General features: G+C 34.8%; 34 protein-coding genes, 2 tRNA genes and 1 pseudogene. 18 read left to right on the forward strand and 19 right to left on the reverse strand.

Annotated elements, in window-relative coordinates:
• Nucleotides 1-655: 655 nt before the first annotated feature.
• The 9 genes and pseudogenes from IPK91_12345 to IPK91_12385 form a co-directional block, all read right to left on the reverse strand.
• Nucleotides 656-865 (reverse strand): hypothetical protein, encoded by a 210-nt coding sequence (locus IPK91_12345; GenBank protein ID MBK8298042.1) that lies wholly within the window; start codon nt 863-865, stop codon nt 656-658.
• 119 nt (nt 866-984) lie between these two features.
• On the reverse strand, nt 985-1,164 hold the full coding sequence (locus IPK91_12350; protein ID MBK8298043.1) for a hypothetical protein: 180 nt from the start codon (nt 1,162-1,164) through the stop codon (nt 985-987).
• The gene (locus IPK91_12355; GenBank protein ID MBK8298044.1) at nt 1,161-1,424 is read right to left on the reverse strand and encodes a hypothetical protein; all 264 of its coding nucleotides are present in this window, start codon (nt 1,422-1,424) and stop codon (nt 1,161-1,163) included. Before IPK91_12355 ends, IPK91_12350 begins: the two co-directional genes overlap by 4 nt.
• A gap of 257 nt (nt 1,425-1,681) precedes the next feature.
• Nucleotides 1,682-2,566, reverse strand: a complete 885-nt coding sequence (locus IPK91_12360) for a hypothetical protein (protein ID MBK8298045.1) — start codon at nt 2,564-2,566, stop codon at nt 1,682-1,684.
• Nucleotides 2,567-2,598: 32 nt separating this feature from the next.
• Nucleotides 2,599-4,410 carry an outer membrane beta-barrel protein gene (locus IPK91_12365; GenBank protein ID MBK8298046.1) on the reverse strand — a complete coding sequence of 604 codons (1,812 nt, stop codon included), beginning with the start codon at nt 4,408-4,410 and terminating at the stop codon, nt 2,599-2,601.
• A gap of 772 nt (nt 4,411-5,182) precedes the next feature.
• Nucleotides 5,183-6,568, reverse strand: coding sequence for a beta-lactamase family protein (locus tag IPK91_12370; protein MBK8298047.1), 1,386 nt, complete (start codon nt 6,566-6,568; stop codon nt 5,183-5,185).
• Nucleotides 6,569-6,768: 200 nt separating this feature from the next.
• Nucleotides 6,769-7,310: pseudogene (locus tag IPK91_12375) on the reverse strand (GNAT family N-acetyltransferase).
• Between the two features lie 186 nt (nt 7,311-7,496).
• Nucleotides 7,497-8,957 carry a serine hydrolase gene (locus IPK91_12380; protein ID MBK8298048.1) on the reverse strand — a complete coding sequence of 487 codons (1,461 nt, stop codon included), beginning with the start codon at nt 8,955-8,957 and terminating at the stop codon, nt 7,497-7,499.
• Between the two features lie 343 nt (nt 8,958-9,300).
• The gene (locus IPK91_12385) at nt 9,301-10,518 is read right to left on the reverse strand and encodes a M20/M25/M40 family metallo-hydrolase (protein MBK8298049.1); all 1,218 of its coding nucleotides are present in this window, start codon (nt 10,516-10,518) and stop codon (nt 9,301-9,303) included.
• A 100-nt stretch (nt 10,519-10,618) separates the two neighbouring features.
• Between IPK91_12385 and IPK91_12390 the strand changes: the two genes are divergently transcribed.
• The 5 genes from IPK91_12390 to IPK91_12410 all read left to right on the forward strand — a co-directional run bounded on the left by IPK91_12390 (nt 10,619) and on the right by IPK91_12410 (nt 15,490).
• Nucleotides 10,619-11,728 carry a hypothetical protein gene (locus IPK91_12390; protein ID MBK8298050.1) on the forward strand — a complete coding sequence of 370 codons (1,110 nt, stop codon included), beginning with the start codon at nt 10,619-10,621 and terminating at the stop codon, nt 11,726-11,728.
• 130 nt (nt 11,729-11,858) lie between these two features.
• Complete coding sequence (locus IPK91_12395) at nt 11,859-12,620, forward strand: M15 family metallopeptidase (GenBank protein MBK8298051.1); 762 nt, start codon at nt 11,859-11,861, stop codon at nt 12,618-12,620.
• Nucleotide 12,621: 1 nt separating this feature from the next.
• Nucleotides 12,622-13,179: a thioredoxin family protein gene (locus tag IPK91_12400; GenBank protein ID MBK8298052.1), complete on the forward strand. Its 558-nt coding sequence runs from the start codon at nt 12,622-12,624 to the stop codon at nt 13,177-13,179.
• Between the two features lie 134 nt (nt 13,180-13,313).
• On the forward strand, nt 13,314-14,822 hold the full coding sequence (locus tag IPK91_12405; protein MBK8298053.1) for a S9 family peptidase: 1,509 nt from the start codon (nt 13,314-13,316) through the stop codon (nt 14,820-14,822).
• 2 nt (nt 14,823-14,824) lie between these two features.
• Nucleotides 14,825-15,490 (forward strand): S9 family peptidase, encoded by a 666-nt coding sequence (locus tag IPK91_12410; GenBank protein MBK8298054.1) that lies wholly within the window; start codon nt 14,825-14,827, stop codon nt 15,488-15,490.
• A gap of 3 nt (nt 15,491-15,493) precedes the next feature.
• On the opposite strand, the gene IPK91_12415 is transcribed toward IPK91_12410, so the two are convergent.
• From IPK91_12415 to IPK91_12435, 5 genes are all read right to left on the reverse strand, one after another.
• The gene (locus IPK91_12415) at nt 15,494-16,588 is read right to left on the reverse strand and encodes an aminopeptidase (protein MBK8298055.1); all 1,095 of its coding nucleotides are present in this window, start codon (nt 16,586-16,588) and stop codon (nt 15,494-15,496) included.
• Between the two features lie 6 nt (nt 16,589-16,594).
• Nucleotides 16,595-17,737: a GTPase HflX gene (gene hflX / locus IPK91_12420; GenBank protein ID MBK8298056.1), complete on the reverse strand. Its 1,143-nt coding sequence runs from the start codon at nt 17,735-17,737 to the stop codon at nt 16,595-16,597.
• Between the two features lie 77 nt (nt 17,738-17,814).
• Nucleotides 17,815-18,177 carry a rhodanese-like domain-containing protein gene (locus IPK91_12425; protein MBK8298057.1) on the reverse strand — a complete coding sequence of 121 codons (363 nt, stop codon included), beginning with the start codon at nt 18,175-18,177 and terminating at the stop codon, nt 17,815-17,817.
• 253 nt (nt 18,178-18,430) lie between these two features.
• Nucleotides 18,431-19,219 carry a sulfite exporter TauE/SafE family protein gene (locus IPK91_12430; GenBank protein MBK8298058.1) on the reverse strand — a complete coding sequence of 263 codons (789 nt, stop codon included), beginning with the start codon at nt 19,217-19,219 and terminating at the stop codon, nt 18,431-18,433.
• Nucleotides 19,220-19,224: 5 nt separating this feature from the next.
• Complete coding sequence (locus IPK91_12435) at nt 19,225-20,154, reverse strand: isoaspartyl peptidase/L-asparaginase (GenBank protein MBK8298059.1); 930 nt, start codon at nt 20,152-20,154, stop codon at nt 19,225-19,227.
• 287 nt (nt 20,155-20,441) lie between these two features.
• Here IPK91_12435 and IPK91_12440 point away from each other — a divergent pair, with 287 nt between their 5' ends.
• On the forward strand, nt 20,442-21,125 hold the full coding sequence (locus IPK91_12440) for an alpha/beta hydrolase (GenBank protein MBK8298060.1): 684 nt from the start codon (nt 20,442-20,444) through the stop codon (nt 21,123-21,125).
• Here IPK91_12440 and IPK91_12445 read toward each other — a convergent pair.
• The gene (locus tag IPK91_12445) at nt 21,118-22,335 is read right to left on the reverse strand and encodes a hypothetical protein (protein ID MBK8298061.1); all 1,218 of its coding nucleotides are present in this window, start codon (nt 22,333-22,335) and stop codon (nt 21,118-21,120) included. The genes IPK91_12440 and IPK91_12445 overlap by 8 nt on opposite strands.
• Before the next feature lie 12 nt (nt 22,336-22,347).
• Entirely contained in the window at nt 22,348-22,755 is a 408-nt protein-coding gene (locus tag IPK91_12450; protein MBK8298062.1) for an OsmC family protein, read from the reverse strand.
• A 186-nt stretch (nt 22,756-22,941) separates the two neighbouring features.
• On the opposite strand from IPK91_12450, the gene IPK91_12455 reads away from it, so the two are divergent.
• Together IPK91_12455 and IPK91_12460 are read left to right on the forward strand one after the other, a co-directional pair.
• On the forward strand, nt 22,942-23,802 hold the full coding sequence (locus IPK91_12455; protein ID MBK8298063.1) for a hypothetical protein: 861 nt from the start codon (nt 22,942-22,944) through the stop codon (nt 23,800-23,802).
• A 9-nt stretch (nt 23,803-23,811) separates the two neighbouring features.
• Nucleotides 23,812-24,372 (forward strand): hypothetical protein, encoded by a 561-nt coding sequence (locus IPK91_12460; protein ID MBK8298064.1) that lies wholly within the window; start codon nt 23,812-23,814, stop codon nt 24,370-24,372.
• On the opposite strand, the gene IPK91_12465 is transcribed toward IPK91_12460, so the two are convergent.
• Nucleotides 24,369-24,908 carry a GNAT family N-acetyltransferase gene (locus IPK91_12465; GenBank protein MBK8298065.1) on the reverse strand — a complete coding sequence of 180 codons (540 nt, stop codon included), beginning with the start codon at nt 24,906-24,908 and terminating at the stop codon, nt 24,369-24,371. The two genes, IPK91_12460 and IPK91_12465, sit on opposite strands and share 4 nt — an antisense overlap.
• Before the next feature lie 181 nt (nt 24,909-25,089).
• Between IPK91_12465 and IPK91_12470 the strand changes: the two genes are divergently transcribed.
• From IPK91_12470 to IPK91_12480, 3 genes are read left to right on the forward strand one after another with little or no spacing between them, the layout of a single operon-like run.
• The gene (locus IPK91_12470) at nt 25,090-28,116 is read left to right on the forward strand and encodes a T9SS type A sorting domain-containing protein (protein MBK8298066.1); all 3,027 of its coding nucleotides are present in this window, start codon (nt 25,090-25,092) and stop codon (nt 28,114-28,116) included.
• Between the two features lie 22 nt (nt 28,117-28,138).
• On the forward strand, nt 28,139-29,650 hold the full coding sequence (locus tag IPK91_12475; protein MBK8298067.1) for a T9SS type A sorting domain-containing protein: 1,512 nt from the start codon (nt 28,139-28,141) through the stop codon (nt 29,648-29,650).
• Complete coding sequence (locus IPK91_12480; GenBank protein MBK8298068.1) at nt 29,647-30,546, forward strand: T9SS type A sorting domain-containing protein; 900 nt, start codon at nt 29,647-29,649, stop codon at nt 30,544-30,546. Before IPK91_12475 ends, IPK91_12480 begins: the two co-directional genes overlap by 4 nt.
• Nucleotides 30,547-30,635: 89 nt before the next feature.
• Here the strand turns inward: IPK91_12480 and IPK91_12485 are convergent.
• Together IPK91_12485 and IPK91_12490 are read right to left on the reverse strand one after the other, a co-directional pair.
• A tRNA-Val gene (locus IPK91_12485) sits at nt 30,636-30,710 on the reverse strand.
• A gap of 167 nt (nt 30,711-30,877) precedes the next feature.
• Complete coding sequence (locus IPK91_12490) at nt 30,878-32,329, reverse strand: oligosaccharide flippase family protein (GenBank protein MBK8298069.1); 1,452 nt, start codon at nt 32,327-32,329, stop codon at nt 30,878-30,880.
• 101 nt (nt 32,330-32,430) lie between these two features.
• Between IPK91_12490 and IPK91_12495 the strand changes: the two genes are divergently transcribed.
• From IPK91_12495 to IPK91_12525, 7 genes are all read left to right on the forward strand, one after another.
• Entirely contained in the window at nt 32,431-34,845 is a 2,415-nt protein-coding gene (locus tag IPK91_12495; GenBank protein MBK8298070.1) for a gliding motility-associated C-terminal domain-containing protein, read from the forward strand.
• A 28-nt stretch (nt 34,846-34,873) separates the two neighbouring features.
• On the forward strand, nt 34,874-35,974 hold the full coding sequence (locus IPK91_12500; GenBank protein MBK8298071.1) for a VIT1/CCC1 transporter family protein: 1,101 nt from the start codon (nt 34,874-34,876) through the stop codon (nt 35,972-35,974).
• A gap of 48 nt (nt 35,975-36,022) precedes the next feature.
• Nucleotides 36,023-36,802 carry a phosphatase PAP2 family protein gene (locus IPK91_12505; GenBank protein MBK8298072.1) on the forward strand — a complete coding sequence of 260 codons (780 nt, stop codon included), beginning with the start codon at nt 36,023-36,025 and terminating at the stop codon, nt 36,800-36,802.
• Nucleotides 36,803-37,030: 228 nt separating this feature from the next.
• Nucleotides 37,031-37,101: transfer RNA gene (locus IPK91_12510), tRNA-Cys, on the forward strand.
• 183 nt (nt 37,102-37,284) lie between these two features.
• A complete protein-coding gene (locus IPK91_12515; protein MBK8298073.1) occupies nt 37,285-37,524 on the forward strand; it encodes a hypothetical protein in 240 nt (79 codons plus the stop codon).
• 911 nt (nt 37,525-38,435) lie between these two features.
• Complete coding sequence (locus IPK91_12520) at nt 38,436-38,639, forward strand: hypothetical protein (protein ID MBK8298074.1); 204 nt, start codon at nt 38,436-38,438, stop codon at nt 38,637-38,639.
• A 1,070-nt stretch (nt 38,640-39,709) separates the two neighbouring features.
• Complete coding sequence (locus IPK91_12525) at nt 39,710-39,907, forward strand: hypothetical protein (protein MBK8298075.1); 198 nt, start codon at nt 39,710-39,712, stop codon at nt 39,905-39,907.
• Nucleotides 39,908-40,578: the final 671 nt, after the last annotated feature.

The raw sequence follows: 40,578 nt of genomic DNA on the forward strand, positions 1-40,578 counted from the left end.
TGTTGCCCAAAATTCAATGTCGAATTTTGTTCTTCAAAACATCTGCTTTATATTATTTTTCCGCTATTAAAATGGATCACTGGTAAGCCCCCTGAATGCTTAAATTATTCGGGTTGAAATCCAGTGACTTTAAATTCTAAGGATTTCTCAAGATCTTCAATAATTTCAGATTTATTCTTATTTAGAATCGATTTCCTGAATTCCTCATCCCGGTAAAGTTGATGTTTGGATTTCCATTAAATGAACACCTTTGGTGATAATACCAATTCACCATTATTATCGATTAAAGCTCTTCAATCTTAGAATCATTCTTCGAGAATAAAAAATTTCCATGACAGCATAGACATTTTTAATTCAGCTTGAAGGATGGATGCTGTTTAATTTTGTGTTGGTCTTCTTTGATTCTTGAAACTGTGCACTGTAAGGAAATGCATCGTCAAAAATGGGGTCATTAATTGTCCACGTAGACTTAGGTTTGAATTTCTATCCTTACTAATATTCATCAATATGGAATCTATGCTGTATGCCCATGGACCCATCCTTCCCTTGCTAAAACTCAAAACATCTTTTTGATAAAAAATCCTTCTTGAATATCATTATCATCAATGATTGGGTTTCCCTTTCCAACAATATTGGTTTGGATGGATGGACGATATTATATTTCTGTGGCAACTCCAGCACCATTGTCAATAATCAGCCCTCTCCAGGCAGGATTGGTCAATTCAGGACTTGTCTGGCCGGATCCTGCAGCATTTGATTTAAATCCAATGTACCGGATTTTGGAATAAAACTTAAATCCTTCCAATCCATTCACTGCAAATGCGCTACTCAGACTCACTTTGCCGGTGTAAGTACCCCATATCATTTACAGGTTTTTCTGTTGTTAATGATATGGGTCCAGCATGATCCACCTGATGAAAATCTGTGGTGAAATGATAAGTCCGGTTTTTGCTTTAATATCCTGATAACCATTACAATCACATTCTATCTTGCTTCCTGCAGATTGTAGGCCCACCAATAAAATGGATTCTGTAATTTTTCACCACCTGAGGGATTGGTAGAATTAAACTGTACCAGATAGGCTCCCGATTTTAATCCATATGGAGTTGCAGGTATATTTGTTCCGACAAAATATCTCCCTTGTATTTTGGAAACAAGATTCACAAATGCATTTGTTGGTGTAAAATAAACTCCTGCACACTGACGCCATCGTTTGGAAACTTAACATTGCTTAAACGTGGAAGTGCATTTAATTTGATATTATCCTGTGGAAGATCAGCTACCTTACTTTGGGAACCGATCTTACTGTAAAATTTATCCACATAGTCTACAGAAAAATAATCCTTCACATTTGAAGAATTGATCTGTTTCATATCCAGATAGATATCCGGACTCCTGCAGCGTTTGTATCCTTTCACTCTCATACACTCTGCCTTCCTTATTTACTTTAAATTCTCAAATTCAACTTCCAGCGACGAACGCAACATAGGATAATACACGATACCTTTGCCCGAATATCCATTTTGAATAGCGCCGATTGCTTCCGTGATTTTCATTTTAAAATATCCCAACTTCATCCTGATTGACCCCAACGATCATAGATTCATTATCTGCTTTGCAATGGGCCCATAACTGGTTTCATATACAGAACATCCTCTTGGAGCCGGATTGTCAAACGGATTCAATTCGGTTGAGGTGAGTCTCCGTCATAGAGAATAAATATCGATATTTCACTTTTGCCGTCGTTTTGAAATAACTTGCTGGTGGGATATAGGAAGCTCGATGCCGTAACACGCCAAGCATAATATTTATTAGGATCAAGTACAGGCTCTGCCTGTGAATAGATCAGAGAGGTAGAAGTTGTAGTAGTATTAAATACTTTGAGTGCACTTTCAAAAGCGTCATTGGCATTCATGACTCCTTGAGGTAATTCGACCAATTCAAAAAAATATTCCACCGCACCTGGATTGTTACCACTACCTAAATGCATGGGCAGCCATGAGAAAATCATATTTTGGATAGCTGGTATCTTTATCTTTTCATTAAAAACAGGCTTAATTAGTTGTGGCGCCTGGTTTAACCTGAAATTGGAAGTGATGCAGAATTTATTTGAGACAGGCACGACTCTGTCTACGCCATACATTTGAATGCAAATATCCAGCAATCCTTCGGGAAGAATAACGGATCCGCGTCCTTCCGAGTTCTTACCAGTGAGGGCTTCATTGGACAAGTATACACTTAACTCTGAACCATTCAAAGTGTACTGTTCAAATTGCAAGAGTTTTATTGGAACTGATGCAAAATTCATATCCGTCTGATAGATTACATTCCCGTTTTGCTCAATACTCAAAACAGGTTTAACTTCCAGCATTTCCTCCACTGGATCCATCAAAATAACATTGAATATTAAATCCTCGATCCGATCTGTGGTATACACTTTCAGATCCAGGGAGTGTGGAGGCAACATACTGCCATTCACCTGGACAGGCCAAATCTGTTGTGATTGAATGCCTGTTACTATTAAAATAGAAATTATACTGGATAATATGAATTTCTGATTCATCATTTTATTCTTTTAAACTTTATGAATTATAAAATTTACTTCTTTGATTTTTTAGCCTTCGGAGCGTAATTGAAATTGTATTGAAGACCTAGATTTGCTGTATTTTCTGTAAACTTGCTACCAGGATCTGCTTTTGTTGTTAACAATCCCCATGTGAATTGGGTATTCAATCCTTTAAATAATTGATACCCTATATTTAATATGCTTTGCAAGTTTGTTGATTTGCTTCCAGATGCATTCTTGTTTAGAAAATAATTTGAATTTATTCCAAGGGAGAGTTTCCCTGACAAAAATTCTTTTTTTACGCCAGCTCCAAACCCTGTTCTATTCAAAGTAGTACCTTGAAATTCATTCTTGTTATAATTTACTCTCGTTGTAAATGCCCATTTTGATTTGGTCTTCAACACGTAGGATGTGTTTATCAAAAAAAGTTTCGAACTTGTACTGCTGGCTGTTTTTTCAATATCATCGCTGACATCCTGCATATTACCGCTTAAGGAAACAAGGTGTTGGTGCTGACTTTTGAAAGGTAAGGTATAAGTTACATTCAGTCCAATGTCTTGGGTCACAACAACTGCATTTAGGGAGTCCAATTGTTGATTCAATACATAGGTAATATCTGAAGCATTGTTGCTATAATTTGCTTGCACATTTATCTTTTTAGCAGACCACACCGTGTTGATGTCGTAAATTAATCTCGTAGTGGTAGTTGGCTTGCTACCATCGAGGTTGTTTGATTGTGTACCGAATTTAAGAGAAGTATTGAGTTTGTTTTGAATCAATCCAAAATTTGTAAAAGCCTGGACGTCCATGATGTCTCGGTTAAAAAAATATGCTCCAAATGTTTCAAAATCGGAATCAATTCTATTCAAAGAAATGCCAGCATTAAAAGATTTTCCTTCATATCCAACAGAACTTTCCAAAGCATTGCCGTAGTAGCTTGTAGTTTTCTTCTTTAATAAAAAATTCGTAATACTTTTATCTGCAGCATCGGCATCGAGCGTGTTAGGGGATACTCCGCTGTTGGTAAAATCAAATTTGACTCTAAATTTTTCAAAGAATAATTTTTGTAGTTGGATTCCGAGTACCAGATTTGCTTCCGGACTTACTTGTTTTGAATAACTTGCAGGAATGTCAATGGATTGATCATCATCTTTTGCCGTGAAAACCGTTACATCTGCAGAAGCTTTATCGTCCCCATAGCCAATTTTAGTTCCCCATCCAATTCGCTGATAAACCGGAAGGTTTGGGGTAACCAAAGATAAATTAATGGGTTCTGCTTTGGCAATCCTTCCATACATAGCGCCCACTCTAAGTTTTCCAGGTTCCAGCATCATTCCAGCACCAAAAAAATTTAGGTTATTCAATGTGTACTTTGAAAAATTCATAGACCGGTGGCCCAGGTGCAACTTTGCCCATTTATAGTAGGGACTGATCCCTATTCTAGCGAATCCATTCTTTCTGTTGTTGATGTTGTCTTTTAAAGATTCCTTCAAATCTGAAAAGCTGGGATAGGATTTGCTGGTATTTTTTGCAGTCAATACCATTGAAAACGGAAGATCGATCTGGTAGATTTTCACATTGACATTTGCATTGATAGTATAAAAGAAAGGATCTTGTCGCAACGGACCTCCCATTGCATCATAGGATCGCATGTTGATAGACAGTCCCCCTCCCAATTGGAATGGATCTCCAAATGAATAGAAGTCTTTAAAAAAACCACTTAGAGTCTTTTTCAATCCACCTTTATCCAACTGCTCCAAATTCTCTAAAGAGTTTAATTGGCTGCTTAATGAAAACACCCATATACTGCAATTGACCAGTATACAAAATACTCGTTTGATCATTCCAAGAAATTTTAATTTGAGGCTAAGTTCCTTATCAAAACCACCATCATTTTTACGAATCTTTTCAAAAGCTAAAAATAGAGGCAGTTTGATAATTCGTAATTATAATAATTCGATATGTTCTGAATGACGCTTTATTTGTTCTGAATTTCAATAAATAGATCAGATTCTATAAAATCCAGATTGGGTTCCTCCCCTATTACAGATTTTAATTATCCTATCCAACAATTGAAAAATGTACATATAACCAATGGCCCTATAAGCCAATTTTTATTGATTTACATAAGAATAAATATCTGAATAGCATTCACACCGATAATTTATTGCAAGATGAAACTACTCTGATGCATTACAAATTTAATGGAGAAGAAAATATTCAGGCCATTCAATCCGGTGCATAGAATTGGCATAGACACTAAAATACTGAATTAAAATCCTTAAATCAGAAAACTCAAATACAAAACCAATGTCATTGAGTTATTAAATACGCTACTTTAAAAATTTAAATGAAATAAAAGCTCATTCTCAGGGATGATGCCGTTCTAAAATAAAATTATCAGGCAGTTCACCAATTATTAGTTAGTCGGAATAAAATTAGTTTCAACTGGACTGCTATTTAAAATCAATTGTTTATTTTAATTGAATATCGCATTAGGTAATTTTACTTAAGTGACTAAATTCAACCCTACCTAAACTATTCTAGATACTCTAAACCGTTTTCAATTTGCCCCTAATTCTTTTAATCTATTTTTTGCTTCTTCCATTTCAGGATTTAGCTCGAGGTTCTTTTATAGAACTTTATGGCATCTTCTTTTCTATCCAAACTCAAATAAATAGTTGCCATGGATAGTGTTATAAAATCCTTATCAGGAAACTCTTGAACATTATTCTCTGCAATGATTCTTGCATCATCATATCTTTTTAAACTAAGCAGTTTTTCTCCGAGATAATACATTTGTAACCAATCTGCATAATAGTGAACTGTATCAACTTTCATTTTTTTATATTCGGAAACAGCTTTTATAGCATTATATTTTCCAATAATGGTTTCCATTTTTTTATGTATAGGTTCTTTAAGTATGACCGGCTTATTGTAAAGCACTTTTAATATATTTTTAATAATTCCAAAAAAATCTGTTGGGGCACTGTTACATAAAATGACTGCCATACTATTTGTTTCCGGCATTCTAATCATAAACGATATAAATCCTTCTGTAGATCCTAAATGATAATTTGCAGTAATACTATCAGTAGCTGTATATCGAAAATTCTGATTAAACCAGCCATATCCATAACGTGCTGGTCTCATGCCTGGTGCAAACATTTCATCGGTTAATTCTTTGTTTAGCAATGTATTGCTTGCTAATGCCCTATGAAATTTAAAAAGATCTTCAACAGTAGTATAAATATCACCCGTCCCCATGGTATTGGATTGGTCTCTAAAATCAGCACTTAAATAATGTCCCAACCCATAATCATAACCCGAAGCCCTTTTTGATACAATTTGAGTATGTAAATAAGAACCTGAATTTTCCATCTTTAATTTACTAAATATTTCTTCATTCATTGCTTGGTCATAAGTTTTTCCAGTGACTTTTTCAATGAGGTATCCCAACATAAAATAAGCCCAACTGCTGTATAAATACTTCGTACCTGGAGCAAAGGCAAGAGCAGAATCTTGAAATACTTCTAAATAGTTTTCTCGGCTGAAACTTTGTCGACTAATTCTCGGAAAAAAATCTTTAATGATGTCGTAATTTGGAATTCCTGAAGTATGGTTAAGCAATTGCCTTATAGTTACTTTCGCTGCAGGTTTGTTTTTGAATTCAGGTAAGTAATCTTCAATGGTTTTATCCAAACCCACCAGCCCCTTTTGTACAAATATGAGCATGAGGGTAGCAGTGATAGGTTTCGAAATGGAACCAATCATAAATTTAGTATCTATAGAATTGGGAATATCCCACTCTCTGTTTGCCAAGCCAAACGCATCTTTATAAATAATCTCACCATTTTCAGCAACCAAAACGGCACCATCAAACATATTAAAGTTGTGGTAAGCATTCAGTACTTCAGCCAGTTTTTCCTTTTTACTTTGTGCCATTAAAACCTGAACAATAATAAGAGATAATATCAATAGTGTACTTTTCTTAATAAACATGTTTACTTGTTAGTTGAAGGGTTTATAATTAGGTTTCGTGTAACTGTTTATTTCTTGGCGAAGGTGGTGAAATCGAAATACAAATGTTCGATTTACAATAAATGCCGTTTAGAATTACAATGTTCAAATTAAGTACAAATGTCCCACTTTTTTCAAACTAATGATAACAGCTCAGGCTTTTATTCTTAATGTATTTTGCTTTATAGTTGTAAATTTATATGAGTCAATGTGAAAATATTAAAATCTGTATTTACTGCGTTTGCTTCTAATGATTGAACAAAGTTAAATTTCGTCAAAAGTTTGGTTGAATTCTGATTTCCATTGTGAGTAAACGCTACAATTTTTTGAAACTTCAATACCTGAAAAGCAAAATCAATAACTTCTTCTGTTGCCTCTTTCATTATTCCATGATTTTGAAATTTTGTCATGAGCTCATACCCAATTTCGGAGCTATTTTTTCGGTTGAAAAGTCAAAAAGGCAAATTGCCCCAACAAATGATTTTGATTTCGTCAGGATAATTACCCAATAAATTGAGCTGCTTATTTGAATGTTATCACTAACTATGTTTATAAAGTTTATTGCACCTTCAATTGTCTTGCTTGGTTCTCTGTCAAGATACTTGTTTATTTCTGAGTCAGAACGTAAAGCAAAAATATTTTGCTGGTCATCAGTTGACAATTGCCGAAGCGTGAGCCTTTCCGTTGTCAAAATTGGAAAAGGTGTGAAATTTCGGTTTACCATTTTGTCTTATTTACGTTGCCTAAATTGGGCGTGGTATTTACTGAAAGTTAACGGTTTCGGGATTCGGGAAGTTGACGATTTTCGTCACAAAAGTTAATGAGGAGAACCAAAAATTGGATAACCACAATTGTGTCTGGGGAGCACTGAAAAGCAAATTCCACGTCAGTAGTAGTGCTTTATTTGTCATTATTGTTTCATCTTATTAATCATATCTTTTGCGTTTTCATTTGTTGAGTCTAATTGCAAACTTTTTTTATAATTCTTTATTGCTAATACTTTGTCGCCCTTAATCATATAGGCTTCTCCCAAACTGTCAAAAGCATTATATGAATTAGGATTCGCAATGCAATTCATTGTAAAAATTCCAATTGCTTCATCATATTTGTTTTGTGCTAATTGTTCATAGCCTTTTCTAATAAACAGATATTCCAAAATGTCTGTTTTTGAAGGTCTGTTTTTATACTTTAACATAGCACCTTCAAGTCCTTTACTCAATATAATTTCAATTATTTCTTGCGAATAAATTTGATTGGCTTTATTGTCAGGTTTAGGAATAGTTGGTATGTAATTTTTATCAAAAATTATTTTGGCTATTTCAAAGTTAAGTTGGTCTGTGCCTCTAAATGTTTTATTTGACATTAAAACCAAGGTTGTTTTTTCCTCTATAAATCGCATAAAGTCGGCATAAAAAATATTATTTGTGCCATTATGCCAAACACGAAAAGTATTTCTATTTGTCTTGGAAACATCCCAGCCATAGGCATAAATTGCCTTACTATTTTCGTTTGCTCTAATTGATGGATGATATAATTTTTCCTTTGCTTCTTTTGATAAAACATTTTCAGTCATCAAAGATTTATGCCATTTAAACATATCCTCTGAAGTTGAAAGTATCCCACCATTTCCCAATAAGTGACGGTAAGGAGCTTTTCCATTCCACTTTTTTTCCGTTGGTCTACCCCAGTTCTTATAGTCTTTACCATAACCAATTGCAATTAAATCGGCATCAAAATTTGGTCTGCTATAACCCGTTGTTTCCATTCCGGAAGGTTTCCAAAGGTTTTCATAAAGGTATTGCTCATACGATTGTCTTGTTACTTTTTCAATAATAAGTGCAAGCAAACTATATCCTATATTTGAATAGGAATAATCTGAACCAACTTTGAATTTTAAAGTTGATTTCATTACAGTTTCAATAAAATCTTGATCGCTAATTGGCTCATAGTCTTCGCCTACTTGGCTTTCTAATCCTGATTGGTGTCTTAATAAATCGTGAATGGTGATAATGGATTTATCAACCGGTACATTTTGAAAGAATTTAGTAATGGTATCAGAAGTGGATAATTCGCCTTGCATTTCTAACTTTAGAATTGCAGATGCGGTAAATTGTTTTGTCAGAGAACCGATGTCAAAAATTGTATTTGGTGTATTTTTTTTATTAAATTCCACATTTCTAAATCCATATCCTTTTGAAATGATATTCTTTCCATCAAGTTCTATAAGCACAGTTCCTGCAAAACCAATTTTTTCAAATTCTTCTAAGTAGGATTCAATTCGTTTGATTAATTGGGATGTGTTTTTTTGCTGTGCAAATGATATTGAATAAAAAAACAAAGTCATTAAAATAACAATTGATATTTTTTTCATTTTTGTCTGTTAGTGTTAAATTTAGCGCAGTCGTTTTGAATTACTATTAACATATTTCTCAACGCAACTATTTCATTAAGCAGCCTGTCCATGCATTGCACAAATCCATTCAAATATAAAAATAATTTAAATTTAGCGAATAAATACGGCTAATAACCGTAACGAGATGCAGTATTATATCCAAATTGCGTATTGAATTCGGAAAATCGAATCCTGCTCATATGAAAATTCAAATCAGCTACAATTTATAATTCATCATGACCTGTGATTCCGATTTAAAAACATATTGACTTTATGCTTCCTCACTACAGACTCTCTTCTTCCTCTCTAAAAAGTACTCCCCCTAAAAAACCACCTTCTTCACCAAAACCTCGTCCTTGCGTTTTACAGTAACGTCTGCTTCCTGTCCTTTTTCAAATTTATTGAGGGCCTCCATATATTGGTACACATCTTTAACCGGATAGCTGCCAATCTGAATGATGATATCGCCTCCTAATAAGCCGGCTTTTTGAGCAGGTCGGTTATCCAACACGGCATCGATGCGCATGCCTTCCCCATTAAAAACATAATCAGGCATTAATCCCATGGTGACTTTAAAACTGTTGGCCTGTTGCTTGTTTTCATCTTTTGTTTTTTGAAATGTTAGCATGGGTTTAGCATTCAATTTTAACACAACTCCCCAGATGATTTGGCTGACTTCCCAAATTCCATCATAATTTACCAGGGGACTGTCGTCACTTGGTTTATGGTAATCCTGATGCTGTCCTGTAAAAAAATGAAGGACCGGAATATCTTTTAAATAAAATGAAGTATGATCGGATGGACCAATGCCCCCATCGCTGTAATTAAAGCTAAAGCCCGGCATTTTACAACTTTCTAAAATGTCTTTCCATTCCACTGCGGTTCCAGCTCCACTGATCGCAATGGTTTTTTCTTTGTTGAGTCTACCCACCATATCCATATTAATCATCCCAAAGATGCTTTCCTTTGGTATGGTTGGATTTTCCATAAATGCCTTGGAGCCGTATAAACCGTATTCTTCTCCGGAAAAAGCAATGAACAAGACATTGAATTTTAATTTTTTCTCTTTCTTTAATTGGTCGGCTAAATACAATAAAGCTGCTACCCCACTGGCATTGTCATCCGCTCCATTGTGAATGGAATGATCGTCGGGACGTAAAGAACCTGCCATTCCATATCCTAAATGATCGTAATGTGCTCCAATCACCAGGGTCTTTTTTGCTTTCTTATCTAAAAATCCGATGACATTTTTACCCATTTTGTCCAATTGACTGCCTCCATGGGGATTTGAATTGAATTTAAAAGCCTGAAACCATTCTTCACTGCCTTTAGGACTCAATCCCAATTTTGCCATGCGTTCGGAGATATAATCTGCTGCCATGGCCTCTCCGACGGTTCCTGTTTGTCGTCCTTCCAAATCATCGGATGCGAGATAAACAACATCCACCCGAATCATGGTTTCCGGACTTAATTGGGCATTTAACGACATAGTAGAAGCTAAAATCCTGAATATCAATAGATAAATTAAAAGATTTTTCATAAATTTCAAACTAAATTAAATTGTTATTAGAGTCCAAAGCTACCAAGAAAGCTGCAAAAACCGATTTCAAAGACTTAATTTTGCAATCTAAAATTGGACTATGTCTGCAAAGAAAATTGCCTTATACAGTTTCTTGTTACTTACAGTTATTTACTTGTTGCTCTGCCTTTTAGGTCCTTCTTCCTATAAATTTAATAATGAAGTAAGAATTAATGGACCTCATAAAATTGTGTACCTGCTTTTAAATGATATTAAAGACTGGTCAAAATGGTTTAGCTGGAAAAAAGAAGACCCTGATTTAAAATTTACACCTGGCAATTTTCAATATGCCGTAGGAGCAAATTTCAGTTTTGAAGGCAAAAAAATGGGAACCGGCAGTGTCATCGTAGAAGAATCCTATCAGGATTCATTTATTACTGTAAACTTAAATGCATCCAAATTACCCAGCAACTTAAAAGAACGTTGGCAAATTGTTTCTGAAAGTTCTAAAGCAGTTTATGTAAATTTAACAGCCAGACTGCAAGGTGAAATTCCTTTTTATAAACGAGGATATTATTTTGGATTAAAAAAACAGTTGGATGAAATGCTAACCAATGATCTGGAAGGCATGAAGGGTTATATTGAAAATTTATTGAAAGACAGTTTTGGAATTTCGAAAACCATTTATCCTGGAAATCATTATTTTGGAATTATGAATATTGTTCAGAATAATAAGATTCCTTCATTCTATGCAAAGAGCTATCCTAAAATTTATAATTTTCTAGATTCCCTTAAAATTCCAATCATTGGACCACCAGTTGGGCTGATTCTTGACTGGGAAGGTTCTACTGGGCAAGTATATATTTTAGCTGCATTGCCGGTTGAAAATAAAATGCCAAATTATCCTGCCTGGACTTCTTTCGATATCCCTCAAATGGAATGTATGAAATTAGAACATTATGGCAGTTACGCTACGTTGCGAAATGCACACGTAAAATTGAGTTATCTGATGGATAATTCTCCATTTACCCTAGCTCCCCCAATCATTGAAGAATACGTAACGTCCCCATCTCAACAACCGGATACCTCCAAATGGTTGACCAATATTTATTATTTGTTAGATCAAAAAGGGGGCTATTCAAAGACACTTGAACAAAAGAAAACTTTGGAAGATCAAATTAATAAAGAAGAAGAAGAGAGAAGGAGAAAATTGAGGGATGTTTATAGATAGTGATACAATTACGAATTTTCAATTACGAATTACGAATTGGAAATTACATTTAAGAGTGGCTATGAATTAAATTAAAGCAAGCATTTCGTAATTCGTAATTAATAATTAATTTTCCACCAATACTTAACACTTGACTCCTGTACTTTATATAATCGGTTTAAAAATCATCTTACTGTTTCAGATCATGGCAGAAAATATGCAACACGTAGTCGAAAATCCAAAAGTGTTAGCTTTGGATGATGCTCGTTACATTGCTGGAAAATTTGACCCTTCTAAAAATCCTGAATTTGTTAGTTTCAATTCAGATACCTCCAACAAACTGATGTATTTGCGTACGGAAGTTTACATTGCCTATTTAAAAATGGCTCAGGCTGCTGCTGCTGATTCTATAAAACTGGAAATTGTATCGGCTACCAGAAATTTTGATTATCAAAAAGAATTGTGGGAAAATAAGTGGCTCGGTAAAACTGCTGTCGATGGAAAAAAATTGCATCTGCATATTAAAGATCCTGTGACACGTGCACTTAAAATTATGGAGTATTCGGCACCTCCTGGATTTTCGAGGCATCATTGGGGTACTGATATTGATATCAATTCAACAGAATCCGAATATTTTGAAACTCCGGAAGGAAAAAAAGTCTACCAATGGTTGTTTAACAATGCCGGAAAATTTGGTTTCTGTCAAACGTATACCGCTTTTGGTGAACAACGGGTTAGTGGTTTTCACGAAGAACGCTGGCATTGGTCTTATATGCCTACTGCTAAAACAATTTGGGAAGCTCAACTTCGTAATTTTGATGAATCTTCTATTTTCAGATTTAAAGGATATCAAGCCATACAATCGCTGCATTTGATTGATTTTATCCGAAACGTAAATAATTGCATTCAATAATATGGCTCGTACTGAATCCAACATGATCCAATTGGGATCCAAAGCGTATGACTTTCATTTGCCAGAACCCCTGACTGGAAAAATCATTCATCTTGAAGATTATAAAAATTACCAGGCTTATGTAATTTTATTTATTTGCAATCATTGTCCCTATGTGATCCATGTGCATGATGAATTGTTAAACATTGGTCGCGAATACCAATCCAAAAATTGTACTTTTTTTGCAATTAGTTCAAATGATGTTGCAAATTATCCGGACGATGCTCCGGAAAAAATGAAAGAACGGGCAATCCAATTTAATTATCCCTTCCCATATCTATACGATGAAAGTCAGGAAGTTGCCAAAGCCTACGATGCAGCCTGCACCCCTGACATCTACGTATACGATAAAAATAAATTATTGGTTTATCGGGGTAGAATGGATGCATCTCGCCCGAATTCAGGAATTCCGGTAACCGGTATTGATTTACGCAATGCACTGGATGCCGTTCTTACGAATCAAGCTATAGATCCAATTCAATATCCAAGTTTAGGTTGCAATATCAAATGGAAAGAATAAAATCAATTACGAATTACGAATGATCAATTACGAATTTAATTCGTAATTGATTTAAATTCGTGGCGATAATAAAGTCACAATACTATTTACTGTCAAAAGTTAACGCACATTTTTTATAATTAACAAATTAAAAATTGAAATCAATTTATTCCGTACTTGTTGCCGTCTTACTTTTTGTACTGGCTTGCAACGACACTAAAAAAACAACGATGTCCCCAAACGATTCGAAAGAAACCATTCAAAGCATTTCAAAAAATTTGAACAACATCCCGGAACCTGTAGCACCAAAAATTGAAAAAAAACTGGTGATGCATGGAGACACCCGGATCGATCCATATTATTGGTTAAACAATCGGGAAGATCTAAATGTGCGAAGCTATTTGCAAGCTGAAAATGACTACCTTGAAAAAGTAATGGAACCTGTAAAGACCTTGCGAAATAATCTTTACGATGAAATGCTGGGTCGAATTAAACAGGATGACAACACAGTTCCATATAATTACAATCAATACAGTTATTATATCCGATTTGAAACCGGAAAAGAATATCCCATTCATTGTAGAAAAAAATTGCCTGCCGAATCAAATCCTGAAGAAATTGTTTTAAATGTCAATCAATTGGCAGAAGGTCATAAATTTTGCAATGTTATTTCACCAGAAATTAGTCCGGATAATAAATTGGCAGTCTATGGACTGGATACAACGGGTCGAAACTTGCACAAAGCATTTGTTAAAAACCTGGAAACAGGTACGATCATCGAAGAAAATTCGCCTGTTATAGCAGGTGCTATTGTATGGACACCCAATAGCAAAGCATTTTTTTATGAAACCAAAGACCTGACCACTTTGCGGACAGATAAAATTTGGTTGCATGAATTGGGAACAGCTTTTGCAAATGACAAATTGGTGTATCATGAAACCGATGAAACAAGCTATGCCCACCTATCTTCTTCTAAAGACGAACAATATGCTTTTATTCATTCTGGATATACTGAAATGGTAGAATGCCTTTATATTCCACTCAATGACTACCATAAAAAACCAATACTGATTAAAAAACGCAGTCCGGGTTTTTTCTATATGGTTGATCACTATCAAGGATCCTTCTTGATTTTAACCAATGATAAAGCTCCTAATTTTAAACTAGTTAAAACTCCGGTCAGTAACTATCAATTTGAACATTGGATGGATTTGATTCCAGGCAATGATTCCATCTTACTTCAGGATATCGAAATTTTTAAAAATCAACTGGTCGTATTTGAACGAAAAGATGGATTGAATCAAATTCATATTCTGCCCTGGAATCATTTTAATGAGGGTCATTACATTAAATTCAGAGATGCCAGTTATGATTGTTGGCTAGGTCCAAATTATGATTTGAATACCGATGTATTAAGATTGGAGTACACTTCTTTGACGACTCCGAAAACGACCTACGACTATCAAATGCAACAACAACAGTTGCATACTTTGAAAGAAAGTCCGGTACTTGGAAATTTCAACAAAGAAAATTATCAAAGTGAATATGTTCAGGTTCCATCCAGCGATGGAGAAATGATTCCCATGTCCATTGTTTTTAGAAAAGGCTTTGAAAAAATGCCCATGCTCCTGCATTATTATATGGTTATGGATCGTATGGAATAAGCATGGATGCAGGATTTAGCAGCAACCTCATTTCTCTATTGGATCGTGGTTTTGTTTTTGCCATGGCACATATTCGTGGTGGTAAAGAAAAAGGCTGGAACTGGTATGAGAAGGGAAAGATGTTTCACAAAATGAACAGCTTTACTGATTTTATAAAATGCGGAGAATACCTCGTTCAAAATAACTACACAACTCCTGCTAAAATGTTTTGCAAAGGAGGATCTGCAGGCGGATTGTTGGTTGGTGCTGTTTATAATTTGCGCCCGGATTTATTTCGTGGCATGATTGCAAATGTTCCTTTTGTAGATGTCTTAACAACCATGTCAGATCCGGATCTTCCACTAACTACTGGAGAATACACAGAGTGGGGAAATCCGGAAATAAAAGAACAATACGATTATATGAAATCGTATTCACCCATTGACAATATTCAAGCTAAGAAATATACCAACTTGTTGGTAACTACAGGTTTTGCAGACAGCCAGGTCCAATATTGGGAACCAGCCAAATGGATTGCTACATTGCGTACACGGCGGACAGATAAAACAGATGTGATTTTATTTCACACCAATCTGGATGCAGGACATGGAGGCGCTTCCGGACGCTTCGAACGATTAAAAGAGGTTGCATTGGAATATGCATTTATGTTGGCCTTATTAGAAAAGTAGCTATTAAATCAAAAACGCACCATTCCTGTAAACGACCTCCCCATCTGCAATAATTTCACCGCCCTGTTTCATATCGGTGATTAAATCCCAATGGATGGAGGATGTGTTTTTTCCACCGGCTTGCAAATAGGATTGTCCCACTGCCATGTGAATGGTGCCACCGATTTTTTCATCAAACAAAATGTTTTTAGTGGCGCGTTGAATATTATGATTTGTTGCAACTGCAGCCTCTCCAAAAACCCGGGCACCAGGTATTTGAAATACTTTATCCAGAATGTGCTGACCGGTTTCTGCTGACCATTTGATAATGTTGCCTTGATCTACGATTAAATGAACACCTGAAACTTCTTCATTCATCATAATGCTCGGATAGGAAAAGTATATTTGTCCACTTACACTGTCTTCTACCGGACTGGTAAACACTTCGCCGGATGGCATATTGGCCTTTCCATCAGAATTGATCCAACTCCTTCCCAATGTTGAAAAACAAATTTCAAAATTCGGGTTCTTGTATATAAAATGATTGCATCCATTAAAATAATCGACAATGCGTTGCTGATTCAATGAAATGGCTTTCCATTGATCCGCAGGATGTTCCATATCTAAAAAACAGGCATGCACAATAAATTGCGTATATTCATCTAAATCCATTCCTGCAATATTAGCTGCATGCTGGGTTGGAAATTGGCACAAGGATCTTTTCAAACTTCCGTCACCCAATCGCTGAAAATACATTTGATCAAACGGTGCTAAAGCATGCGACCTTATTTTTCTGTTTTCCTCTACTATAGAAAAATTGCAATTGCTTTCATATGGTGCCCGGATTACTAAATAAGCATCAAATGATTGGATGGCTTGTTGATAGGATGCGCCAACATATTCTAACTGCTCTGAATTACCGTATTGCAAAAGGATGCTTTCCTGATCTTCAAAGCTGAGTTCAGTTTCGACAATGGCTCCTGCTTTGATAGCTGCAGTATAAAAAGCTTTTACTAGTGGCTCTGCTAAAGTGGTCGAACGAACAAACACTTTCTCGCCTTCTTTAAGATAGAGTGAATAATTTACGAGTAAGTCAGCGTATTTTTCAATCCAATGCATCTTGATTTACCAGGTTTTACTTCGATAAGGATACCGAATGAGGTATTGTCTTGATATGTGTTCCTTTAAGAGTGCCCGCAATTTTTCAATATTTTCCTGTGTCTTTGCAGAAATAAAAATAACAGGAACCTTATAGGCATTCTCAATGGAACGCTTTAATTCGTTTTCCAAATCATTTTTAGTTTCTGTGTCAAGAAGGGCATCGAAATAATGTTCTCTATAAGCATCCATCTTATTGCATATTAAAATACTTGGTTTGTCACCTACACCCAATTCCTCTAAAGTTTTTAGTACGGTTTGTACATGGTCCTGGTATTGCGGATGAGAAATATCAACTACATGCAATAATATATCCGATTCTCTGACTTCGTCCAAAGTTGATTTAAAACTTTCAATGAGATGATGAGGAAGCTTCCGAATAAATCCAACAGTGTCTGAAAGCAAAAAGGGCATAGCCTCCCAAACAACTTTTCTAACGGTGGTATCCAAAGTTGCAAATAATTTATTTTCTGCAAACAAATCTGACTTACTCAACACATTCATCAAAGTCGATTTGCCCACGTTGGTATATCCAACCAGTGAAACCCGGATCATTTCATCCCGATTTTTTCGTTGGGTAACGCTTTGTTGATCAATTTTTTCAAGTTTCTTTTTTAGAAAACTAATTTTTTCTTTTACAATCCGACGATCTGTTTCTATCTCTTGCTCACCGGGACCTCGCATTCCGATACCCCCACGCTGACGTTCCAAGTGTGTCCACATGCCTCGGAGTTTTGGGTAGATGTATTGAAGTTGTGCTAATTCAACTTGAGTTTTAGCTTGGGCTGTTTGTGCACGGCTAGCAAAAATGTCGAGAATTAAAAAACTTCTGTCAATAATTTTGACTTTCAATTCAGACTCCAGATGATTTTGTTGTTTTCCGCTTAGGTCATCATCAAATATGACCATGTCTGCCGGAAAATGCTCCATATAGTTCTTGATCTCATCAATTTTTCCCGAACCAATAAAACTATGGCTGTTGATGGCTGGCAAGCGTTGTGTAAATCGCTTGATAACGATAGCACCGGCAGTCTGCGCTAAAAATTCCAATTCATCCAAATGTTCTGTTACCTGTCGTTCATTTTGATCGGGCAAAATCAATCCAACCATAATTGCTTTCTCAGGCTCCTGGTTTTGGAGCTTATGGGTTGTATGTATGTTAAATGAATTTTTCTGCACGTTTTAGATTACTTCAGATTTTTAACCTGGTTATATCCTCCCAAATTATAAACTTTTTTAAATCCCTTGCCTTTCAGATAATCTGTTGCTGCTGAACTTCTTCCACCTGCAGCACAATATAAATAATACGTTTTTGTTGGATCCCATTTAGCCGCTTCTATTTGAAATTGACCGCCGTCCCAATCAGCATGAATGGCTCTAGGATGATGTCCGGAATTCCACTCATCGGGTGTACGTACATCGACCATAATGCCAGGGTCTTTTGAAATTTGTTCCGCAATCGATTTTGGAGTAGCTTGTCCAATTGAATCGTTTTTACAGGCTACCAGAAAACTGATCAATAATAAACTTAAAAATAAATTGAATCGCATAATTAACAGATTAAAAAAATAAAACAAATTTTAGAAATTTTCACTCAAATAGATGCTTGCTGAAAAACCTTACTAAGTATTTCAAAAACAATTAGAAATGGGTATTTTCAAAAAAACACTGGTGGAAGCAAACATATTTTTAATCATTGAAATCGCTATTGTAAATGAGGCGTTTATACAATTTGATTTATAAGAAACTGAAAATCAAATAGCAGCCATAAAGAGATTATAACGTAAAAAAAGGCTTAAAAGTTCAATATAATTCCTTTATTAGTATAAAAATACCCATTGCCAATATAAAATAGGCAAATAGTGGTTTTAGCTTATCCGAACTTAAAAATTGTGAAAGTTTACTCCCTCCAAACATGCCTAAAATTGCCATTCCTGTGAACGCTAAAACAAATGGCCATTCTAACAATGCAAGACTTTGAATCTTTGAAATCAATGCAACTCCGGTATTAATACTGATAATAATTAAGGAAGTTCCTGCAGCTTTTTTAAAATCCAGTTTTTGCAATAATACTAAAGCAGGAACAATTAGAAAACCACCACCGGCTCCAAGGATTCCTGTAATTAAACCAAGAAGTAAGCCATTAAATAATATAAAGAAATAGCCTTTTGAATTGGGTGCATCCTTAGAATTTATTGCTGGAGGATTCAGCATTCGATAGGCTGCAAAAAATAATAATATGCTGAATAAAATTAAAAGAAATGAAGATTTTGAAATGAAGTAATTATTCGCATTCCAAATTGGATCCGGTATCCATGGCAATAAAAATGTTCTACTCAACCATACCATGATAACTGAAGGGATTCCAAACAAAACCACAGATCGAAAATCCACCTGTGATTTTTTATAATAGCTAAGTCCACCTAATAAACTAATTACGCAAACAACAAATAGCGAACCGGATATTGCAACTTGTGCTTCCATGTGCACGAGATATACAAAAATTGGAATAGTCAATACAGCTCCTCCAGCACCCAGCAAGCCAAGGCTGACTCCCATAATAAATGCACAAATAAAAACAACTAGCAGCAAAATAATTATTTATAAATCCCAATTAGAGTGTTTCCTGAACTGGATTTGCATGCACGATACATACCTTCCGTATTGAAGCACATACTGATAGCACCCGAGCGGTCAATAGCAATGAGTCCGCCATCGCCTCCAATTGATGGCAGTAAGTTATGAACTACTTCTTTACAGGCCTTTTCAAGACTGCACTTTTTATACATAATCAAAGCAGCCACATGAAATGCTGCATTCATACGGATAAAATACTCGCCAGAACCTGTACAAGAAACAGCACAACTTTTGTTGTTAGCATAGGTTCCGCTTCCAATCATCGGACTGTCACCGATTCTTCCAAACTTTTTATTTGTCATTCCTCCGGTTGAAGTAGCAGCTGCAAGATTTCCAAATTGATCCAATGCAACAGCACCTACCGTACCAAACTTACGATCCACATGATCCATTAGTACTTTATCTTCCTTTTTAGCCAACAGTAATTGTTGATATCGGGCTTCGGTATAAAAGTAGGAAGCATCCATTTTATTCAATCCCATTTTTAATGCAAAGTCCTCTGCACCTTTTCCTGCCAAAAAAACATGACCAGAATGTTCCATGACCATACGAGCCAATTGAACTGGATTTTTAATTAGTTGTAATAAGGCAACGGCACCAGCATCCAGGGTCTTTCCATCCATTATAGATGCATCCATTTCATGCTTTCCATTTGCAGTAAAAACAGATCCCTTTCCAGCATTAAACAAAGCCGCATCTTCCAGTAGTTTTACTGCAGCTTCAACCGCATCCAATGCACTGGCTTTTCTCTCCAATAATTTGTAAGCGCGATTAATTCCCTTTTCCAAAACTTGATGATACGCCTTCTCAAGTTTTGGGGTCATGCTCGATTTCAAAATGGTCCCTGCACCACCATGAATGGCTATTGCGAATTGTGGTTTATCGGACATGCTTGCAAAAGTACATGCAAAAGTTCTATTTTTTAAAATTGATTTGAACCACCAATAAACTTTAGTTTGAAAACTTTCTTTGTATTTTATCCTATATCCATTTTTTTAAATGAAATCCTTTCTAAATCCTTCGGTCGCAATAAAAACAAAAATTAAAGTAAAAATACTTTCCAAAACAAGCTATAAACTAAATTTAATCGCAATTCGCTCAGCGAGTAAGCGAGATGTCCACTACGCTCCCACAATTCGTAATTCCTAATTGAATACTTCTCTTTAATTTTGCACAAATGAAAAATATCATACTACTTCACGGCGCTTTGGGTTCTGCATCTCAGATGAAGGAGTTACAGACTGCTTTAGAATCACAGTTTAATGTGTACACTTTAGAATTTGATGGACATGGAAAAAAAGCAGCCGCCTTAGACGCTTTAGATATTAAGCACATGGCCTTAGAATTGGATCAATTCATGACACAGCATGCAATCTCCAATCCGATTGTTTTTGGTTACAGCATGGGGGGTTATGTTGCATTGTATCATGCAAGTAAACTTCCAAATAAAATTGCTAAAGTGATCACATTGGCTACTAAATTTGATTGGAATCCGGAATCATCTGTAAAAGAAACCAGCATGCTCGATCCGGAACAAATGGAAAAACAAATTCCAGCTTTTTGTGAAGTATTAAATCATAGACATGGAAGTTCTTGGAAACAACTGGTAAATAATACTGCTGAGATGATGATGCGTCTAGGTAAAAATCAAGAATTACCAGATGCGGAATTGAAAAAAATCCGTATACCTGTATTGGTTTGTCTGGGCGATAAAGATAAAATGGTTAGCGCTTCAGAGTCTAATCATGCAGTTTCAAATCTTGAAAATGGAAAGCTTCAAATACTACCAGACACTTCTCATCCCCTCGAACGGGTAAATTGTAAACTGCTAGCAGAATTGATCGGTACGTTTGCTAGTTAAATTGGTTAGAGAATGTAAATTCAAATTTTCTATATTCATCCCAATAATTCGGAAATGATTTAGAAACAACTTCCGAATTATCAATCTCAATCGGATAGCGCCATTTTATCAAACTAAATGCCATTGCAATGCGATGATCCATATAAGATGAATAACTTGAATCAAGATTAAATTGAATGGCGTCCATTTCAAAATAATAAATACCCTCTTCCTGAGTTGGTTTAAGAATGCGTACATGCTGAGATTCCAGAAACCTGGAAATGATATCCAGTCGATTTGATTCTTTGTATTGCAAGTGCTGCAAACCAGAAAAATAACAATTAACTTTGTTCAAAGCACAAAAGATTGCCATAGCAGGAAATAGATCGGGGCAATTTGTAAAATCGAAAGCTACTGAACCTGGAATTTCTATATTAAATTTTTCGATTCTGATTCCATCTTCAAGGCAAATTGTTTTCAAGCCAAACCATTCAAAAAAAGTAATTAAAACTTCATCACCCTGCAATCCGGATTTTCTCAAACCAGGAAAATTAATGCAACCCCTTTCTTGCAAACCCAATAAGGCATAAAAAAAAACAGCTGCACTCCAATCGGACTCAACAAAATAATCTTTTCCTACATAACTTGATTTATGAATAGTAATCAACGCACGGTCTTGCAAAATTTGAACTCCAAAATCATGCATCAACTGAATGGTCATGCTTAGATACGTCGCTGAAACTAAATTTCCTGTAACTTCGATGGTGATTGTTTTATTCAAAAAAGGTGCAATTAATAAAATCGATGAAATAAACTGACTGCTTAAGGACCCATCAATTTTCAAAAAATCCGGTATAGGTTCTGAAATGCCTTTTATAATTTTTAGTGGCAACTTGAAATCCCCTTCAATAAAATAAAATTCACAATGGAGAGACTCCAATACCTTTATAATTTCATGTATTGGTCTTTTCCTAAGACCTTCACCGCAATCAAGGATAGGCGATTTATGATAGAGGGCTAAATATGCCAACAAAAATCGCAAGGTGGTGGCGCCTTCTCCAACGTTTAACTTTTCAGATTCAGTATCATTCAGACAACGCTGTAAATCGATGGTGTCATCTGCTTTAGAAAGATTTTCAATTTGAAATTTAGATGTACACAAAGCCTGAATAATCAACAGGCGATTGGATATGCTTTTGGAAGCAGGTAAGTGGATAGCAAGGGAATTCATTATTAAAACCTGCTAGGCCCAATGAATGCGTAAAACTTCCTTTAAATCCGGATGCAGACTGCGATTCACCGGACATGCATTTGCAGCTTTCTCAAGAATTACTTTTTCTTTATTGCTAAATGCAAGGTCTGGCATATATATATCAACTTCAATAGAGGCAATCCGGCGTGGATCGCTGGCCATTATTTTTAAAACTTCCGCTCTGGTGCCAATCATATTGATCCCATGTGTTTTTGCAGCAATTCCCATGGTTGTAATCATACAACACGCTAAAGAAGTTGCTGCCAGATCGGTAGGTGAAAACGCTTCTCCTTTCCCCTGATTATCAACCGGAGCATCCGTTATAAATGTTTGTCCGCTTCGAACATGGGTTGTCTGTGTACGCAAATCACCGGTATATAATACTTCTGAAGTTTTCATAATACAAATTAAAATTCAAAATTAAAGATTAAATCCTGAAAGCCATGCAAAGAGTTAGAAAAAGCGACTTGCATTGCTAAATCCGTTATTTTAAATCATTTATACATGCAATAAAAAAAAATCCATGCTTATACACGAAATACCCTAATTTTGGAAAAACCAAATGATACGCATTTTAGCTAAGCCATGATAAAAACAGAGCGAAGTCAGATTAAAAAGAAATTATTTACAACTGTAAATGCTTCCTTGAGGGGGCTGCTTTCTTATTCAATTTTATTATTAGGAATTCTATTATTACTAGGTACCATATTGGACCAGGCGTCTTCAAGTATTTTTCAACAATATGCAGATCAGATTCATAAATTTAATGAAGGAATTTACTATTCCTGTATTGGATTGATTTGTGTTGTACTTGGATTAGAGCGCGCATTGGATATTTCACGCATTGATCAGGCCCTTGAAAATCAAAATGATATTTTAAATTCAATAGATACACATATTTCAACCTACCGACAATATAAATTTATTGAATCCTATCATGAGATCTATAATTTATCACTGCAATTAACTGAACGAGCTAAAACAAATATCCGTTCAGTGGTCTATGCAAATTCGCCCAAAGCACCAGATAGTTGGAATGAACGGGTTGCAGAAATATTACGACGCAAATCAGATGCCGGCGTACCCGTTCAGTTTGACATTGTCATATGCATCAATAAAGACGACATCAATCAACAATTTATCGAATCAACTGAACGCCGTTTTAAAATATTTCAGGATCAGGGTTCTGATATTTACTTTCATCGATACGTTCAATACATGGAAAAAACCATTGGCTATGATTGCTTTATTATTGATGACACGGATTTAATACTAAGTTTTCCAACAATCCTTTCCAATAAAACACAACGTGCATTGTTTTTTGAAAATCAAACAGACACGGTGAATCAATACATCAATTGGTTTAATTCATATGCTATGTTTGAAGCCATTTCTATGAAAACGGCATTAAAGAATGCAAGGGCTCTTTTAAATTTACCGAATTAAAATGATATCATGAAACAACTCCTCGTATTATCCGTAATTTTTCTGCTTTTAAATAGTTGCACAAAAGATTCCGATTCAAAAGAAGAAATGCCTTTATTTAGTTTCTTATCCCAAAGCGGCACCTCTATTGATACCATTCGCAATGGTGCTGTTATATGGGAATATGGATTTCGTTTTAAACCCTTGAAAGCAGGTAAGATTACCAAGCTTGGGATAAAAGTGCCCGCTATAAATACATTCAAAGTTAAATTATATAATTTGACAACGCAAACTATAATCGCACAAACCAGCATTCAGTCAACTAATGAAGGGGGTGAATTTTTTGGAGACATTGCCGATGTCAATGTTACTTCCGGTGCGGATCTCGGGGTAGCAATTGTTGCAGATGTGTTTTTTAAAGTGCGTAATTTGAATGGCGATGCATTTTCCTTCCCGATTACAAAAGACAATTTAAGCATCATTTCATTCAATGAAGAAATATGTGGGCCCAATGGCTGCAATGCGTTTCCTGGAACGACCAATGGCACGGTTATAGCGCCTTGTGTAAATATTGTATTCGTTAAGGATTAATTTGGCTGTTTTGTCAACCAATCTGTTTTTTGCAATTCCCATTTCCAGATTAACCCATCCTCTGGATCTTCAATTGATGAAATAAATTGCATACCGCAATGTTTGAGGATTGCTGTGGAAGCATTTTCATGTGGCAATGTATGTGCCAAAATGCTATCTACCTGGCGATTTTGAAATGCATCCAGAATTAAGGCTTTTGCAAGCTCCAATCCATAAGCATTTTGACGAAAAGAAGGAGCAATTTCATAGCCAATTTCAACCCGATTTAAATCATCTGGTTTTCCTTTATAACCACAGGTTCCAATTACCAAATTCTTTGCTTTCAATACGGGTAAATAGGTCCACCAATTCGCTTGAGTAGGATCTGAAAGCAGTTTTAAGGTATAATTCAATGGATCCGTTCCAAAAGAGGTCCATTGATCAACCAAATTTAATCCATAGACGGATTCAAAACGATGGACATCTTCAATCAGAAGCGATACCATTTGTAGGTCACAGGCAAGTAGCCTTAATCTTGGAGTTTCAATGATATACATCTTAACGTGTTTGTAATTATTCTTATTAAATCAACAAATTAGCATTCTCAATAAAAACTCATGCAAGCTAAATAAGTTGGCCTAAAACTAAATATAAAGTTTCATTAGTTTTGAATTAAGATCGTTTGCCTATTGATTCGACCTGAAGTATTTACTTAATTAACACTAAACCCTAAAAAAAATGAAGTATTTATTAATTTCCACCTTGTGGTGGCCCTTTATGCATTGTACATTAACAGCCCAGAATTTGGATTTTGAATGTTTAACAGATGCAAGTTACATTCAGGAAGTTGAAACTTCGCAGTGCCCATTTGCTGATATGGATTCTGAAGAAATGGATGCTTTACCCAATGTAACTGTATTTATTAATATCCATTATGTTAAAGGCAGTTACGGTAATTTTTATCCTGGAAACTCCAGCGGAGATCTCAAAGATGGAAATTACTATGCTGGTTTAATGCTCAATCATGCGAATTATGATTTAGATCATTTAATTCCAAATCCAGTTGGAATCAGCCACAAATTAGGAGATGCTAAAATCAACTACCAATTTTATACTGATCCCACAAATCTCAATGATTTATATGGTGGCATTTGGTATTGGGATCGGGAACCTGCTTCCTTTCCTTATTCAAATGTTTTAAACATTGTTTTCTATAATGGTGATCCGCAACACGAATTGAATGGCTCTGCCTGTAATATTACAGGATGTTGCAATCGGATCAGCCTGTCAGGTGCTTACTACAATCTTTGGGAAAATCCAACGCAACCTCATTTTGGTCACTGGGCATTTGCACAATTGTTAAATCATGAAATGTTTCATACATTAGGCTTGTGTCATTCGTTTTATGCTGCAAACACATGCAATGACATCGACCCGACAGCCGAATGTTCTTGTGGTCCCGGTACTACTAGTTGTGGCAGTGGAGGATTTGGTTGTTGTTCATGGAATAGCCATAGTACGAATATTATGAATTATGCGCCTACGCTAAAATCACTGAGTCTGTGTCAATGGGGAACAGCTTATAACAATGCCATTTCAAAAAATTGCTCGTTCATAAATTTTTGCGAAACACAAACAGAACCATTAATTATTGAAGCAGGTTCTCAAATCATTTGGGACCATTTGATGATTGTAAACCGACCCGTAATTGTAATGCCAACAGCATCCCTAACCATTACTTGTGAAGCACGATTTAGTACGGAAGCTTATGTGGAAGTACGCCGTGGCGCTAAACTTACAGTTGATGGTGCGCTCTTAACGAATCTGTGTCCGGATGGTTTTTGGCCAGGCATCCAGGTATGGGGCAACCCAGGTAAATTACAACCAGACCCTGCAAATGGAATTAATGGTATCAACGACGCCGGTATTGTACAAGTAATTAATGGCGCTACCATACAGCATGCACGTACTGCAATATCAACCGGAGCATGGGCCCAAGGCGGATCTGTTGCCTGGTCTCATTTTGGCGGAGTGGTTTACTGTGAAAATAGCAGCTTCATAGACAATCGCCGGGGTGTAGAATTTATGAAATACAACTATCCCAACAAAAGTAAATTTATCAATTGCACCTTCAGCGAAAGCGGAAATTATGTAGCTAATTCAGTAGGAGTCACAATCTGGGAATGCAATGACATCACATTTAATCGCAACACATTTCGATTTTTAGATGTGGCAGGAATTTTTGGAATAGACTTTGGTGCGAAAATTTATGATCACAACCAATTTTGGAATCTGCCAACAGGAATAGAATCGTATAATACCTTATTTTATAAAGGGAACTTAGACATAGGACAAAACAACAGCAATCCAAATTATTTTAAAAACAACAAAGTCCATATTTATTGTGCTTCTGGCAATGGTTTGGATCGGGTAAATATTATTAACAATGACTTATTTGATGCCACGTTAAACGGCATTATACTGGAAGGTTCTAGTTATTATAATATAGAGAACAACCGATTTCGAAATATTCCATTGGCGGTAGTTTCCGATGCAAGTGGAGCTGATTACAATCTAATACATTGCAATCAATTTGACAAGCATGAAAATGGCATTTTATTTCGTGACATGAATGATCAAACCCAGTTCCTTGATAACTGCTTTCCTTCTTCCATTGCTATTGGTGTAGTGATTGAATCCGGTGCCACCATCCGCTCTGAACAAGGGGATCACTCCCGAGTAGCTAATAATTGCCTACAATCACTTGTGGATATTCATGCATCTTCACCTTTTACTACATTTGCATATTTCTGCAGGCAACAACCAACAGCAATATATTGTGATGCTCAAGATGTTAATTGTGAAACTCCAACAAACAATTTGTCAGATGGAGGATTTAACAACTACTATGTGCATAAAACAAATGCAAAATCATCAACTGCATGCTCAAGCAATGTTGAAGATCATTTTAATCCAAATTTAAGTATTCAGGAATCTAGAATCAAACTAAAGTTTGCAAAAGACTTACTAGCTATAGATCCAGATAATACTGATTTACAAAAAGAAGTCGAACTCGCAGCAGCGGAACTTAATTCAATTTTAAAATTTACTATTCATAATTTAGTAACTATAAATGCATATGAAGAGGCGTTACAGTTCTTAATCCCGGGACAATCCATCTTTGAGCTTAAACTTGCTGTTGGTTTGCATCTAATGCTCCAAAACTTAAACAAAGCAGAAGAATTATTAGTAGCCATTCCAGATACTAGTGAATGTTTAAATACATTTAAATACAGTCAATTATTAAACGTCAAACGAAAACGAGAACAATGGAATTCGAATCTAAATGAATTAGAACGACAAGTCTTAATAAATCTGGCAAATACCAAATCACCTGACAGATCCTATGCCAAAGCGCTATTGGCTTTACAAACCGGAGAATCCCAAGTTAGTCATTATTTAGCAACTTCAATACCGACAAATGCTCGTAAGGATATTAAGACAGTTCAGGAGTTTAATTATCTGGAATTATTTCCTAATCCAGTCAGTGGGATGCTTCAAATTAATTATAACAGTAAAATTTCCGGCGAAGCAAATTTTGAAATAGTTAGTATATTGGGTATTAAAATCACCGCAGGAAGTCTGGATAAAAGTGGAAAATTGCAATTGAATTTAAACCAATATCCTGATGGTGTCTATATATTTTGTTTACTAGATCCGAATGGAATTATAAATAGAAAGTATTTTACAATAAATAAAAACTAAGTCAAGCTAATATATAAATACTATGAAACCAACAATTTTTATCATCATTACAATACTATTTCTATCGCATCATTTAAATGGACAGCAATACTTTAGCCGACATTATGATTTCGAAGGAGATAACGATATCGCATGGAACATTGCGAAAGCAGGCTATCGATACGTGGTTTTCTCTGCCAATTACTGCCACCAAAATAAAGTAAGTTGTTCTGGTTTACTATGTTTTGATGAAAATCTAGACTTGCTTTGGAAAATGCAAGTAGATAGTGTTGGCCCCTTATATGAAGAATGCATGACAACAGATGATCAGTTTATTTATTATTGTGTAACTCCTGATTACAACCCAAATTATGTCATGCGCTTGTATAAAATTGACCTGAATGGTAAACTCATACAAATGAAAGAATTAGGACCCTTTAGTAAAAGGATTTCCCCCATTGTGATGAATCACCACAATGGTGTACTTTATATGAATGTTGTATATTGGCATGATGGTACTTTAAAAGGGTATGATTCAACACAGGTATGGTACATGGATAAATATTTTAATATAATCCATAGTTTTACCGATACGGATAAAAATTTATACGAAGATTTAACGGGTTATCTTCCAACCGCTAGTGGTAATTTTATTTCCAGCAAAACACACTACAATGCAAGTAGAATTATAAGAGGCGAAGTAAGATTATTCAACCAAACTGGAAATATAATTCAAAACTTTCCCCTCCCTTGGACGCACGATGGAAAATATGGATTGGGATTAGAACCTGTCAAACCCACCCGGGATCATGGATGTGTAGGTTTATGGCATCAGGAAATCGAAGTATTTTTTAACGATACATTTCCGATGCAGCCTATGGTGTATAAAATGGATAGCTTGGGAAACATACAATGGCATCACATTTTTTATAGCAAGCATCCAAAAAGAATTAAAAATTTATTTGAAGCTAAAAATGGAGATATTATACTTATAGGTGATAGTGAGAAATCAGGAAAATCATTTCCTTATAAATGTGGAGGATGGGTAGTCCGCTTATCGCCGGATGGTAAAATTCTATGGGAGAAAAGCTATAATGACAGCATTACTCTTAATGGGTACAGCCATTTCTATGATGGCTTAGAAATGGAGAATGGAGAACTGCTGTTTTGTGGAAGCATTATGCCTAAGCGAAATCCCGGAATAATTATCAATACGGATAATTGGATCATTCATACTGATAGAAACGGCTGTATATTACCCAGCTGTGATAGTTTCCAAGTTCTAACTAAACCAGATGACCTAATAAAACAGCCACTAGCTGATATTCAATTTACAAATCCCGTCTTAAATGAGTGCTTGATTCAAAGTAAAACAATTGTCACGCCTGTAACGATTACAATCACAGATTTAAACTCAAATACTACTTACAAACAAATTATTTCCGGATTACCAATTAATTTAAATCTCAGTAGTATTCATGCAGGTGTTTACATTTTGTCAGTTTATGATCCTAAAATTAATTTTAAAGTATGTTATAAATTATTAAAACTATGACCCAACTAATTCAGGCATGTAAATACTTTTGCAACTCCAGGAAACGTTTTAAATTTCTTTACCTTGCGTTAATTTACAATTTAGCTATCCTCAATGCGCAACATTTAGTCGAGAAAGAAAATCAATGGAATGTAGCAATATATCCAACTTTTACGCCCGACTTTCATTCGTACGCGATTAAAATTCTAGATGATACGTTGGTTAATGGATTAGTGTATCACAAGGTTTACTATTCATACGACTCCATTAATACAGTTTGGAATTACAGATATGGCTTTATTCGAGAGGATACTTTAAAGAGAGTATATTATAAAAGGGATCATGATAACGAAGTGCTTTTATATGATTTTAATCTGAACGTAAATGATACGTTTAAAATCGATGAATTTTGTACACTCCAGGTCGTCGAAATTGATTCGATATCATTGAATGATGGGCAAACCAGAAAGCGACTTAAGCTAGTTCGCAAAGGAGAACCGGGTTGGGGACACGAATATTGGATTGATGGTATAGGCAGTCAATTTGGGCTTATCAATCATTTTGGATTTTGTGTAACCGACTATTCTGATGTACTACTTTGTTTTTATAATAATAATAAACTACTATTTCCAATGGCTCCCGCTTCTTGCTTTTTAACAAAAAATGATGAAGCATCAAATAAACCTAGAATTAAATTATTTCCAAATCCGTTTCATTCATATATAAAATTTGAGAATAGCAATTCACAATTTAGGAGTTTTAAATTAACTACCTTGACTGGAAAAGTCATGTTAAATGGTCGATTCGAAGACGCAGGTTCAAAAATCAATACGGAAGCTTTAATTTATGGTATTTACCTCTTCATTGTTGAAGCAGAAAATGGAAAGCAATGTGTATCACGATTAATAAAATATTAATGGGCTGTAAACTTGAGTGTAAAAAAGTTTTCATTGTATACAAATTTATATAAAACACAAAAGCCACTCTTTGAGTGGCTTTTGTTGTGTGGGAGATACTGGGTTCGAACCAGTGACCCTCTGCTTGTAAGGCAGATGCTCTGAACCAGCTGAGCTAATCTCCCCTTTTTATTTTCTCTCCATTGTTCCAGTGACCCTGGCGCCTTTAGCGCCATGCTCTGAACCAGATGAGCTATTTTTCCGAATTCATTAGGGGCTGCAAATATAATGGAGCCGTCATTTATTACAAAACAAATTTAAAATTTAAATTATTGTATTGATATTCAGCCCTTTATGATGATTCAACTTCCGACTTAAGGCGTATAAAATCACGTAGATCAATCATCTTTAATAAGATTGCCAGGAAAAGGATCCCTACTAATGATAATGTCATTCCTATCCGCCAATCGTCAACATTGGATTTAAACAGTGAACTTACACAATATGCAATGAACATTAGAAAAATCATTTTTAACCAAATTACTGATTTTAAATGGATGATTTGTTTTTGTTGCAAGTAAATAATTTGAATACCAAATAAAAAACTATGCGTAATGACTGTGACGTAAGCTACACCAATCAATTGCAAGCTTTTAATTAAGTAAACATTTAATACAAAACTAATAATACCTGCCAGCATGTAAAATAAAAACAATTGACGCTCTTTGTGTATTGCTTGAAATAAGGCTCCAAAAATATAATTTAAACTCGCGGGTAAAAAAGAAAGCATCAATAAACAAAAAATAAACTCCCAATAATTGTTGTTTTGATTGTATAGTAAATTCATAAGTTCCTTTGCATAAAAACAACTGCTCATAACCAATGCAATTGTAAATGCAAACAATAAATTCAAAGCCATTTTTAATAGCTCGGTCAGTTTATCTACATCCTTGTATAAAACCGAAAACATTGCCAGTAATAAACTTCCAAATGCAAGAGACACCATGCTGGATGCTTCAAAAATACGCATGGAGGCCGCATAAATTCCGGCTTGTTCGTCACCATTTTCAAGCCATTTACCTATTAATAACACATCCAACTTGGTATACATTGTACTGAATAAAAAAATCAGGCTAAAAGGAATACAAGCCTTTATTATGGGCTTCAACTTCATAAAATGGACTGTCGGCCAGTTTATACGAATTCCTTTAATTAACAAAAAACAAACAGCAAGAACTAAGCAGCTGCCGATTGAAATGGTTTGAATCCAAACAAATCCTTGTACACTCAAATACTGTTTTAATTCAGGATACCACAAAATAAAGGCCCCAAAAATAATCAACAAGATCCGATCTAAAATCGACAAAAAACTATCCGATTTATAATACCCTAATCCGGAAATTACAGACCGAATAAAAAATACAGCACTGATTAAAATTTGATTAAAAACTAAATGCAGAATTAATGAAAGTTGAATCTTTTCATAATCAAACACAAGGATAAATAGTACAATACAAATTGCATAAAGTAAAGAAAGTAAGATTTTTAGACCTATTAATTGATTGAAATTGTTTTCAACGTTTGCCCTGTTTTGACTTACGAAACGATTGGTATAATTTTGAATTCCAAAATCATTAATGAACTGAAATAACAAGGTAAAATTGAGCAGTTTATAATATAAACCATAATCCGTCGTACCCAAAACCAATTGAAATTGACGATCTATCCCCAAGAGGTATATGGCTTTAACAAACAAATTCAAGCCAATTAATAAGACAATATTAATTGCAAAGGTCTTTTTCATGAAGGATTTGCAAGATACAAAGCATTCTCAAGTGATTTGATTTGAATAGGCTTATTACATTCAATTGAAATATACTACATTGTCATTAAATTGAATTTCTTATGCAACATGCCATTCGCATATTTCTTTTTACCATTATATTATTAATTATAAATCAAGGAATTGCGCAATCAATCCGCTTTCAAAAGACTTACGGTCCACAGGCTTTTGTCCCAGGAAGTAAAAATAATGAAGCCAGTTTTTATGATGTGGAAACACTTTCGGATGATGGGTTCGTAACGCTCGGATTTCTAACAGACACCTTGACGCCTCAGCATTCAGAAGGCTTTATAAGCCGTTATGATTGCACCGGCCGCGTACTATGGACTAAAACATTGGGTGCTTCAGGAGCTCCTACCAACACCAATGCAGGCATCGTAGAAACACCTGAAGGCGATATCGTTTTCAGCTTTAATCTTGGAACTGGCTTTTTTCGTGCTTCCATTTTAGCTGGTCGAATTTCAAAATCAGGACAAGTCATGTGGATGAAACGCATAGGTAATAATACAGAATTCGGTAGAGATTTGGTCCAAACACCGGATGGAGGTTTTGTAATTGTAGGAAATACCGCTTTTCATGGTACTGATAATACAGCTGCTGACATTTATATGTTGAAGCTGGATGCGAATGGCAGTATTCTTTGGTCAAAAACATTTGGCAATCCTGCAGGAACTTATGACGAAGCATATGCTGTTAAACTTGACTCCAAAACAAATCTTATCGTCACAGGTCGATGCATTGCGGATGCAACATTTCAGGCATTTATTTTAAAAGCTGATCCCAATGGGAATCCCATTGCATTTAAAACCTATGGATACAACAACCAACGAACCAATGCATTTGATTTATTGGTAGATGCCCAGGATAATTACCTGATTACAGGTTTCACAACCATTTTGGAAAGCGATCATACGAGTTCTGAAAGTGATCCATTTCTTATTAAAGTAGACAGTGCAATGAATACCGTATTTGCAAATGTTTATGAAGTTAACAATGGACGAGATTTTAGCACGATCGGAGAGGGACTTGCTCTTTTAAACAATGGTGACTACGCAATTGGTGTGAGTACCTTGTCTTTTTCATCTCACGATATTTCAGGTCCAAGTGCACCAAATAAAAATGCCTTGTACGTAATTCGAAAAGATGGTAGTATTCGTAAAGCCCTTTTATACAATATGCACGGCTCGCAGTATACCCGTGTGCGAAAAAGCAGCATGGGTTCTGTATTATTGGGTGGATTTTCAAGAGCATATACTGATAAAAATGTCAGTCAAGGTTTGATAATCAAAACAGATAATCAATTTCTTTCCGGTTGTCATGATATCGATGTAACTCCAGAATTGGCTATTTACAAACCCACCTGGCAGATAGCTGACTTTAGTTATCAATTAAAATCAGGACATCGAATCATTGATTATAGTAACTACAAGGATTCTTTATTAAAAGAATTTACCTTATGCGAAGAAATTCCTTTACTGACCCCAGAATTTGATGCACCAACTACAACTTGTCCTGGTGAAGTTCAGTTTATAGATCAATCTGCCGGTCCAGGAACAGGCTATTGGATCATTGATCAAGATACCATTCGTCAGGATGGTGATCTTAACTATTTATTTCATAATCCCGGAACGTATGCTGTGACAAGGGTTTTACAATTTAGTTGTGTCGTAAAAAGCATTACTAAAAATCTGATTGTAAAATCCGGGTTTGTAGATACTGTTTTTGCAAGCATTTGCGAAGGATCTAGTTTTACTTTTAAAGGAAATAATTTTGACAAAGAGGGGATTAATTTGCTAAAAATTCCTGGACAAGGTGGTGTTTGCGATTCAACATATATTATTGATATTAAAAAAATCAAGGTCGATTCGGCCATTGTCTCTCAGGAGTTTTGCGGAAAAGAATTTAAACTCCACAATCAAAGCTATACGAATCCTGGAAAGTATCAATTGATACTTAAGAGTCAAGCAGCTTGTGACAGCTTGATAATAAGTTTGAACCTTTCTAAGATTTATAAAACAGATACCCTTATTGAATTAGACACTGTTTACTTTTGCGATCATTTTCAATATGGTGATACGATATTAACCAAATCCGGTATTTATCAAAAAGTTGCCTTTGATACCCTTGATGATTGTGGCATTAAATATTTTAATGCTATTTTGGTAGATGATTGTGATTGTTTAAAATTTCCAAATGTCTTTACACCTGATAATGGCGATCAATTAAATAATGATTTTAGGCCAGCAAATAAATGCGGAGATGTAATTGAAGAGTATAAAATAAAAATCTACAATCGTTGGGGACAAATTATTTACGACTTTACAGGAGATTACAAAACTGGATGGGATGGGAAGTATAAATCATTACCAGCACCAGTTGAAACCTATATGTACTTGGCAGAATTTAAAATACGCTATGTTGAAAACCAAGCAGCAGTAACTAAACAAAAATCCGGATCCTTTAGTATCATTCGGTAGATTTTAATTATAATTTGAGAATACAAACATGATTAATCAGAAAAACATACAAACCGAAGTAGATGCAGGTTTTTTATATTCCTATTTAGCAGAAACGGAAAGTGATCCGAATGTTGCAAAGGTATTTCATGAAATGGCCGACATTGAATCCGGTCATGCAAAAGCTTTTCTTGCAAAAAAAAGTATCGGACTTTCAAAATTGCCTAAACCATCCTGGAGAGCGAAAACTTTAAAGTTGGTTGGAAAATTTTTCGGAAACGATTATGTTCTTGGTGTATTGTTAGATACTGAAAAAAGTATTTCTAATGCTATTTTAAAAACAAGATCTGAAGGGAAAACAAATCCATCTATATCAGATACTGCACATGTGAGTATCTTAAAAAATATACTTAACACGAATACCACGATATCTGGAACAAGCCTTGCCCGATTTGAAAAAAGACACCGTTCCGTTGGAGGCAATGCACTGCGGGCAGCTGTTTTAGGAGGAAATGATGGACTGGTTTCCAATTTTAGTTTAGTCATGGGGATTGCCGGAGCAACCAGTGGACAAAATGAAGTATTGTTGACCGGATTGGCTGGATTATTGGCAGGGGCCTTATCCATGTCTTTGGGAGAATGGATCTCGGTTAAAAGTTCGCAAGAGCTCTATGAAAATCAAATGCAATTGGAACTAGATGAATTGGAAAGCAATCCGGAAGGAGAAGAAAGAGAAATGGCATTAATTTATATCGCTAAAGGAATTCCCGAAGATCAGGCTAGAAAAATGGCCAGTGAATTGATTAAAAATACAGAACAGGCACACCAATTATTAGTTAAAGAAGAATTAGGAATTAATCCGGAAGAATTAAAAGGTTCAGCGATGGAAGCTGCAATTACTTCTTTTATATTATTTGCGATTGGGGCCATAATTCCTGTAATTCCCTATTTTTTTATTGGCGGCATGAAAGCCGTTTTCTACAGTGCCGGATTGAGTGCAATCGGATTATTTATAATTGGTTCGTCCATTACTTTATTCACTGGAAAAAATGTTTGGTATTCCGGTTTAAGGCAAGTTGTTTTTGGCTTAATGGCCGCAGCCATCACCTTTGGTATAGGTAAATTAATAGGCGTGTCAATTGCAGGATAGTTTTTTTTTAATTTCCAAACAGTTTGGATTTGTTTTCTAAATATTCTTATGATTAAAAAAATTGGTATTATTTGTACGCTATTGATTTTACAACTTGCCTGTTTTAGTCAGAATAGCGTACTTGTAAATTACAGTTTGGATAGTAATACAAGGCAACAAAAAAAACCACTTCTTAATTTTAGTTATAAACAATTAATTATTCCAAGTACAGGAATTATTTATGGAATAGTTGGTTTAAATATTCCCTCCTTGCGATTATTAAATAGAGAAATAAGGGAAGAGGTAAGTGAGCATATAGATGGCAAGTTTTCAATTGATGATATTGCACAATATGTTCCCGCTGTCAGTGCATTTGGATTAGAATTGATGGGTATTCAAGGAACAAACAGTTTGAAAGAGCGGAGCCTTGTGTTGCTCACATCTTATATTTTAATGATTAGCGTGGTTTCTAGTTTAAAAAATACAACAAAAATTGAACGACCTGACAAAACTGGGCACAACTCCTTTCCTTCAGGGCATACTGCCAATGCGTTTGTTGGTGCTGAATTATTGTGGCAAGAATACAGGGAGCAATCAATTTGGATTGGCATTGCAGGATACACTATTGCCAGCGGTACCGGAGCATTCCGCATTCTCAATAACCGGCATTGGTTGACCGATGTGACGATGGGAGCTGGAATTGGCATCCTTTCAACCAAACTGGCATATTGGCTGTACCCCTATTTAAACAGCGCATTGTTTCATTGCAATTCGAGGTCAAATGCCCTCCGTTTAGAGCCCCAAATCCATTCAAATCAGTATGGACTGTGTCTTCATTTAGGGTTTTAAGAACTTTCGAAATCCGTTCTATTTTATATTTTATATATTTAACATCCTCATTTACAAGCATAAAATTAAATTCTACTAATTTTAGACATTGAAATTATCCTGTAATACATTCCGGTTGACTTTAAAAAAAGCGAATTCTTAAATAAAATTCCGCTAAACCTTCCCCCAGGATTTGAATATTTTCCGTTTACTTTTTGTATTTATCTACTATATTTGCCCTCCCTTTTAGGTCGGGTGGCCGAGTGGCTAGGCTCAGCTCTGCAAAAGCTGCTACAGCGGTTCGAATCCGCTCTCGACCTCAAAAGTATTTCCCCTTATCAATTACTGGTAAAGGGATTTTTATTTTAGTCTCATTATCAATGCTTTATGAAAATATAGGCATTTTACTTTATCACCCTTTATAAAGGATAATAAACTAATTTGTACACCTAAAACTACACCTGAATGGATATTTATATTATATTTGAGTATAAATTCTATTCATGAAACAAAATCATTTCTTTGAATTAAAATCTAATGGTGATCCTTCTAAAGAAACTTCAATCCGATACAGAAGCCATTTTAATGGTGGGAGGTTTATATACGGAACAGGTGTCAAAATATACCCAGAATTGTGGGACAAAATCAATCAGAAACCAATTAAAGACAAAGGTATAATCAGGGAATATAAAACCCAGATCCTAATTTGGATTCATTGCTTACCAATATTGAAATCAGATTGAACAATATTACCAACGAAGTTGATGGATATTTAAGTAATTGTAAATTCAATAGTCAGGCTATAAATGAACGAGATCTTAAAAACCGACTAAATGCTAATATTAAGCAATCTGAGAACACAATAAAGAAAGTCCTAAAAAACTTAAAAAGAAATTAATGGTGAAAAAATTGATAAAAATTTCATTTGTGACTATTTAATTGCATTTATTTATGAAATTAGGAATGGCTCTAGGACAATTGCAACTGGAAAAGTAAGGTAATAGATACACTTTTTGGGTTACAATTAAAAAATTATTCTGGACTTCTTGTAAACAGTTAAAAAGTTTTGAATATTCAAAAATCAAAAATTAAAATGGACAGATCTCTCCATTACGTTTTATAACGATTTTCTGCTTTTTGGCAATACCAATAAACTTAGTAAAAATTTTATTGGCAGACTAATTAAGCAATTAAAAGTTGTTTCCCAAGCGTCAATGGACGAAAATATTCACACAAACAATATATTCAGGGATAGAAGATTTGATACACTTTCTGAAAGAGTTATGAATATCGCATTGACTGAACAAGCTTGAAAGCCTTTATAATTTGGACCTACCAATAGATTCCAACTTGAACTTAATCCGTGATCTCTTTTTGTGGGGTGTTATACAGCTCAAGATGGAGTGATTATAGTAAATTAACCGAAACAAACATTCATGACAACAAAATAATCCTTATTCAACAAAAAGGCAAAGAAAAAATAATTATCCCTATAAAACCAAATTTAAAAACAATTCCTGAATAAAATATCCAAATGGATTTCCAAAGATAGCCAGAACAAACCTTTAACATTAAAATTAAAGAGATAGGAGAAAAAGCAGGATTCACAAATTTAGTTCAAATTAAAAAACAAAAGGAGGAATAACAGAGGTTAATGAATATCCTAAGTTTGAACTTATTTCATCCCATACAGCACGAAGGACAGGGAGCTACATTAATGTTTAAAGATAATATCCCTGCACTTGCAATTATGAAATTTACAGGACATAAAACTGAATCCAGTTTTATGAAATACATAATGATAGATGAAGAAGAAAATGCGAAATTACTTGAGAATCATCATTATTTTAATTCATAATCAATAATTATTCAAATGAAAATACAGGATATATATAAACAATTGGCTAAACTTCCACTAGAAGATGTATATTCTACAAATTTTGCGAACAAAATCATTACAAGCAACTCCTTAATTTAAAAATGCAATCATTTCAGCTTTATTATTCCGACTGTAATGGAATTTAATAAGAAAGATAAAAGATTTTACAGAAACTATTGAAGATATAATTGAAAATGAGAATTTAAAAGTTTTCCATCTTACTTAGAAATTTATTTAGATAAGCTATACAGGCCAAATGGTTTAAAATTACGGATCATAATTCTGTACTTTTTTTGATAATTTCTAGTGAACAGGAAATTAATCAAAATCGTACTAAGTTGGTCAGTAAATTTGAAGAAAAAATTAATACAAAAACCTAGGTTAACTTCAAATGATAAAAACTGTGGACCGACTTTAAGAAGAAATAGAGTACTTATAATTAAAGAATATATCTATTCACTTGAACAAGATTTACGAAAAATGACTTTTCATAAATAGCTATGATCCTTTAGAAGAATCCAAATACCTTGAAATTCTCCAAAGCACATAAATGCATTAAAATTAGAAATTGCAGAGATTAATTTGTTTAGAAAACAGTAAAGATAAGATACCATATTTAGAAATGTTAATTTGCATACTTCTTTGAATTGTCAAAAATACCTGTAAACTATTGGAATAGATCTAATGAAAAATTATCAGGAAAAAGTTTAGAAAAAATTCACCAAACATTTAAATTGAATTTACTACATCAATTCGGCATAATTGAATTTTAAAGCAAGTTTTGGACAAAAATAATGTTTCTAATGGGATTGGAATTTCTGCTTGAAAAACTAATAAATGAACCTCATGGTTCAATACAAACTGAATTATCGTCCAAACAAGACCTAAACTTAGGACTAAATCTGCCTGATAAAAAGTTACAAATTCTTAGATAATTTTAAAATTGAAATAGACAAAATCAAATTGCTATAACAATTAATTTTTCAATCTTAGGAATCTCATGTTTTCCCTACTCACATTCGCCATAAATTTGATTCAAATATTAAATTATGGAAATTACTCTAATAACGAATGATCAACTCCAGTATCTGATTAATGAAGTAGTTAAGAGGCTTGAAACTATTATAGTTGATTCCAAAAGGAACGACGGTACCACTAAAGAATGGTTAAGTGCAAAAGAGGTCTGCTCGATTTTTGCAAATTGGCCAACTTCCAACTCTGCATGCATGGTCAATCAGGAATATTAAAAAATATAAGATTAATAGACGTATCATGTTTTAAAATGATCAGATTGATAGTTCAATGAGGATTTGTCTCTAAAGATTGCAACAAAAAATGAATCAAGGGTCTATTAATATATTAAAATTTTAAACAGTGCATTTTACAAAATTCAAGCAGTATAAAATTAGGGGCGAATATTATGAAAAATGCAAATACTCGTTATCATAATTACGAATAGTTCTGAGGGCAAAATTTATTTCTAGTTATAAATTATTAAAATATAGATTTTATTGTGCTCAATTTTAACTTATTGAATCTCCAAAATTAAAGGGTCCACCAACTGACTCCAATGTAAAAGTTTCCATTTCTGGATCCTTTGGGTTTCTTCAATTTTGAGTAATTTGTCATCCCGTAACTATATCTTCAGATGTTGAATTCAAATATACTCAAGTTTTACCTTCCTAAATTCCTGACGTTCCTATAAATTATATTAGTGACTATAATGAAGAAAAACCTATATAGTTGTTTACTTAATATCAACTACAATTCTTTTACCCACGCACCATTTGTTCCTGAATCCATAATTTTGCAACATAGGTTAACGGTGCATTTATCCACCTAGTAACAGTGATCTGTGCATTTTATGTGATTTCAGTGATATCGCACCTTCGGAATTATCTATAATGCCATACTTATT

Source organism: Saprospiraceae bacterium, assembly GCA_016712145.1.
GTDB lineage: Bacteria > Bacteroidota > Bacteroidia > Chitinophagales > Saprospiraceae > Vicinibacter.

What these genes read in the sequence shown, in the direction of transcription:
- IPK91_12440 (MBK8298060.1), top strand. Translation starts at nt 20,442, where the DNA reads ATGAAAAATATCATACTACTTCACGGCGCTTTGGGTTCTGCATCTCAG.
- IPK91_12415 (MBK8298055.1), bottom strand. Translation starts at nt 16,588, where the DNA reads ATGCATTGGATTGAAAAATACGCTGACTTACTCGTAAATTATTCACTC.
- IPK91_12450 (MBK8298062.1), bottom strand. Translation starts at nt 22,755, where the DNA reads ATGAAAACTTCAGAAGTATTATATACCGGTGATTTGCGTACACAGACA.
- IPK91_12445 (MBK8298061.1), bottom strand. Translation starts at nt 22,335, where the DNA reads ATGAATTCCCTTGCTATCCACTTACCTGCTTCCAAAAGCATATCCAAT.
- IPK91_12465 (MBK8298065.1), bottom strand. Translation starts at nt 24,908, where the DNA reads ATGTATATCATTGAAACTCCAAGATTAAGGCTACTTGCCTGTGACCTA.
- IPK91_12460 (MBK8298064.1), top strand. Translation starts at nt 23,812, where the DNA reads ATGAAACAACTCCTCGTATTATCCGTAATTTTTCTGCTTTTAAATAGT.
- IPK91_12410 (MBK8298054.1), top strand. Translation starts at nt 14,825, where the DNA reads ATGGATGCAGGATTTAGCAGCAACCTCATTTCTCTATTGGATCGTGGT.
- IPK91_12435 (MBK8298059.1), bottom strand. Translation starts at nt 20,154, where the DNA reads ATGTCCGATAAACCACAATTCGCAATAGCCATTCATGGTGGTGCAGGG.
- IPK91_12520 (MBK8298074.1), top strand. Translation starts at nt 38,436, where the DNA reads ATGAATATCCTAAGTTTGAACTTATTTCATCCCATACAGCACGAAGGA.
- IPK91_12355 (MBK8298044.1), bottom strand. Translation starts at nt 1,424, where the DNA reads ATGAGAGTGAAAGGATACAAACGCTGCAGGAGTCCGGATATCTATCTG.
- IPK91_12400 (MBK8298052.1), top strand. Translation starts at nt 12,622, where the DNA reads ATGGCTCGTACTGAATCCAACATGATCCAATTGGGATCCAAAGCGTAT.
- IPK91_12370 (MBK8298047.1), bottom strand. Translation starts at nt 6,568, where the DNA reads ATGTTTATTAAGAAAAGTACACTATTGATATTATCTCTTATTATTGTT.
- IPK91_12480 (MBK8298068.1), top strand. Translation starts at nt 29,647, where the DNA reads ATGACCCAACTAATTCAGGCATGTAAATACTTTTGCAACTCCAGGAAA.
- IPK91_12515 (MBK8298073.1), top strand. Translation starts at nt 37,285, where the DNA reads ATGAAACAAAATCATTTCTTTGAATTAAAATCTAATGGTGATCCTTCT.
- IPK91_12455 (MBK8298063.1), top strand. Translation starts at nt 22,942, where the DNA reads ATGATAAAAACAGAGCGAAGTCAGATTAAAAAGAAATTATTTACAACT.
- IPK91_12475 (MBK8298067.1), top strand. Translation starts at nt 28,139, where the DNA reads ATGAAACCAACAATTTTTATCATCATTACAATACTATTTCTATCGCAT.
- IPK91_12385 (MBK8298049.1), bottom strand. Translation starts at nt 10,518, where the DNA reads ATGAAAAATCTTTTAATTTATCTATTGATATTCAGGATTTTAGCTTCT.
- IPK91_12390 (MBK8298050.1), top strand. Translation starts at nt 10,619, where the DNA reads ATGTCTGCAAAGAAAATTGCCTTATACAGTTTCTTGTTACTTACAGTT.
- IPK91_12360 (MBK8298045.1), bottom strand. Translation starts at nt 2,566, where the DNA reads ATGATGAATCAGAAATTCATATTATCCAGTATAATTTCTATTTTAATA.
- IPK91_12470 (MBK8298066.1), top strand. Translation starts at nt 25,090, where the DNA reads ATGAAGTATTTATTAATTTCCACCTTGTGGTGGCCCTTTATGCATTGT.
- IPK91_12345 (MBK8298042.1), bottom strand. Translation starts at nt 865, where the DNA reads ATGATATGGGGTACTTACACCGGCAAAGTGAGTCTGAGTAGCGCATTT.
- IPK91_12495 (MBK8298070.1), top strand. Translation starts at nt 32,431, where the DNA reads ATGCAACATGCCATTCGCATATTTCTTTTTACCATTATATTATTAATT.
- hflX (MBK8298056.1), bottom strand. Translation starts at nt 17,737, where the DNA reads ATGGTTGGATTGATTTTGCCCGATCAAAATGAACGACAGGTAACAGAA.
- IPK91_12505 (MBK8298072.1), top strand. Translation starts at nt 36,023, where the DNA reads ATGATTAAAAAAATTGGTATTATTTGTACGCTATTGATTTTACAACTT.
- IPK91_12425 (MBK8298057.1), bottom strand. Translation starts at nt 18,177, where the DNA reads ATGCGATTCAATTTATTTTTAAGTTTATTATTGATCAGTTTTCTGGTA.
- IPK91_12365 (MBK8298046.1), bottom strand. Translation starts at nt 4,410, where the DNA reads ATGATCAAACGAGTATTTTGTATACTGGTCAATTGCAGTATATGGGTG.
- IPK91_12490 (MBK8298069.1), bottom strand. Translation starts at nt 32,329, where the DNA reads ATGAAAAAGACCTTTGCAATTAATATTGTCTTATTAATTGGCTTGAAT.
- IPK91_12380 (MBK8298048.1), bottom strand. Translation starts at nt 8,957, where the DNA reads ATGAAAAAAATATCAATTGTTATTTTAATGACTTTGTTTTTTTATTCA.
- IPK91_12525 (MBK8298075.1), top strand. Translation starts at nt 39,710, where the DNA reads ATGGAAATTACTCTAATAACGAATGATCAACTCCAGTATCTGATTAAT.
- IPK91_12500 (MBK8298071.1), top strand. Translation starts at nt 34,874, where the DNA reads ATGATTAATCAGAAAAACATACAAACCGAAGTAGATGCAGGTTTTTTA.